The organism is Pseudomonas sp. GM41(2012) (assembly GCF_000282315.2).
Lineage (GTDB): Bacteria > Pseudomonadota > Gammaproteobacteria > Pseudomonadales > Pseudomonadaceae > Aquipseudomonas.
On sequence record NZ_AKJN02000008.1, the window covers coordinates 1 to 56,836 of the forward strand.

At 59.3% G+C, this 56,836-nt stretch carries 51 protein-coding genes and 1 pseudogene (1 of these 52 cut by a window edge); 33 read left to right on the forward strand and 19 right to left on the reverse strand.

Going from position 1 to position 56,836, the window contains the following annotated elements:
* Window positions 1–216 precede the first annotated feature (216 nt).
* The 7 genes from prfB to PMI27_RS08225 all read left to right on the forward strand — a co-directional run bounded on the left by prfB (window position 217) and on the right by PMI27_RS08225 (window position 7,112).
* A protein-coding gene (prfB, locus tag PMI27_RS08255; RefSeq protein WP_134101818.1) for a peptide chain release factor 2 occupies window positions 217–1,312 on the forward strand; the annotation gives its coding sequence in 2 pieces (ribosomal slippage) (window positions 217–288 and window positions 290–1,312; 1,095 coding nt in all).
* A 71-nt stretch (window positions 1,313–1,383) separates the two neighbouring features.
* Window positions 1,384–2,886, forward strand: a complete 1,503-nt coding sequence (gene lysS, locus PMI27_RS08250) for a lysine--tRNA ligase (RefSeq protein ID WP_008156753.1) — start codon at window positions 1,384–1,386, stop codon at window positions 2,884–2,886.
* A 114-nt stretch (window positions 2,887–3,000) separates the two neighbouring features.
* Complete coding sequence (locus tag PMI27_RS08245) at window positions 3,001–3,705, forward strand: TetR/AcrR family transcriptional regulator (protein WP_033053548.1); 705 nt, start codon at window positions 3,001–3,003, stop codon at window positions 3,703–3,705.
* Between the two features lie 146 nt (window positions 3,706–3,851).
* A complete protein-coding gene (locus tag PMI27_RS08240) occupies window positions 3,852–4,406 on the forward strand; it encodes a hypothetical protein (RefSeq protein ID WP_008156748.1) in 555 nt (184 codons plus the stop codon).
* 37 nt (window positions 4,407–4,443) lie between these two features.
* Window positions 4,444–5,721, forward strand: coding sequence for a flavohemoglobin expression-modulating QEGLA motif protein (locus tag PMI27_RS08235; protein WP_008156746.1), 1,278 nt, complete (start codon window positions 4,444–4,446; stop codon window positions 5,719–5,721).
* Window positions 5,722–5,871: 150 nt separating this feature from the next.
* Window positions 5,872–6,786 carry an alpha/beta hydrolase gene (locus PMI27_RS08230; RefSeq protein ID WP_008156743.1) on the forward strand — a complete coding sequence of 305 codons (915 nt, stop codon included), beginning with the start codon at window positions 5,872–5,874 and terminating at the stop codon, window positions 6,784–6,786.
* Complete coding sequence (locus PMI27_RS08225; protein ID WP_008156741.1) at window positions 6,783–7,112, forward strand: hypothetical protein; 330 nt, start codon at window positions 6,783–6,785, stop codon at window positions 7,110–7,112. The genes PMI27_RS08230 and PMI27_RS08225 overlap by 4 nt, the downstream gene beginning before the upstream one ends.
* A gap of 165 nt (window positions 7,113–7,277) precedes the next feature.
* Here PMI27_RS08225 and PMI27_RS08220 read toward each other — a convergent pair whose 3' ends face one another.
* The 3 genes from PMI27_RS08220 to PMI27_RS08210 form a co-directional block, all read right to left on the reverse strand.
* The gene (locus tag PMI27_RS08220; RefSeq protein ID WP_008156739.1) at window positions 7,278–8,066 is read right to left on the reverse strand and encodes an OmpA family protein; all 789 of its coding nucleotides are present in this window, start codon (window positions 8,064–8,066) and stop codon (window positions 7,278–7,280) included.
* Window positions 8,067–8,115: 49 nt separating this feature from the next.
* A complete protein-coding gene (locus tag PMI27_RS08215; RefSeq protein ID WP_008156737.1) occupies window positions 8,116–8,529 on the reverse strand; it encodes a DUF4398 domain-containing protein in 414 nt (137 codons plus the stop codon).
* A 374-nt stretch (window positions 8,530–8,903) separates the two neighbouring features.
* Window positions 8,904–9,248, reverse strand: a complete 345-nt coding sequence (locus PMI27_RS08210) for a hypothetical protein (RefSeq protein ID WP_008156734.1) — start codon at window positions 9,246–9,248, stop codon at window positions 8,904–8,906.
* Between the two features lie 977 nt (window positions 9,249–10,225).
* On the opposite strand from PMI27_RS08210, the gene ppc reads away from it, so the two are divergent.
* The 6 genes from ppc to PMI27_RS08180 all read left to right on the forward strand — a co-directional run bounded on the left by ppc (window position 10,226) and on the right by PMI27_RS08180 (window position 16,809).
* On the forward strand, window positions 10,226–12,856 hold the full coding sequence (gene ppc, locus PMI27_RS08205) for a phosphoenolpyruvate carboxylase (RefSeq protein ID WP_008156863.1): 2,631 nt from the start codon (window positions 10,226–10,228) through the stop codon (window positions 12,854–12,856).
* 289 nt (window positions 12,857–13,145) lie between these two features.
* The gene (gene adk / locus PMI27_RS08200) at window positions 13,146–13,793 is read left to right on the forward strand and encodes an adenylate kinase (protein WP_008156862.1); all 648 of its coding nucleotides are present in this window, start codon (window positions 13,146–13,148) and stop codon (window positions 13,791–13,793) included.
* An 87-nt stretch (window positions 13,794–13,880) separates the two neighbouring features.
* Window positions 13,881–14,555 (forward strand): tRNA (adenosine(37)-N6)-threonylcarbamoyltransferase complex dimerization subunit type 1 TsaB, encoded by a 675-nt coding sequence (tsaB, locus tag PMI27_RS08195; protein ID WP_008156860.1) that lies wholly within the window; start codon window positions 13,881–13,883, stop codon window positions 14,553–14,555.
* A 232-nt stretch (window positions 14,556–14,787) separates the two neighbouring features.
* Window positions 14,788–15,093, forward strand: coding sequence for a hypothetical protein (locus tag PMI27_RS08190; protein ID WP_008156859.1), 306 nt, complete (start codon window positions 14,788–14,790; stop codon window positions 15,091–15,093).
* Window positions 15,093–15,953: a DUF72 domain-containing protein gene (locus PMI27_RS08185; RefSeq protein WP_008156857.1), complete on the forward strand. Its 861-nt coding sequence runs from the start codon at window positions 15,093–15,095 to the stop codon at window positions 15,951–15,953. The genes PMI27_RS08190 and PMI27_RS08185 overlap by 1 nt, the downstream gene beginning before the upstream one ends.
* Before the next feature lie 34 nt (window positions 15,954–15,987).
* Complete coding sequence (locus PMI27_RS08180) at window positions 15,988–16,809, forward strand: isocitrate lyase/PEP mutase family protein (protein ID WP_024164587.1); 822 nt, start codon at window positions 15,988–15,990, stop codon at window positions 16,807–16,809.
* 13 nt (window positions 16,810–16,822) lie between these two features.
* Here PMI27_RS08180 and PMI27_RS08175 read toward each other — a convergent pair whose 3' ends face one another.
* Window positions 16,823–17,443, reverse strand: a complete 621-nt coding sequence (locus PMI27_RS08175; protein WP_008146719.1) for a hypothetical protein — start codon at window positions 17,441–17,443, stop codon at window positions 16,823–16,825.
* Between the two features lie 93 nt (window positions 17,444–17,536).
* On the opposite strand from PMI27_RS08175, the gene PMI27_RS08170 reads away from it, so the two are divergent.
* Window positions 17,537–18,319, forward strand: a complete 783-nt coding sequence (locus tag PMI27_RS08170) for a class I SAM-dependent methyltransferase (RefSeq protein WP_008146717.1) — start codon at window positions 17,537–17,539, stop codon at window positions 18,317–18,319.
* 131 nt (window positions 18,320–18,450) lie between these two features.
* On the opposite strand, the gene PMI27_RS08165 is transcribed toward PMI27_RS08170, so the two are convergent.
* Window positions 18,451–19,095 carry a TetR/AcrR family transcriptional regulator gene (locus tag PMI27_RS08165; RefSeq protein ID WP_008146715.1) on the reverse strand — a complete coding sequence of 215 codons (645 nt, stop codon included), beginning with the start codon at window positions 19,093–19,095 and terminating at the stop codon, window positions 18,451–18,453.
* Window positions 19,096–19,188: 93 nt separating this feature from the next.
* Between PMI27_RS08165 and PMI27_RS08160 the strand changes: the two genes are divergently transcribed.
* Complete coding sequence (locus PMI27_RS08160; RefSeq protein WP_008146713.1) at window positions 19,189–20,289, forward strand: efflux RND transporter periplasmic adaptor subunit; 1,101 nt, start codon at window positions 19,189–19,191, stop codon at window positions 20,287–20,289.
* 6 nt (window positions 20,290–20,295) lie between these two features.
* A complete protein-coding gene (locus PMI27_RS08155; RefSeq protein ID WP_008146711.1) occupies window positions 20,296–23,367 on the forward strand; it encodes an efflux RND transporter permease subunit in 3,072 nt (1,023 codons plus the stop codon).
* Between the two features lie 101 nt (window positions 23,368–23,468).
* Here PMI27_RS08155 and PMI27_RS08150 read toward each other — a convergent pair whose 3' ends face one another.
* The 3 genes and pseudogenes from PMI27_RS08150 to plsB all read right to left on the reverse strand — a co-directional run bounded on the left by PMI27_RS08150 (window position 23,469) and on the right by plsB (window position 26,763).
* Entirely contained in the window at window positions 23,469–24,158 is a 690-nt protein-coding gene (locus PMI27_RS08150; RefSeq protein WP_008146708.1) for a DUF4197 domain-containing protein, read from the reverse strand.
* A 23-nt stretch (window positions 24,159–24,181) separates the two neighbouring features.
* Window positions 24,182–24,253 (reverse strand): annotated as a pseudogene (locus PMI27_RS32540) (YbaY family lipoprotein); the annotation flags it as partial.
* Window positions 24,254–24,261: 8 nt separating this feature from the next.
* A complete protein-coding gene (gene plsB, locus PMI27_RS08145) occupies window positions 24,262–26,763 on the reverse strand; it encodes a glycerol-3-phosphate 1-O-acyltransferase PlsB (RefSeq protein WP_008146707.1) in 2,502 nt (833 codons plus the stop codon).
* A gap of 164 nt (window positions 26,764–26,927) precedes the next feature.
* Between plsB and PMI27_RS08140 the strand changes: the two genes are divergently transcribed.
* Entirely contained in the window at window positions 26,928–27,137 is a 210-nt protein-coding gene (locus PMI27_RS08140; RefSeq protein WP_008146705.1) for a cold-shock protein, read from the forward strand.
* A gap of 135 nt (window positions 27,138–27,272) precedes the next feature.
* Here the strand turns inward: PMI27_RS08140 and PMI27_RS08135 are convergent, their stop codons facing one another.
* The 4 genes from PMI27_RS08135 to PMI27_RS08120 all read right to left on the reverse strand — a co-directional run bounded on the left by PMI27_RS08135 (window position 27,273) and on the right by PMI27_RS08120 (window position 32,510).
* Window positions 27,273–27,650, reverse strand: a complete 378-nt coding sequence (locus PMI27_RS08135) for a hypothetical protein (protein ID WP_008146702.1) — start codon at window positions 27,648–27,650, stop codon at window positions 27,273–27,275.
* Window positions 27,651–27,733: 83 nt separating this feature from the next.
* On the reverse strand, window positions 27,734–28,543 hold the full coding sequence (locus tag PMI27_RS08130) for a putative RNA methyltransferase (protein ID WP_008146699.1): 810 nt from the start codon (window positions 28,541–28,543) through the stop codon (window positions 27,734–27,736).
* Window positions 28,543–29,694 carry a succinyl-diaminopimelate desuccinylase gene (gene dapE / locus PMI27_RS08125; protein ID WP_008146697.1) on the reverse strand — a complete coding sequence of 384 codons (1,152 nt, stop codon included), beginning with the start codon at window positions 29,692–29,694 and terminating at the stop codon, window positions 28,543–28,545. The genes PMI27_RS08130 and dapE overlap by 1 nt, the downstream gene beginning before the upstream one ends.
* Before the next feature lie 224 nt (window positions 29,695–29,918).
* Entirely contained in the window at window positions 29,919–32,510 is a 2,592-nt protein-coding gene (locus PMI27_RS08120) for a glycosyltransferase (protein ID WP_008146695.1), read from the reverse strand.
* Window positions 32,511–32,788: 278 nt separating this feature from the next.
* Here PMI27_RS08120 and tcdA point away from each other — a divergent pair, with 278 nt between their 5' ends.
* Window positions 32,789–33,601, forward strand: coding sequence for a tRNA cyclic N6-threonylcarbamoyladenosine(37) synthase TcdA (gene tcdA / locus PMI27_RS08115; RefSeq protein WP_371918014.1), 813 nt, complete (start codon window positions 32,789–32,791; stop codon window positions 33,599–33,601).
* Between the two features lie 87 nt (window positions 33,602–33,688).
* Here tcdA and PMI27_RS08110 read toward each other — a convergent pair whose 3' ends face one another.
* The 7 genes from PMI27_RS08110 to map all read right to left on the reverse strand — a co-directional run bounded on the left by PMI27_RS08110 (window position 33,689) and on the right by map (window position 41,987).
* Window positions 33,689–34,093: a SufE family protein gene (locus tag PMI27_RS08110; RefSeq protein WP_008146691.1), complete on the reverse strand. Its 405-nt coding sequence runs from the start codon at window positions 34,091–34,093 to the stop codon at window positions 33,689–33,691.
* A complete protein-coding gene (locus tag PMI27_RS08105; protein ID WP_008146689.1) occupies window positions 34,090–35,295 on the reverse strand; it encodes an aminotransferase class V-fold PLP-dependent enzyme in 1,206 nt (401 codons plus the stop codon). Before PMI27_RS08105 ends, PMI27_RS08110 begins: the two co-directional genes overlap by 4 nt.
* A gap of 143 nt (window positions 35,296–35,438) precedes the next feature.
* Window positions 35,439–36,473, reverse strand: a complete 1,035-nt coding sequence (dapD, locus tag PMI27_RS08100) for a 2,3,4,5-tetrahydropyridine-2,6-dicarboxylate N-succinyltransferase (RefSeq protein WP_008146687.1) — start codon at window positions 36,471–36,473, stop codon at window positions 35,439–35,441.
* Between the two features lie 33 nt (window positions 36,474–36,506).
* A complete protein-coding gene (locus tag PMI27_RS08095) occupies window positions 36,507–36,869 on the reverse strand; it encodes an ArsC family reductase (RefSeq protein ID WP_008146686.1) in 363 nt (120 codons plus the stop codon).
* Window positions 36,870–37,213: 344 nt separating this feature from the next.
* A complete protein-coding gene (gene dapC / locus PMI27_RS08090; RefSeq protein ID WP_008146680.1) occupies window positions 37,214–38,413 on the reverse strand; it encodes a succinyldiaminopimelate transaminase in 1,200 nt (399 codons plus the stop codon).
* 43 nt (window positions 38,414–38,456) lie between these two features.
* Window positions 38,457–41,159, reverse strand: a complete 2,703-nt coding sequence (locus PMI27_RS08085; protein ID WP_008146678.1) for a [protein-PII] uridylyltransferase — start codon at window positions 41,157–41,159, stop codon at window positions 38,457–38,459.
* A 45-nt stretch (window positions 41,160–41,204) separates the two neighbouring features.
* Window positions 41,205–41,987, reverse strand: a complete 783-nt coding sequence (gene map / locus PMI27_RS08080; protein WP_008146676.1) for a type I methionyl aminopeptidase — start codon at window positions 41,985–41,987, stop codon at window positions 41,205–41,207.
* A 373-nt stretch (window positions 41,988–42,360) separates the two neighbouring features.
* Here map and rpsB point away from each other — a divergent pair, with 373 nt between their 5' ends.
* From rpsB to rnhB, 15 genes are all read left to right on the forward strand, one after another.
* Window positions 42,361–43,098 carry a 30S ribosomal protein S2 gene (rpsB, locus tag PMI27_RS08075; protein WP_003219330.1) on the forward strand — a complete coding sequence of 246 codons (738 nt, stop codon included), beginning with the start codon at window positions 42,361–42,363 and terminating at the stop codon, window positions 43,096–43,098.
* 192 nt (window positions 43,099–43,290) lie between these two features.
* Window positions 43,291–44,154 (forward strand): translation elongation factor Ts, encoded by an 864-nt coding sequence (gene tsf, locus PMI27_RS08070; protein ID WP_008146669.1) that lies wholly within the window; start codon window positions 43,291–43,293, stop codon window positions 44,152–44,154.
* A gap of 210 nt (window positions 44,155–44,364) precedes the next feature.
* Window positions 44,365–45,108 carry a UMP kinase gene (pyrH, locus tag PMI27_RS08065; protein ID WP_003172271.1) on the forward strand — a complete coding sequence of 248 codons (744 nt, stop codon included), beginning with the start codon at window positions 44,365–44,367 and terminating at the stop codon, window positions 45,106–45,108.
* Complete coding sequence (gene frr, locus PMI27_RS08060; protein WP_008028968.1) at window positions 45,105–45,662, forward strand: ribosome recycling factor; 558 nt, start codon at window positions 45,105–45,107, stop codon at window positions 45,660–45,662. Before pyrH ends, frr begins: the two co-directional genes overlap by 4 nt.
* Window positions 45,663–45,675: 13 nt before the next feature.
* A complete protein-coding gene (gene uppS, locus PMI27_RS08055) occupies window positions 45,676–46,431 on the forward strand; it encodes a polyprenyl diphosphate synthase (RefSeq protein WP_008146663.1) in 756 nt (251 codons plus the stop codon).
* Window positions 46,431–47,237: a phosphatidate cytidylyltransferase gene (locus tag PMI27_RS08050; protein ID WP_008146660.1), complete on the forward strand. Its 807-nt coding sequence runs from the start codon at window positions 46,431–46,433 to the stop codon at window positions 47,235–47,237. The genes uppS and PMI27_RS08050 overlap by 1 nt, the downstream gene beginning before the upstream one ends.
* Window positions 47,234–48,424, forward strand: a complete 1,191-nt coding sequence (ispC, locus tag PMI27_RS08045) for a 1-deoxy-D-xylulose-5-phosphate reductoisomerase (protein ID WP_008146659.1) — start codon at window positions 47,234–47,236, stop codon at window positions 48,422–48,424. The genes PMI27_RS08050 and ispC overlap by 4 nt, the downstream gene beginning before the upstream one ends.
* A 53-nt stretch (window positions 48,425–48,477) precedes the next feature.
* The gene (gene rseP / locus PMI27_RS08040; protein ID WP_008146658.1) at window positions 48,478–49,830 is read left to right on the forward strand and encodes a sigma E protease regulator RseP; all 1,353 of its coding nucleotides are present in this window, start codon (window positions 48,478–48,480) and stop codon (window positions 49,828–49,830) included.
* A gap of 74 nt (window positions 49,831–49,904) precedes the next feature.
* Window positions 49,905–52,295, forward strand: a complete 2,391-nt coding sequence (bamA, locus tag PMI27_RS08035) for an outer membrane protein assembly factor BamA (protein ID WP_008146657.1) — start codon at window positions 49,905–49,907, stop codon at window positions 52,293–52,295.
* Between the two features lie 45 nt (window positions 52,296–52,340).
* Complete coding sequence (locus PMI27_RS08030) at window positions 52,341–52,844, forward strand: OmpH family outer membrane protein (RefSeq protein WP_008146656.1); 504 nt, start codon at window positions 52,341–52,343, stop codon at window positions 52,842–52,844.
* Window positions 52,845–52,846: 2 nt separating this feature from the next.
* The gene (gene lpxD / locus PMI27_RS08025) at window positions 52,847–53,902 is read left to right on the forward strand and encodes a UDP-3-O-(3-hydroxymyristoyl)glucosamine N-acyltransferase (RefSeq protein WP_024164588.1); all 1,056 of its coding nucleotides are present in this window, start codon (window positions 52,847–52,849) and stop codon (window positions 53,900–53,902) included.
* 107 nt (window positions 53,903–54,009) lie between these two features.
* Entirely contained in the window at window positions 54,010–54,450 is a 441-nt protein-coding gene (fabZ, locus tag PMI27_RS08020) for a 3-hydroxyacyl-ACP dehydratase FabZ (protein ID WP_008154051.1), read from the forward strand.
* Window positions 54,447–55,223, forward strand: a complete 777-nt coding sequence (gene lpxA, locus PMI27_RS08015) for an acyl-ACP--UDP-N-acetylglucosamine O-acyltransferase (RefSeq protein ID WP_008154049.1) — start codon at window positions 54,447–54,449, stop codon at window positions 55,221–55,223. Before fabZ ends, lpxA begins: the two co-directional genes overlap by 4 nt.
* A 2-nt stretch (window positions 55,224–55,225) precedes the next feature.
* On the forward strand, window positions 55,226–56,356 hold the full coding sequence (gene lpxB / locus PMI27_RS08010; RefSeq protein WP_008154047.1) for a lipid-A-disaccharide synthase: 1,131 nt from the start codon (window positions 55,226–55,228) through the stop codon (window positions 56,354–56,356).
* Between the two features lie 11 nt (window positions 56,357–56,367).
* Window positions 56,368–56,836 carry the 5' portion of a ribonuclease HII gene (gene rnhB, locus PMI27_RS08005; protein ID WP_008154045.1) on the forward strand. Its footprint extends 158 nt past the window's final position, so only the first 469 of its 627 coding nucleotides appear in the window; it begins with the start codon at window positions 56,368–56,370; the stop codon falls past the right edge of the window.

Here is a 56,836-nt window from a genome sequence, read left to right on the forward strand (position 1 = left end):
TTTCAGAACCTGAGTTCGACTCGGAATTTTCAGGTCGCAGTATTTCGCAAGACACTTAGGTCAGTCCCCTCGCCCCTTGGGGAGAGGGTTAGGGTGAGGGGGAGCGATCTCAAGCCCGATAAAGAACCCCCTAAAGCCGCCAGGCGGGCTGCCGTGACAGCCTGATTACGTTATACTCGCCGGCTTTAAAAAGTTCGCCAACGAGTGCTGCCCGCCATGGAAATCAACCCGATCCTTAACAGTATCAAGGACCTGTCCGAGCGCTCCGAAACTATTCGGGGGTATCTTTGACTACGATCAAAAGCATGAGCGTCTGACTGAAGTCAATCGCGAGCTTGAAGATCCGTCTGTCTGGAACAACCCGTCGTACGCTCAGGAACTGGGCCGCGAGCGGTCCCTGCTGGCGCAGATCGTCGAAACCCTCGACGAAATGCACACAGGCCTGGCCGACGCCAAAGACCTGCTGCTGATGTCCGCCGAAGAAGAAGACCAGGCCGCCGTCGATGACGTCGCTGCCGAAGTCGAGCGCCTGCGCGAATCCCTGGAAAAACTCGAATTCCGTCGCATGTTCAGCGGTGAAATGGATGCCAACAACGCCTACCTGGACATCCAGGCCGGCTCCGGTGGCACCGAGGCCCAGGACTGGGCCAACATCCTGCTGCGCATGTACCTGCGCTGGGCTGACAAACGCGGTTTCGATGCGACCATCATGGAACTGTCGGCCGGTGAAGTCGCCGGGATCAAGGGCGCGACCGTGCACATCAAGGGCGAATATGCCTTTGGCTGGTTGCGTACCGAAATCGGCGTGCACCGTCTGGTGCGCAAGAGCCCGTTCGACTCCGGCAACCGTCGCCACACCTCGTTCTCGGCCGTGTTCGTGTCACCGGAAATCGATGACAACATCGAAATCGACATCAACCCGTCGGACCTGCGCATCGATACCTACCGCTCCTCCGGTGCCGGTGGTCAGCACGTAAACACCACCGACTCGGCCGTCCGTATTACGCACGTACCGAGCAACACCGTGGTCAGTTGCCAGAACGAACGCTCCCAGCACGCCAACAAAGACACCGCGATGAAAATGTTGCGGGCGCGCTTGTACGAGCAGGAAGTGCAGAAACGTAACGCCGCTTCCCAGGCGCTGGAAGACACCAAGTCCGACATCGGCTGGGGTCACCAGATCCGCTCGTATGTACTCGATGCGTCGCGAATCAAGGATTTGCGCACTAACATCGAACGCAGCGACTGCGACAAGGTGCTCGACGGCGACATCGACGAATACCTGGTGGCCAGCCTGAAGCAAGGCCTGTAAACCGCCAGTCAAGACCTTAAGTCCCCTGCCACCCGCGGGGGCAACGAACCTGTGATGGAATTTTTAAAGACATGAGCGACCTAGAACTCGACCCGCAAGCCCTGCAACAGGAAGAAAACTCCCTGATCGCCCTGCGCAAGGAAAAGCTGGCTGCCGAGCGCGCCAAGGGCAATGCCTTCCCGAACGACTTCCGCCGCGACAACTACTGCGAAGACTTGCAGAAACAGTACGCGGACAAGACCAAGGAAGAGCTGGCAGAGGCTGCGATCCCGGTCAAGGTTGCCGGTCGCATCATGCTCAACCGTGGCTCGTTCATGGTGATCCAGGACATGACCGGTCGCATTCAGGTCTACGTCAACCGTAAAACCCTGTCCGAAGAAACCCTGGCCTCGGTGAAAACCTGGGACATGGGCGACATCATCGCAGCCGTTGGCACCCTGGCGCGTTCCGGCAAGGGCGACCTGTACGTCGAAATGACTGAAGTGCGCCTGCTGACCAAGTCCCTGCGTCCGCTGCCAGACAAACACCACGGCCTGACCGACACCGAACAGCGCTATCGCCAGCGTTACGTTGACCTGATCGTCAACGAAGAAGTGCGTCAGACCTTCCGCGTACGTTCGCAAGTGATTGCGCACATCCGCAGCTTCCTGATGCAGCGTGACTTCCTGGAAGTGGAAACGCCGATGCTGCAAACCATTCCGGGTGGCGCGGCAGCCAAGCCGTTCGAGACTCACCACAACGCGCTGGACATGGAAATGTTCCTGCGTATCGCGCCTGAGCTGTACCTCAAGCGTCTGGTGGTCGGTGGTTTTGAAAAGGTCTTCGAGATCAACCGCAACTTCCGTAACGAAGGCGTTTCGACTCGTCACAACCCTGAATTCACCATGTTGGAGTTCTACCAGGCTTACGCCGACTACGAAGACAACATGGACCTGACCGAAGAGCTGTTCCGCGAGCTGGCGCAGCTGGTTCTGGGCAGCACCGACGTGCCTTACGGCGACAAAGTGTTCCACTTCGGCGAACCGTTCGTGCGTCTGTCGGTGTTCGACTCGATCCTCAAGTACAACCCTGAGCTGACCGCTGACGACCTGACTGATATCGAGAAGGCCCGCGCCATCGCCAAGAAGGCCGGCGCCAAGGTGCTGGGCTTCGAAGGTCTGGGCAAACTGCAGGTGATGATTTTCGAAGAGTTGGTCGAGCATAAGCTGGAGCAGCCGCACTTCATCACTCAATACCCGTTCGAAGTGTCGCCGCTGGCCCGTCGTAACGACGACAACCCGAACGTCACTGACCGTTTCGAACTGTTCATCGGTGGCCGCGAAATCGCCAACGCCTACTCCGAGTTGAACGACGCGGAAGACCAGGCTGAGCGCTTCATGGCGCAGGTGGCTGACAAGGACGCCGGCGACGACGAGGCCATGCACTACGACGCCGACTTCGTTCGCGCGCTGGAGTACGGCATGCCGCCAACGGCCGGTGAAGGTATCGGCATCGACCGTCTGGTGATGCTGCTGACCAACTCCCCGTCGATCCGCGACGTGATCCTGTTCCCGCACATGCGGCCGCAAGCGTAAGTGTTTCGATAAAAAAGCCGCCTAAAACAGGCGGCTTTTTATTGCCTGTCTGGTACAAACGTATCAATTGGTTACTTTTGAAGTAAGAGAGGAATACCTGTCGTGAACCGTGCAATTGCTCAAGAAGGTGCAGCGGACGTCGCCACTGCGGTCGCTGAAAGTGTTCAGTACCAGGGTCGCAAGGCCAGCCGACAGGGCAGTGAACAGCGTCGACAGGACATTCTCGATGCGGCGATGCGCATTGTCGTGCGCGATGGCGTGCGGGCCGTGCGTCACCGCGCGGTGGCCGCCGAGGCCGGTGTACCGCTGTCGGCCACCACTTACTATTTCAAGGACATCGATGACCTGCTCACCGATACCTTTGCCCAATACGTGGAGCGCAGCGCGGCGTTCATGGCCAAGTTGTGGGCCAGCAACGAAGGTCTGCTGCGCGAGATGGTTGCTTATGGCGATGGCAGCCCCGAGTCCCGTTCACAGCTGGCCGACGATATCGCGCGGCTGACCGCCGATTATGTGCAGCGTCAATTGCACAACCGTCGCGAACACTTGATGGCCGAGCAGGCGTTCCGTCAGGAGGCCCTGTTGAACCCGCGCCTGGCGGTGTTGGTGCGCTCGCATCAGCAAATTCTTCTGCAAGGCACCTGCCATTTTTTCGAGGTGTTGGGTTCCCGCGAGCCACAACAGGATGCCAAAGTGTTGACGGCGATTATCGGACGGATGGAATATCAGGGCCTGCTCAACGACGCCGAGCCTGTCGCCGAAGCCGAAATGCTCGGCATCCTGACCCGCTACATGCACCTGGTATTGGCGTCGGTGTGATCCTCAGGGTTGTACGCTCAACCCTGTGGGAGCGGGCTTGCTCGCGAAGACGGTGTGTCAGTCGCCATTAATGTCGAATGTTGTCCCGCTTTCGCGAGCAAGCCCGCTCCCACATTAGATCGGCGTGTGTTCATAGGGAGTGTTGAATGAAAGCCTGGCGTGTCGTTGTGATCGCCTTGTCGTTCCTGCTGCTCAGCGGCTGTCTGGTGACCTTCAAGGAGCCGCTGCCCTCGAGCGAGCCCGCGCCTAAAGGGTTGCTCGGCAAATGGACCAGCACCAACGCCTGGGGCGAGCCGCTCAATCTGGAGCTGACGCGCCTGGGCGACAATCACTATCAGGCCGTCAGCTACTTCAAGGCTAAACCCAAGGAGCGTGAAGCCTATCCCTTCACGGTGACTCGCCATGGCAGTCGCTGGTACTTGTCGGCCAAGGTGCCGGCGCAATTCGGTGGGCATTTCACGCTCTTGGGTTTTGAACTCACCGATAAGCATGAGCTGGTGGTCTATAACCTCGACCTCGAGCAGATCAACCAGGCCCTGAGGCAAAAAGTCCTCAGCGGCGAAGGCTTCCAGACCGACGACGGCGACGGCGTGTTGATCAACAACAATCTGGACCAGGTCTTCACCTACCTTGACGACCCGGCCAATTCCGATGTGTTCGTCGAGGCCGTGCGCTATCAGCGCCTGGCCAAAGCCAAATAAACCCAGCACGTAAACGGTTTTTCTACAGGAGTTTCGGGTGGACGATTACCAGCAGTCGATACGCATTTTGTCCGATCGCATTGTGCTGGCGCAGACGCCGATTCGCGTCCTGGATGCGGTGAAGTGGGACGACAACATCCGCAAGGCTTTCCTCAAGGCCAAGGGCAAGGAAATGCCGGCGGTGGACCGCGATTACTACCTGAACCGGCCGCTGGCGTTCGACTCCAGCAAGGTGAAGCTGGAATTCCAGAACATCGAGCGCGACATCACCCGTCAGCTTGGTCAGTTCAACCCGGTCGGCCAGATCATGCGCCGCATGTGCAAGGAATACCGGATGGTGGTGCGCATGCTCGAAGCGCGCGGCACCGAGGATTTCGGGCTGATTTCACAGGAGCTTTACGGTGCCGCTTCCGACGCGTTCCACGCCGGCGATCCGACCCTTTCCGACCTGGGCCTGATGCTCTCGGATTACCTGAACAACATCGATGGCCGTGGCGACCTGAAGGACGAACCGAAACTCCTCACCGCCAAGGAAGCCGTCCACCTGCTGCAAACCCGCTTGAACAAGGTGTTCGGCGAGGCCGAGGAAACCATTCGCGTATTCGAGTCCGACGGGATCGTCGCCGATGCGGCGGCCGGCGCCGACTACATCAAGATCCGCGCCGACGCGATGTTCAACGACCGTGACGTGCGCGCTCTGGAAGTCCACGAAGGGCTGGTGCATGTGGGGACCACGCTCAATGGTCTGAACCAGCCGATCTGCACCTTCCTCTCCAAAGGCCCGCCGTCGTCGACAGTGACTCAGGAAGGCCTGGCGATCCTGATGGAAATCATCACCTTCGCCTCGTACCCGAGTCGCCTGCGCAAACTGACCAACCGCACCCGCGCCATTCACATGGTGGAGGAGGGCGCGGACTTCCTGCAGATCTTCGAGTTCTTCCGCGAGCAAGGCTTTGAAATGGCCGAAAGCTACGGCAACGCCAGTCGGGTTTTCCGTGGCTCGGTGCCGACAGGTCTGCCATTTACCAAAGACTTGTCCTACCTCAAGGGCTTTATCATGGTTTACAACTACATTCAGTTGGCCGTGCGTAAAGGCAAGCTTGAGCAGATTCCGCTGCTGTTTTGCGGCAAGACCACGCTGGAAGACATGCGGACCTTGCGCCAATTGGTGGACGAAGGGCTGGTGGTGCCGCCGAAGTATTTGCCGGATCAGTTCCGTGACCTGAACGCACTGTCGGCGTGGATGTGCTTCTCCAACTTCCTCAATCACCTGAGCCTGGACCGGATCGAAGCGGATTACTCCAACATTCTGTGAACAACGCCTTTCCTGTAGGAGCAAGGCTTGCCCGCGATGGCGGACTAACATTCGACATTGATGTTGTCTGACACACCGCCATCGCGGGCAAGCCTTGCTCCTACAGGTTGGCGGTGTGTTTCAACCCCTATTTTTGCGAGGTTTCATCGGATGAGAATCCTCGGCTTCTTCTGCCTTCTCCTGACGTTGAGCGGCTGCAGCTCGCTGCTGTTCTACCCTGAGCCCGGCCAGCTGTTTACCCCGGAAAAAGCCAAACTCGAATACCGCGACGTCACCTTGACCACCGCCGACGGCCTCAAGCTGCACGGCTGGTGGTTGCCGGCCAAACAAGGTGTCGAGGTCAAAGGCACGGTGCTGCATTTGCACGGTAACGGCGGCAACCTGCCCATGCACCTTGGGGGGAGCTGGTGGTTACCGAAAGAAGGGTATCAAGTGCTGCTGGTGGATTATCGCGGTTACGGGCTGTCTGAAGGCAAACCGAGTTTGCCGGCGATCTATCAGGACATCGACGCCGCGTTCAAATGGCTCGACCAGGCGCCGGAGGTCAAAGGCAAGCCGTTGATCCTTCTGGGTCAGAGCCTCGGCGGTTCGATGGCCGTTCACTATCTCGTTCAACACCCCGAACGGCAGAAGCAACTCAAGGCCTTCGTGCTTGACGGCGTGCCTGCCAGTTATCGCAGTGTCGGCCGCTTTGCGTTGAGCAACTCATGGGTTTTCTGGACATTCCAGGTGCCGCTGTCCTGGCTGGTGCCGGATGGCGACAGCGCGATCAACTCCATGGCGCAGCTCAATGGCGTGCCGAAACTGATCTACCACAGCATCGACGATCCGATCGTGCCCCTTTCCAACGGCATCCGTCTGTATCAAGCTGCGCCGCCGCCGCGGGTGCTGCAACTGACCCGTGGCGGTCATGTGCAGACGTTCGCCGACCCGGTCTGGCGCAAAGTCATGCTGCGTTTTCTCGACGACCCGCAGCATTTCAATGGTCTGCGCCGCCTGGGTGAAGTCCCGAATTACCCGGCGCCGAAAAATTCTGAAGATGAACCACCAGAGAGTCCGCAATGAGTGAAGAACGTAACGCCATCCCGCTGATCATCACCGGTATCTGCAGCATCCTCGGTACTGTCGGAGCCCTGTGGTTCTACGGCTACCTGCACTTCGCCAAACCCGAAGATGCGCTGCTGCTCAGCGACTTCACCATGCTCAAGACTGTGCCGGGCGAAGACTACAAAGTCTCCCTGGAGCCGGCCTCGCAAGTCGCGCAGTGCATCGATGGCGTGCTGGTGATGTTCGACACCGAACAGAAAGGCCTGAGCGGCGTGTTGGTTAACAACAAGAAAAAAGCGGTGCGCTGCATGGGCGAGGAAACCCCGCAGAAGCTGCAACCGTAGCGCGCCCGAAAAGATCGCAGCCTCGTTTCACTCGACAGCTCCTACATAGACCGCGCGCTTCTGTAGGAGCTGTCGAGTGAAACGAGGCTGCGATCTTTTGATCTTAAAAACAAAAGCCCCGCCTGATCGACTCAGGCGGGGCTTTTGTGTTTCAGCAGGCGAAGCTTAGTTCGAGCTAATAGCCGAACGCGGGATCACCGGCTGGTTGTCGTTGGAAATGGTCACTTCCACCCGACGGTTCATCGCACGGCCCGAGACGCTGCTGTTCTCGGCCACCGGGTATTCCTTGCCGTAACCCTGGGCCACGATACGCGCGGGATCAACGCCCATTTTCACCAGCGCCGTGCGTACGGAACCGGCACGACGCTCGGACAGCGACTGGTTGTGGTTTGCAGTGCCCGTGCTGTCGGTGTAGCCCTCGACGATCACTTTGCGATCAGGGTTTTCCGAAAGGAACTGCGCCAGTTTGTTGATGTTCACCAGACCGCTGGACTTCAGGTCAGCCCTGTCAGTGGCAAACAACACATCACCGAACGTCACCAAGGTACCGCGATCGGTCTGCTTGGCGTTCAGGCTGTCCTGCAATTGCTTGATCTGCGCATCGCGGGCATCCAGACGAGCCTGGGCACGCTGCGCGGAAGCATTCTTCAAATTGGCTTCGGCGTTGCGCAGGGCGATGGTCTGCTTCGCCACTTCAACACGTTGATTGGTCAGGTAAGCCAGTTGATCGACCTTGGCCTGGTCTTCTTTGTCCTGATAAGCCTTTTCGGCCTTGTCCAGGTAATCGCTGGCTTCCTTGGTTTCCAACGCCGCGACTTTGCTGGCTTGCGGGTTGGTTTGCAGGCCGGTGTAGTTGCTGCGGGCCTGTTCCAGGTTCGCGTTCGGCGGCGTGGAGCAGGCAGCCAGTGCAACGCTTGCGGCCAGCAGGGCAGGGATCATCAATTGTTTACGCATGGTGGTTTCGTCCTTTTAGTCGAGTAAGAAGTACGTCGTGCCGCGCCGCTTATTGCACAGTGCGCTGGCTTTCCTGACGCAGTTCTTGAACACCTTTCTGAGAGTCCTTCACAGCCTGTTCAGCTTTGATCGCCTGGGCTTTGCGCTCAGCCACGCGAGCGTCCCACTCGGCCTGTTCGGCCAGGACTTTGGCTTCGTCATACTTTTTGTCGTGCATGGCGATTTCGGCTTGTTTGAGCTTGTCCTGGGCGGATTTCATTTCCACTGCCGCGAATTCGGTACCGCCTGCACTGACGGCGCTGTTGACCGCCGATTCCGTCACGGCGAATTGCTCGCTTGGCGGATTACCGGCACAACCGGCCAGAACGAGGCTGCTGCCGATGGCCAGTGCAGCCAGTTTCAGGCTACGCAGAGGGGGGAACGAGGATTTGGCAGTTCGGGTCTTCATGGTCTTCAACTCCATTGGAAAAACTCCTGAAAAACTTAAAAATCCATCCTGGGTATGGAGCCGCAACCTTCAATTTCCGGGGGTGTTTTGAAACGGCCGTCCCAGGCGTGGTTAATGGGTGTGACCCGTGGTGTTTTTCGAAAGTTCAGAGAATATGGCCCATTGCTCGAAAAACTTTGACCGAACGGACAAGGCTCTAACTCTGGAACTTTGGCGATGTGCAGCACTATCCCCAACCTTTTTTCGGTGGGTAATACGCAATTTTTGAAGGGGACAGCAACTCATGTGGGAGCGAGCCTGCTCGCGAAAGCGGTCGTTCAGTCAACCTGATGTTGAATGCGCTGACGCCTTCGCGAGCAGGCTCGCTCCCACAGGTTCAATCGGTAGGATCAGTGTTTCTGTTTGTCGTCGACGGCCGACAAATCGTGCAAATGACGACGGGACAATGCGAGAAAACGCGGAGTCGGACCGATGTCTTCGTACAGCGGATCACCTTCTTCGTCGGTGGCCACAACGGTCGAGCCCTTCACATACGGGAAGCTTTTTTCGAGCTCTTCCAGGGCGGCGCCAATCAGCTCGCCGAGCAGTTCTTCGGGCTGCCGTTTGGGGTACATCTCGATAATGGCTGCCAGCCGTGCGGCGGCCTCCACATCCAGATGAATCGAGTATCCGGTGTCGGTCAGGCGACCTTTGGCGTTTTCTTCCCAGTGATGGGCAAGCTCGCGGATTTTCATAGTGACCTCAATGCGCAGCTGCTCGTGGCAGGCAGTGTCAGTGTCCGGCAATCGCCGGTGGCAGCCGTTGTAAGGCTTACTCTTCAGACTAGCTTTAACGCTCAAGGTTTAAAGTCCCTTCGTCGTCCTATTACGTTGGGGTTCATTGGGGGATTGGGTGTATATCCGTTTTTGCGGTGATGGCTGCTGGCGGTTTCGCTCTTACAGCGAGTCACTTGGAAAAGCCCCAAGTAACCAAGGGCTCTTGCCCCTGTCGTTCGGTGCCTCGCTGTGGCTCGGCATGCCCTCGCTCCGGTCCTGCTCCGTGGGCCCGCCGCCATCGGCCATCCATGGCCGGGGGCGGCTAACCCGGCATCCATGCCGGGTTGCCCACTGCGCAGAACCTCCACTCGGCCTCTCGAGGCGGCGGTGCATCAAGATCAAAAGCTGCAGGCGAGCTAACGCTCGGCCTGTTGAGTGGTGAGAAGCGTGCGTACACCCCCTCCCCCCTGTAGGAGCTGTCGAGCGAAGCGAGGCTGCGATCTTTTGATCTTGCCGTTGCTGTGGCTGTGGTTTTTGATTTTGATCTGTTGCCCCTTTCCCAGAGGCCGAACGCAGGCATTGCGCAGGGGGCACCGCGGCAAGGATGCCGCGGTAGCCGCCCCCGGCCATGGATGGCCGATGGCGGCGGGCCCCCGGAGCAATGCCGGAGTGAGGGCATGCCGAGCCACAGCGAGGCACCGAATGGAGGGGCAAAGCGTTTTGCTTCCTTTTCGGCGTTTGGAAAAGGGAGTCGCTGTAAGAGCGAAACCGCCAGCAGCCATCACCGCAGAAACGGATATGCCCCCAGCAACCTCAATCCCAACCCCAATCCCAAAACTTTCTCGGCCGAACAGCATTCCCATCGCCGTCCGCTTGTAAGAACCGCTTTACAGCGGCACTCTCTAACTCAAGAGCATGGACACCAAGTCACCCGGATTTTCGCTGGAGAACTGCTGATGACCGATATTGATGCACGCTTGCGCGAGGATGTTCACCTGTTGGGTGAGCTATTGGGCAACACCATTCGTGAACAGTACGGGGACGGTTTTCTCGACAAGATCGAGCAGATCCGCAAAGGCGCCAAAGCCGACCGTCGCGGTTCAATGGACGCTGAACTGAGCGCCAGCCTCAACCAATTGAGCGAAGAGGAGTTGCTGCCGGTGGCGCGGGCGTTCAACCAGTTTCTCAACCTGGCCAATATCGCCGAGCAATATCAGCTGATTCACCGTCGTGAAGAGTCACAACCTGCACCGTTCGAAGCGCGAGTACTGCCGGAACTGCTCGCCCGGCTGAGTGCTGAAGGCCATAGCGCCGAATCCCTGGCCCGGCAACTGGGTCGGCTGGAGATTGAGTTGGTGCTGACGGCGCACCCGACCGAAGTCGCGCGCCGCACGCTGATCCAGAAGTACGACGCGATTGCCGCGCAACTGGCCGCCCAGGACCATCGCGACCTGACCACTGCCGAACGCGAGCAGATCCACACGAAGTTGCAGCGCCTGATCGCCGAAGCCTGGCACACCGAAGAAATCCGCCGCACCCGCCCAACCCCCGTAGATGAAGCCAAGTGGGGCTTCGCGGTGATCGAGCATTCGCTGTGGCAGGCGATCCCCAACTATTTGCGCAAGGCTGATAAAGCCCTGCATGACGCCACTGGCCTGCACCTCCCACTGGAGGCAGCGCCGATTCGCTTTGCCTCGTGGATGGGCGGTGACCGGGACGGCAACCCCAACGTGACCGCCGCCGTGACCCGTGAAGTCTTGCTGCTGGCGCGGTGGATGGCCGCGGACTTGTACTTGCGCGATGTCGATCACCTGGCGGCCGAGTTGTCGATGCAGCAGGCCAGCGATGACTTGAAGGCCAAGGCCGGGGACAGCGCCGAACCTTACCGTGCGGTGCTTAAACAGCTGCGTGAACGCCTGCGCGCGACGCGTAACTGGGCTCACGCCTCCTTGACGCAGACCACGCCGGCACCCGCCGATGTGTTGCAAAACAACCGCGAGCTGCTTGATCCGCTGGAGCTGTGCTTCCACTCGCTGCATGAGTGCGGCATGGGCGTGATCGCTGATGGTCCGCTGCTCGATTGCCTACGCCGGGCGGTGACGTTCGGGCTGTTCCTGGTACGGCTCGATGTGCGTCAGGACTCGACGCGACATACCGCGGCGATGACCGAGATCACCGATTACCTGGGCCTGGGGCGCTACGAGGACTGGAGCGAGGAAGAGCGCATCGCTTTCCTGATGCGCGAACTGAACAACCGCCGGCCGTTGTTGCCGGCGTACTTCAAGCCATCGGCCGACACCGCTGAGGTGCTGGCAACCTGCCGGGAAATCGCTGCTGCACCGGGCGCATCGCTCGGTTCTTATGTGATCTCCATGGCCGGCGCCGCTTCCGACGTGTTGGCCGTGCAACTGCTGCTCAAAGAGTCCGGCGTGTTGCGGCCGATGCGTGTGGTGCCGCTGTTTGAAACCCTGGCCGACCTCGACAACGCCGGCCCGGTGATCGAAAAACTGTTGCTGCTGCCCGGTTATCGCTCGCGCCTGCAAGGGCCGCAGGAAGTGATGATTGGCTACTCGGATTCGGCCAAGGACGCCGGCACGACGGCAGCGGCCTGGGCGCAGTATCGGGCGCAGGAGCGCTTGGTCGACATCTGCCGCGAGCAGCAAGTGGAACTGCTGTTGTTCCACGGTCGCGGTGGCACCGTGGGGCGCGGCGGCGGCCCGGCACACGCGGCGATTCTGTCGCAGCCGCCGGGTTCGGTGGCGGGGCGTTTCCGCACCACCGAGCAGGGGGAAATGATTCGTTTCAAATTTGGCCTGCCGGACATCGCCGAGCAGAACCTCAACCTGTACCTGGCGGCGGTACTGGAAGCGACCTTGCTGCCTCCGCCGCCACCAGAGCCAGCCTGGCGCAATCTGATGGACGAATTGGCCGCTGACGGTGTCAGCGCTTATCGCGCCGTGGTGCGGGAAAATCCGCAGTTCGTTGAGTATTTCCGCCAGTCCACCCCGGAGCAGGAACTGGGACGCTTGCCGCTGGGCAGTCGCCCGGCCAAGCGCCGCGCCGGCGGGATTGAAAGCCTGCGGGCGATCCCGTGGATCTTCGGTTGGACCCAGACGCGTCTGATGTTGCCGGCGTGGCTCGGCTGGGAAGCTGCGCTGAGCAAGGCGCTGGAGCGCGGCGAAGGTGAGCTGCTGGGGCAGATGCGTGAGCAGTGGCCGTTCTTCCGCACGCGCATCGATATGCTGGAAATGGTGTTGGCCAAGGCCGATGCCGATATCGCCCGGTCCTACGATGAGCGTTTGGTCGAGCCGGATCTGCTTCCTTTGGGTGCGCATTTACGCGACCTATTGTCGCAGGCCTGCTCGGTGGTCCTGGGGCTGACCGGTCAGTCGCAGCTACTGGCACATAGCCCAGCCACGCTTGAATTCATCCGCTTGCGCAACACTTACCTCGACCCTCTTCATCTATTGCAGGCTGAGTTGTTGGCGCGTTCGCGACAACAGGAAGTGGCGCAGGGCAGCCCGGTAGAACAAGCGCTGCTGGTGTCTGTGGCGGGGATTGCCGCCGGTTTGCGTAATACCGGCTAAGGTTTTCGTCGTGGTTCAAGGCACTCGGCGCGAGCGTCGAGTTGCCTGTGGGCGAGGGGTTGAAAAGTGCTGCCAGGCGACAGTTAGTGATGGGGTTGCGACTAGGGTTACCCCGACGAAAGGTCACATCAGGCGCGGGTTTCTCCGACTTTCGGCGGCTTGTGTGGTCCGGGCCTGCTGTGTATCTTGATCAGCCTTTGACCGTTTGGGCGGTCACGACCCTTTTTTTGAGATTGGCCCCACGAGGCGAATCTGACGTTATCTATATAAAAAATTGAGGAGCACATCGATGCGCGTCATTCTGCTGGGAGCTCCCGGGGCCGGTAAAGGTACTCAGGCTAAGTTCATCACCGAAAAATTCGGCATTCCGCAAATCTCCACTGGCGACATGCTGCGTGCTGCGGTCAAGGCCGGCACCGAGCTGGGCCTGATCGCCAAGAGCGTCATGGACAGCGGTGGTCTGGTTTCCGATGACCTGATCATCAACCTGGTCAAGGAACGCATCAGCCAGGCTGATTGCGCCAACGGTTTCCTGTTCGACGGTTTCCCGCGCACCATTCCTCAGGCTGAAGCCCTGGTGAAGGCCGGCGTCGAGCTGGACCACGTGTTGGAAATCGACGTTAAAGACGAAGACATCGTTCAGCGTATCGCTGGCCGTCGTGTTCACGAGGCCAGCGGCCGCGTGTACCACATCGTCTACAACCCGCCAAAAATTGCCGGTAAAGACGACATCACCGGCGACGAGCTGGTGCAGCGCAAAGATGACACTGAAGAAACCGTGCGTCATCGCCTGTCGGTCTACCACGCCCAGACCGAGCCTCTGGTGAAGTTTTACCAGGAGCTGTCCGCCGCTCAAGGCAAACCGAAGTACAGCCACGTCGAAGGTGTTGGCTCGGTTGAAGTGATCACCGGTAAAGTGCTTGAAGCACTGAGCTAAAAAAACGCTTCATCTTCTACGGCCCGCTTGCGGGCCGTAGTTGTTTATACTGGCGCACTTTTTCTGACCTCTCTTACGGAAACATCGATGAGCACCTTGCTGGCCCTGGACACCGCGACTGAAGCTTGCTCCGTTGCCTTGCTGCATGACGGCAAAGTCACGAGCCATTACGAGGTGATCCCGCGCCTGCATGCGCAGAAGTTGCTGCCGATGATTCAGCAGTTGCTGGCGGATGCCGGGACCACCCTGCAAGCGGTCGATGCAATCGCGTTCGGCCGTGGTCCGGGGGCGTTCACCGGCGTGCGGATCGCCATCGGCGTGGTGCAGGGGCTGGCGTTTGCGCTGGATCGTCCGGTGTTGCCAGTATCGAACCTGGCCGTGCTGGCGCAGCGGGCCTATCGCGAACATGGCGTGAGCCAGGTTGCGTCCGCCATCGATGCGCGCATGGATGAAGTGTATTGGGGTTGCTACCGCGAAACGGCGGGGGAGATGCGCCTGGTCGGCAATGAAGCGGTGCTGCCGCCAGAAGTGGCCGCGTTGCCGGCTGACGCCAGCGGTGAGTGGTTTGGCGCCGGCACTGGCTGGGGTTATGCCGAGCGAATCGCCGTCAGCCTGATCGGGCAGGATGCGGGTATGTTGCCTCACGCTGAAGACCTGCTGACCCTGGCACGTTTTGCCTGGGCGCGGGGTGAGGCGATCGTGGCTGATGAGGCTCAGCCGGTGTACTTGCGCGATAAAGTCGCGACACCCAAAGCGCGTTAAATTCCGAGACTGAGTCGGTCCTATCGCGAGCAGGCTCGCTCCCACAGGGTTAGCGCAAAACCTGTGGGAGCGAGCCTGCTCGCGATAGCGATCTAACGAATGTAGCCAATCGTCGTTTTATGCTCCCAGCTTTTAAACCTTTTCCATTTTCTGTGTTCTAGTTATCACTCGGCGGTTTGCGAAGTGGGCTATGCGCCACTAAACTGCCATCACTGATACCGGACATGTACTCATGCGTATAGACGGCGTTCCCTCTCAGTCCTACCCCATCAAGCGCAAGCCTCGCAAAGGCCCTGTGGCGGATGACGACTATGTCGATATCGACGGCGAGCTGGAAATTCCATCCGAAGAGCAAATGGCCGCCCGCGCTGCCAAAGCCTCTGCGCAACGCTTGAGTAATCTCCCCGCCCGTCAACAAGACATGCTTTATCACCGTGCCATGAGCAGCAGTGTCGCGAAGGCCCTGGCCAGCTACCTGAGCACCGCCGGTTTTGTCGATTGGGATTCGGATGTGCTGGGCCTCGACCTGTACATCTGATGCAGTTGCCTTACTACCTGGGCTGTCCGTCCTGGAGTGAAAACGCCTGGCGCGACTACTTGTATCCGCAAGACGCAAAACCCGCCGAATTTCTGAATCTCTATTCCCAAGTATTTAACGCTGTGGAAGGCAATACGACCTTCTACGCGAGCCCGGCTGCGACCACCGTGCAGCGTTGGGCCGAGACCATGCCCGAACACTTTCGCTTCACAGCCAAGTTCCCCGGCGACATCAGCCACAGCGGTGACCTGCGCGAACAATTGACCGCTGCCGACACCTTCCTGCAATTGCTCAGCCCCCTCGGTGAACGGGTTTCACCGCTGTGGCTGCAACTGTCCAAAAGCTTTACGCCGCAACGACTGTCGGAGCTTGCCGGTTTTATTGATGCTGTGGACCGGCCTCTGGCGGTTGAAGTGCGGCATGACGACTTCTTCGCCAAGGGCGATGCCGAGAGAATGCTCAATCGCCTGTTACTGGATCGCGGTGTCGAGCGTATTTGCCTTGATCCCCGCGCGCTGTTCAGCTGCACATCGACCGATCCCTCTGTCCTTCACGCCCAATCGAAAAAACCCAGGGTGCCGCCCCGTCCGACCGCCTTCACGCCATGTCCGCAGGTGCGCTTCATCGGCCATCCGCAGCTGGAGGCCAACGACCCGTTCCTGGTGCCGTGGATCGAGAAAATCGCCGTGTGGATCGAAGAGGGCCGTACGCCCTATATCTTCCTGCACACCGCCGACAACCTGCTGGCCGCCAAACTGGCGCAACGTTTTCACGCAAAGCTGATGCTACGTTTGCCTGGCCTGCCGCCGCTGCCTGAGCTATACAGAGAGCCCGCTGCCGAGCAACTTGACCTGCTCTGAAGCGGATTCCCTGCCCTTTTCAGGAGCCTGCCAAATGGATGCGCAAACCCTTCGAGCCCAAGCGTTCAAAGCACTGCACGAACGCGCAGGGGCTTTTGTCATTCCCAACCCGTGGGATGCCGGCTCGGCGAAGATGCTCGCCAGCCTTGGTTTCGAAGCGCTGGCGACCACCAGCGCCGGATACGCCTTTTCCAACGCCCGCCCCGATGGCGCGCTGACGCTGGACGATACCCTGGCAAACGTTCGGGCGATTGTTGCGGCAACTGATCTGCCCGTCGCCGTCGATCTGGAAAACGGTTTCGCTGACGATCCAGCCGAATGCGCACAGAGTATTTTGCGTGCGGCAGAGGCCGGTGCGGTCGGCGGCTCTATCGAAGATGCCACCGGCCGTGAAGAAGCGCCGATCTACTGCTTCGAACATGCTGTGGCGCGGATCGAGGCTGCCGTGGCAGCCGCTCGCAGCTTGCCGTTTCCCTTTATGTTGACCGCTCGCGCGGAGAACTTTCTGCACGGCAATCCTGATCTCGCCGATACCATTCGCCGCTTGCAGGCGTTTGCCGAAGCGGGTGCCGACGTGCTTTATGCGCCAGGGCTGCGCAGCGCTGAAGACGTGTTGGCGGTGGTCCGTGCCGTGGCGCCGAAACCGGTCAATGTGTTGATGTCTGGCGGACTGAAATTGACGGTCGAGCAGTTGAGCGAAATGGGCGTCAAACGCATCAGCGTCGGTTCGGCGCTGGCCTTGGCAGCCTATGGCGAGTTTTTCCGCGCTGCCGAAGAGATCAAGACGTCGGGCACGTTCGGGTTCACGTCGCGTTCCATGCCGTACGCCCAGGCCAATCAAATGTTCAAAGGCTGACGATCGCTGAGGTTCAAGCGGCGATGCGAAGGTTCTGCAGTACGATCGGGCGAGCCCAGCCGTTATCGAAGTCGAGTTGTTTCTGTTGCTCCACCAGTTCTTCGGGCGAGAACGGCGGGAATGGCTTGTCCAGCAGATCGAGTTCGAATTCGGCGATTGGCAGGTGCAGCGGACGCGGTTGTGGCGCTGGACCTGCTTGCGGTACAGGCTGACCTGCGGTGAGCACAATCGGGCGGACCCAGCGGCTTTCGAAGTCCTGTTGCTTCTGCTGAGCAACGATTTCCTGTGCCGGGAACGGTGGGAAAGGTTTGTCGGCCAGCTCCATTTCGAACTCGGCAATCGGCAGGAACAGTGGCTCGGGCGGGCGCACCTCGGTTTCTTTCACATCGCATTCGCGCTGGGAAATGATGTGCGCCAGCAGTTCGCTGCCAACGGTGGGTTCGACCGGGCTGTCGAGATCGACCGGTCGAAAGTTGAGAGAAGCCGGTACGACATCGCCCGACTGATCGGCCAGGGCCTGGGCAAAGAAATCCTGCCACAGGTGACTGACGCCGCTCAGTGCTTGGGAGTTTCGTAGGCCAAAATCGCCGTGGGGCGAGATGTAGCCTATCGATGTGCGTTGAATGTCTGACATTTCTCTCGGTCGACGCTCAGCTCTGGCAAAATGCTCGATAGTTTTGTTATCGGCCGTTTTTGCCGATCATTAATTTTTTGAGCGTGTTTTCTCATGATTGAGCAACCTGCGGCCTGCCGCATCCACGTCGAGGCCCTGGCCGCGACTTTTCAGCCACAGGCCGAACAATGGGCCGAGCGCCTGGGTTTGCCGATGCAGGTGGATGACGGTGAGTTCGCCTTGCAGGTCGGCGACCAGGGTTTGCAGCTGCAGCAACTGGGCCCGGACGCGCCGGGGCCGGTGCGGGTGGACTTTGTCGAGGGCGGTGCGGCCCATCGCCGCTTGTACGGCGGCGGCAGCGGTCAGATGATCGCCAAGGCTGTCGGGGTTGCCCAAGGCGTGCGTCCGCGCGTGCTGGATGCCACGGCGGGGCTGGGCAAAGATGCGTTCGTGCTGGCGAGCCTGGGCTGCGAGATGAGCCTTATCGAGCGTCAGCCGCTGATTGGCGCGTTGCTTGAAGATGGCCTGGCACGCGGCGCGGAAGACTTTGAGGTGGCGCCGATCGTGGCGCGGATGCGCTTGCTCAAGGGCAATTCGATCGAGGTGATGCGCAATTGGGAAGGCGAGCCGCCGCAGGTGATCTACCTCGACCCGATGTTTCCCCATCGTGAGAAAACGGCTTTGGTGAAGAAGGAAATGCGTCTGTTCCGGCCGCTAGTAGGCGATGACCCGGATGCGCCTGCACTGCTCGAAGCGGCGTTGGCGTTGGCCAGCCACCGGGTGGTGGTCAAGCGCCCGCGCAAGGCGCCATGCATCGAAGGGCCGAAGCCGAGTCATGCGCTGGACGGTAAATCCAGCCGGTATGATATTTATCCGAAGAAAGCGCTGAAGCCTTAAGACCGCGTCGCCTGCTTCGCGAGCAAGCTTTGCTCCTACGGATTGATGTCGTTTACACATTTTGTGATCGCTTCAAACCTGTAGGAGCAAGGCTTGCCCGCGATGGCGTCGGTCCTGGCGCTACAAATCCATCAGGCTGTCTCTGGCCGATACGCCCGCATAAACAACTCCACCACTTCCTGCACATGGCTCTCGGCCGCATCCCCGGTCAGCGGCTCGCCGCAGCCATAAAGCAGCCTGAAATTCCCCGCCCCCTTGAGCAGGCAGAAGAAATGCTCGGCCGCATTGCGCGGTTTGTCGATGCTCAACGCGCCGCAGTGATCAACCTTGGTCAGCAACCGCTCCATGCCCTGCAGCATGCGCTCAGGCCCGGCCTCGAAGAAGATCAGCGAGAGTTTCGGGTCCTGGCTGCCCAGCGTCATCATCAGCCGGTGCAGGTTGACCGATTCGTCGCTGTTGATCAGCTGATGAAAGCCGCGCGCGATGTTCAACAGCACCGTTTCTACGGCAATGCCATCCGGCAATTCGAAAAACAGTGTCGGCAATTGCTCTTCGCACTTGGCCATCACGGCGGCGGAGAACAGCGTCTCCTTGTCGTTGAAATGGCTGTAGACCGTCAGCTTAGACACACCGGCCTCGGCCGCGACGGCGTCCATGCTGGTATTCGCATAACCCTTGCTCAGAAACAGAATTTTTGCCGCGTCGAGGATCGCCTGGCGCTTGGCCAGATCCTTGGGACGGCCAGGGCCGTTGGGTACTGAAAGATTGTTAGGCATATGCGCTTTTAATACTGGACTGGTGAGTTTGCTATTAATAACATACTGCTCAGTATAATTATTCCAAGCACCATTAGCGAAAGGTCCTTCACCATGTTCCGCTATGCCTTGCCCCTCGCGTTGTCAGTCAGTCTGGCGTTTTTATTGTCTGCGTGTGGTCACGAAGAGGCGCCCCAAGTCACCGTTCGCCCGGCCATGGTCGTGCAGCCAGAGCCTTCGGCCCAGGCGATGGAAAGTTTTCCCGGGGAAGTCCGCGCACGGTATGAGCCGGACCTGGCGTTTCGCATTGGCGGTAAAGTCAGTCGACGACTGGTCGAAGAGGGGCAGCGGGTCAAGGCCGACCAACCTCTGGCGGAACTCGATCCTCAGGACGTGCGCCTGCAACTGGAAGCCACCCGTGCCCAGGTCGCTGCTGCCGAGGCCAACCTGAGCCTGGTGCGCGCCGAACGTGATCGCTACAAGACCCTGATGGACCGTCAGATGGTCAGCCGTTCGCAGTACGACAATTCCGAAAACCTTTACCGATCCGGTGAAGCACGCCTCAAGCAAATCAAAGCCGAATTCAACGTCTCGACCAATCAGGCCAGTTACGCCGTGCTGCGTGCGCCGCAGGATGGCGTGGTGGCTAAACGCGCGGTTGAAGTCGGGCAAGTGGTGGCGGCGGGGCAAACCGTATTTACCCTCGCCACCGATGGCGAACGCGAAGTGTTGATCAGCTTGCCGGAGCAGAGCTTTGGCCGCTTCAAGGTTGGTCAGCCAGTGTCGGTGGAACTCTGGACCCAACCCGACCAACGTTTCGCCGGGCGCATCCGTGAACTGTCGCCCGCTGCCGATCCAAAATCGCGCACCTTTGCCGCCCGCATCGCCTTCACCGCCGGCAAGGTTCCTGCTGAACTCGGCCAGAGTGCCCGGGTGTTCGTTCAGACCTCCGATGTGGTGCCGCTGTCGGTGCCGCTTTCCGCGCTGACAGCGGAAAACGGCGCGACCTACGTCTGGGTCGTCAATGCCAACAACACCCTGAAGAAAACCCCGGTACGGGTCGGTGCCTTCGGCGAGAAAACCGTACCGGTACTCGAAGGACTGAACGCCAGCGATTGGGTGGTGGCCGCTGGCGTCCATGTGCTGCTTGAAGGGCAGCAGGTGCGTCCGGTGGATCGCTCCAACCGCGTGGTCAATCTGGCGGACAAGGAGTAATCCCCGATGGGTTTCAATCTTTCCGAATGGGCGCTGCGTAATCGCCAGATCGTACTGTTCCTGATGCTCTTGCTGGCCATTGTTGGCGCACTGTCCTACACCAAGCTCGGCCAAAGTGAAGACCCGCCGTTCACCTTCAAGGCCATGGTGATTCGGACCAACTGGCCGGGGGCCACGGCGCAGGAAGTGTCGCGCCAGGTCACCGAGCGTATTGAAAAGAAACTGATGGAAACCGGCGAGTACGAACGCATCGTTTCGTTCTCCCGTCCGGGCGAATCCCAAGTGACGTTCGTTGCCCGTGATTCCATGCACTCGGTGGAAATCCCGGACCTCTGGTACCAGGTGCGCAAGAAGATCAACGACATTCGTCAAACCCTGCCACCGGGCATCCAGGGGCCATTCTTCAATGATGAGTTCGGCACGACGTTTGGCAATATCTACGCCCTGACCGGCGAAGGTTTTGATTACGCGGTGCTCAAGGACTACGCCGACCGCGTGCAGATTCAGCTGCAACGGGTCAAGGATGTGGGCAAGGTCGATCTGCTCGGGCTACAGGACGAGAAGATCTGGATCGAACTCTCCAACGTCAAACTCGCCACCCTCGGCCTGCCTTTGTCGGCGGTGCAGCAGGCCCTTGAAGAGCAGAACGCGGTGTCTACCGCCGGGTTCTTCGAGACCTCCAGCGAGCGATTGCAGCTACGCGTCTCGGGGAATTTTCAGACGGTCGAAGAGATCAAGAACTTCCCGATCCGCGTCGGAGATCGTACGTTCCGTATCGCCGATGTGGCGGATGTGCGTCGCGGTTTCAACGATCCGCCAGCGCCGAGCATGCGCTTCATGGCGGAAAACGCCATCGGTCTGGCCGTTGCCATGAAGGACGGTGGTGACATTCTGGTGCTGGGCAAGGCACTGGAAATCGAGTTCGATCGGATCCAGAAAAACCTTCCTGCCGGTATGCAGTTGCGCAAGGTCTCCGATCAGCCCGCCGCCGTGAAAAGCAGTGTCGGTGAATTTGTTCAGGTGCTGGTGGAAGCGCTGGCAATCGTCCTGCTGGTGAGTTTCTTCTCCCTCGGCGTGCGCACCGGCATGGTGGTCGCGCTGGCGATTCCTTTGGTATTGGCGATGACATTCGCCTGCATGTATTACCTGGGAATCGGCCTGCACAAGATTTCCCTCGGGGCGTTGGTACTGGCGCTGGGTTTGTTGGTGGACGACGCGATCATCGCCGTGGAAATGATGGCGATCAAAATGGAGCAAGGCTTCGACCGCATCAAGGCAGCCAGTTACGCCTGGACCAGCACTGCATTCCCGATGCTCACCGGTACGCTGATCACCGCTGCCGGCTTCCTGCCGATTGCCACTGCGCAATCGGGTACGGGTGAATACACGCGCTCGATCTTCCAGGTGGTGACCATCGCGTTGTTGGCCTCGTGGGTGGCCGCGGTTGTGTTTGTGCCGTATCTGGGGGAAAAACTCCTGCCGGATCTGGCGAAGATTCATGCCGCCAAACATGGCACCGGCGACGGCCAGCCCGACCCTTACGGCACGCCGTTCTATCAGCGCGTCAGACGCCTGGTGGAGTGGTGCGTACGGCGGCGCAAGACGGTCATTGTCCTGACGGTCGTGTTGTTTATCGGTTCTGTCATCCTGTTTCGTTTCGTGCCGCAACAGTTCTTCCCGGCATCGGGTCGTCTGGAGTTGATGGTCGATCTGAAACTGGCGGAAGGCGCCTCGTTGAGCAACACCCGCGATGAGGTCAAACGCCTCGAAGCACTGCTCAAGGATCACGCCGGTATCGACAACTATGTCGCGTACGTTGGCACCGGTTCGCCACGTTTTTACCTGCCGCTGGATCAACAACTTCCTGCCGCGAGCTTCGCGCAGTTTGTCGTCCTGGCCAAAACCATCGAAGAGCGCGAAACCCTGCGCACCTGGCTGATCGAAGCCCTCAAGGAACAATTCCCGGCCCTGCGTGCGCGGGTGACACGTCTGGAGAACGGGCCACCGGTGGGTTATCCGATGCAGTTCCGGGTCACCGGTGAGCACATCGAGGAAGTCCGCGCGCTGGCCCGTAAAGTCGCGGCCAAGGTTCGCGAGAACCCGCACGTGGTCAACGTCCACCTGGATTGGGAAGAACCGAGCAAAGTCGTGTATCTGAACGTCGATCAGGACCGCGCCCGGGCGCTTGGCGTGAGCACTGCGAACCTGTCGAAGTTCCTGCAAAGCTCGCTGACCGGTTCCAGCGTCAGCCAGTACCGTGAAGACAACGAGTTGATCGAGATTCTGTTGCGCGGCACGTTGCACGAACGCACTGAACTGTCATTGCTGCCAAGCCTGGCGGTGCCAACTGACAATGGCCGCAGTGTTGCACTGTCGCAGATTGCGACCCTGGAATACGGCTTCGAAGAAGGCATCATCTGGCACCGCAACCGCTTGCCGAACGTGACGGTCCGCGCTGACATCTACGGCAAGGAACAACCGGCGACGCTGGTGCAGCAGATCATGCCGACCCTCGATCCGATTCGCGCCGAACTGCCGGACGGGTATTTGCTGGAGGTCGGTGGCACGGTGGAAGACTCGGCTCGCGGGCAGAATTCGGTGAAGGCCGGTGTGCCGCTTTTCATCGTGGTGGTGCTGACGTTACTGATGCTGCAACTGCGCAGTTTCTCACGCACGGTGATGGTGTTTCTGACGGCGCCTTTGGGTTTGATCGGTGTGACCTTGTTCCTGATGGTGTTCCGTCAGCCGTTCGGTTTCGTCGCCATGCTCGGCACCATCGCGCTGTCCGGGATGATCATGCGTAACTCGGTGATTCTGGTGGACCAGATCGAGCAGGACATCGCCTCCGGGCTCAAGCCTTGGCAGGCGATTATTGAAGCCACGGTGCGGCGCTTCCGGCCGATAGTGTTGACTGCACTCGCGGCGGTGCTGGCGATGATTCCGCTATCACGCAGTGTGTTTTTCGGGCCGATGGCGGTGGCGATCATGGGCGGGTTGATTGTGGCAACGGCGCTGACGTTGCTGTTTTTGCCGGCGCTGTATGCGGCGTGGTTCCGAATCAAAAAGGACCCAGCCTAACCTCTGTAGGAGCAAAGCTTGCTCGCGAAGGCCTCAACGCGGTCCATCATTCAGACCGTGTTATGGCCTTCGCGAGCAAGCTTTGCTCCTACGGAAGAATGTCAGAGGGTACCAAACACCTTCTTCGCCAAACTGGTGGCTGCCGCCGCAGGATTCTGGCGAATGGTTTCTTCCTGTTTACCAATCATTTCGAACAGACCGTTCAAGGCCTGTTCGGTCACATAGCTTTCGATGTTGGCGCTCTTCGCATCCACCACACCCATCGTCGCGGCTTGCCCGGCGAACGAGTTGTACTGCTTGGCCAGGCCTACCTGGTCGGTGGCTTGCTTGACGATTGGCAGGAACTTGACGCGGATCTGTTCGCGGCTGGTTTTGCTCAGGTACTGAGTGGCCGAGTCCTTGCCGCCGCTGAGAATGCCCTTGGCGTCCTCCACGCTCATCTTCTTCACCGCGTCCACCAGGATCGGCTGGGCTTGCGTCACGGCGGTTTCCGCCGCCTTGTTCATGCTGGTTTCCAGCTGGTCGACCTGATCGCCCATGCCGAACTGCTTCATCTTGCTGGCGACTTTGCCCAGTTTGCCCGGCAATTCGATTTTCAGGTCCGGGTTGTTGCTGAAGCCGCCCGGCGTGCCCAGTTGTTTCACGGCCAGTTGCGCCGCTTGAGTCAGGGCATCCTTGAGGCCGCCGGTGGCGTCTTGTTGTGACAGGTCGTTGAGCGACAGCGCCAGGGCGCTGGCGGAGATCATCAAGCCTGCGCACAGGCCGGCGAAGCGAAGAGTAGGGCGGAACATGGCGGCTTCCTTGTGCGAAATGATTTGACCTGGGTTGGATCGTAACTCAGATGAAAGGGTAGCGGCACCAGGCCTTTGACCGGGCCTTTCTGATGGGATTTCATCAGGCCTCGGGTTGTGCCGCGACCTGATCCGCTGCATCTTCACTGCGATGCAATGCGACCTGACGGATCGACAAGCGAATCTCCGCCGGCAACACTCGCTTGGCCGCACCTTCGGCCAGTTCGCCGAGCAGTTCGTGATAGCTCAGCTTGCCGGCCTCGTCGCGCTTGAGCACGTCGAGGTCGAGCAGAGTCTGGATGAAGTGGCGGAACAGGCTCTTGTCGAAAAACTCCGGGGCGTTGAGGCCATGGAGGATCGACAGGCGCTGGGCCATGACCGTGCACAAGTCTTCCAGCTCTTCGGCGCTGATGCTGTTCTGACCGCTGTTGAGCAGCAGCGAGACCGTCATGTAGAAGCGCTGCAAGGTCTGCGCGATGCTTTTCGACAGCAGGGTCAGCAGCACGAAATGCCGCGAGCTCGGCGCTGGGCGCAGGTAGACATCATTCTCAAAACGCAGCAGACCTTGCTCGACGAAGGCTTCGAGCCATTGATCGATCACCGCATCCAGTTCGTCCAACGACCAGCGAATGAACAGTTCCGATTGCAGATACGGATACAGCGCGCGGGTGTAGCGCAGGATCTGTTCGCGGCTCATGCGCGAGGCGCTCTGGAAGAAACTCGCCAGCAGCGCGGGCAGGGCGAAGATGTGCAGCACATTGTTGCGGTAGTAGGTCATCAGGACGGCGTTCTGCTCGTCCAGGTACAGAATCTTGCCCAGCGCGTCGCTCTGCTCGGACAGCAGGTCCATGTCCTTCACATGCTCGATCAACGCGCGACCGTCACCTTCCGGCAGGGTGGTGTGCGGCGAGTACGGGACCTTGCGCAACAGCGCCAGGTACAGATCAAGTACGCGTGCCATGGCGCGATCATCCAGCGCAAGACGGCTGGTGGACAGCAGCGCCAGCGCCACGAGGTTGACCGGATTGATCGCCGCCGCTTCGTTCAGGTGCTGCGCGACTTTCTTGCCGAGGCGGTTGGTGGTTTCGTTGAGCCAGGCCGGTTTGAACTGTGGACCGAGTTCCTGTTTACGCCAGTCCGGCTGCTCGCTGTCGAGGAATTCCGCCAGTTTGATCGGCTCGCCGAAGTTCACCGCCACCTGGCCGAAACGCTGCTTGAGCGCGCCGATGACTTTGAAGATGTCGAAGATCGATTCTTTCTTCTTGGTCGCCCCACGCAGTTCGCCAAGGTAGGTCCGGCCTTCCAGCACACGCTCATAGCCGATGTAGACCGGGATGAAAACGATCGGCATCCGGGACGAACGCAGGAAGCTGCGCAGGGTGATCGCCAGCATCCCGGTTTTCGGCTGCAGCATGCGCCCGGTGCGCGAACGGCCACCCTCGACGAAGTATTCGACCGGGAAGCCTTTGGTAAACAGGGTATGCAGGTATTCGTTGAACACCGACGTGTAGAGCGGGTTGCCCTTGAAGGTGCGGCGCATGAAGAACGCACCTCCGCGTCGCAGCAGGCCGCCGATTCCCGGCATGTTGAGGTTGATCCCGGCGGCGATGTGCGGCGGGGTCAGGCCATTGCGGAACAGCAGATAGGACAGCAGCAGGTAGTCGATGTGGCTGCGGTGGCAGGGTACGTAGATCACTTCGTAACCCGGGGCGACGTTTTGCACGCCTTCGATGTTGTTGACCTTGATGCCGTCGTAGATCTTGTTCCAGAACCAGCTCAGCACCACTTCCATGAAGCGGATCGCGGTGTAGGTGTAGTCCGAGGCGATCTCGTTGCCATAGCGCAGGGCCTGGGCCTTGGCTTTCTCCGGGGAGATGTTCTCGCGCTCGGCTTCGTCGAGGATCGCTTGCTTGACCAGCGGCTGATTGAGCAGGCCTTTGACCAGATTGCGGCGGTGGGAAATGTCCGGGCCGATCACCGCCGCTTTCAGGTTGCGGAAGTGCACCCGCAGAATTCGCTGGGCCATGCGCACGGTGCGCTCGTGGCCCTTGTTGTGGTCGATCAGTTCGCGCAAATGGATCGGCGCGGAGAACTGAACGCGGGTTTTGCGCCCCAGCACAACGATGCTCAGCAACCGACGCAGGCGTCCTGTGACCGCCCAGCTGTCAGCGAAGAGCAGTTTCCACGGACTCGACTCGCTGTCCGGCGACTGACCCCAGAACACACTGACCGGAATGATCTGCGCGTCTTCGGCGGCGTTCTGGCTCAAGGCGCTGACCAGGCGGGTCAGGGTCGGCGGTGCACCGCGTTTGTCCTGACGGCCGAGCCAATCGGGCTCTGGCGTCAGGTAAAAGAACGCGGCGGGTTCCTCCAGCGTCCCTACCGAGACCGGCAACACCGGGCGCGGCAAACCCGCCTTGCTGCACTCGGTATCGACCACGGCCAGGTCGGTCAGCGAAGGGTTTTGCAGGACGTAGAACACCGGGCGGCTGCGGTCGAGGTTGAGGGTGAACGACGACTGATTGATCGTCTCCGAGCGAACCCAGAGGTACAACAGTCGGCGCAGGGTGCCAAACACAAGACGGCGGAACGGGGAGCGGGTCATACGGCATCTGCATGAGTGAATAAAACCGAGCGTTTGCTCGGGCGGCTGATAGTGTGCCGTATTCGCCGAAAATCGGCAAAAAAGCAGCTAAGTAAAGTGAGTTGAGAGTTTTGGCGGCTGTCATATACTCGGCCGTTCAAAATAAAAACAAGGGGGGTACTGACATGGCTACGCGCGAAACCGGCAATGTGAAGTGGTTCAACGATGCCAAGGGCTACGGCTTCATTCAGCGCGAGGACGGGGTGGACGTGTTCGTGCACTACCGCGCGATTCGCGGCGAGGGGCACCGCTCGTTGGCGGAAGGTCAGCAGGTGGAATACGGCGTGGTGACTGGCGAGAAGGGTTTACAGGCTGAGGATGTGGTGGGCCTCTAAACCCGATCTTCGGATCACCAAAAACTACTGTGGGAGCGAGCCTGCTCGCGATAGCTGACTGACATTCAACATCAATGTTGACTGAAAGGGCCTCATCGCGAGCAGGCTCGCTCCCACAGGGTTTGTGTTCTGCTGTTAAACAGTTTTCCAGGTGATTTCTTCTTCACCGTCAGCGCTGATTCGCATCCAGCGATCCGCTGTCTCTTCACCTTCTTCCTCGACCCAGCTACCCGGTGCGCAACGCACTTCGACGTTCAGTGCGGCAAACGCTGCGCGGGCGCAGGCGATGTCGTCTTCCCAAGGGGTCTGGTCGCTGTCCAGGAACAGGCTGTTCCATTTGCCCACGGCTTTCGGCAGCCAGGTGACCGACACGTTGCCAGCCTTGCACTTGTAGGTCTGGCCTTTCTGGACCCAGTCGGTGCATGGGCCCAAAGCAGTGCCGAGCCAGGCCGCGACGGCCTTGTAGTCGACGTCGGCGTCTTTCAGGTAAATCTCGATATCGGGTTGGCGCATGGATGTCCTCACTGCGGGTCTGAAAAATCCATTCGCGGATTTAGCCGGCCTACGGCAAATGCCGAAGACCAAAAAATTAAAGATTATTGAAGTACGAAGTAATCGTAGCGCATCGATACAGTGACCTCGAACGGCTCGACCTGTTCGATGACCGCCGCCCGGCGTTCAGCACTGGCGCGCCAGCCGTGGGGCGTCATGGCCAACAGGTTCGCACGGTCCTGACCCTTTTCCAGCGTCAGTTTGAATTCCAGGGTTTCACTGTGCTGCAGCGCCATGCCTTCCGGCACCAAAGCCAGATGCTTGTCGTCGGTGTATTCACGCACTTCGTCGTACAGACGCTCGCGCAATTCCATTAGATGGCCGCTGGTCGGCCCGACTTTCATCAAGCCGCCGCCGGGGCTGAGCAGGCGCTTGGCTTCCTCCCAGTCCAGCGGGCTGAAGACGCTGGCGAGAAACTGGCAGCTGCCGGAAGCCAACGGCACCCGCGCCATGCTGGCGATCAACCAGGTCAGCTGCGGGTTGCGTTTGCAGGCGCGTTTAACGGCTTCCCGGGAGATGTCCAGCGCGTAACCGTCGGCGCTCGGCAAAGCCTCGGCGATTTGCGCGGTGTAGTAACCCTCGCCACAACCGATGTCCAGCCAGCGCTGCGGTGCGTACTGAGCGGCCAGTTCTGCCAGACGCTTGGCCACCGGTGCGTAATGGCCGGCGTTCAAAAAGTCGCGTCGGGCTTCGACCATCGCCAGGTTATCCCCAGGGTCGCGGCTGTTCTTGTGCTGCACCGGCAACAGGTTCAGGTAACCCTGACGCGCACGGTCGAAACGATGCCCGGCGGGGCAGGCCACGCCGTTGTCCACCGCGTTCAGCGGTTCACTGCAGATCGGGCAGGCCAGCATCAGGCGAGCAACTTGATCAGGGTCTGGTAGTAGATTTCGGTCAGCACATCGAGGTCGGCAGCCAGTACACGCTCGTTTACCTGGTGGATCGTCGCGTTGACCGGGCCCAGTTCAACCACCTGAGTCCCCATGGTCGCGATGAAGCGCCCGTCGGAGGTGCCGCCGCTGGTGGAGGCTTTGGTTTCGCGACCGGTAATGTCCTTGATGCTCGACGCAACGGCATCCAGCAATGCACCCGGTTCGGTGAGGAACGGCAGGCCGGAGAGCGCCCAGTCGATGTGCCAGTCCAGGCCATGCTTGTCGAGAATATCGGCGACGCGCTTTTGCAGGCCTTCAACGGTGGACTCGGTGGAGAAGCGGAAGTTGAATACCGCCACCAGATCGCCCGGAATCACGTTGGTCGCGCCAGTGCCGGAATTCACGTTGGAGATCTGGAAGCTGGTCGGCGGGAAGAAATCGTTGCCGTGGTCCCAGTGCTCGGCGGCCAGTTCGGCCAGTGCCGGGGCGGCGAGGTGGATCGGGTTCTTCGCCAGGTGCGGATACGCCACGTGGCCTTGCACGCCGCGTACGGTCAGCTTGGCACCGAGGGAGCCGCGACGGCCGTTCTTGACCACGTCGCCCACCAGGGTGGTGCTCGACGGTTCGCCGACGATGCACCAGTCCAGACGCTCCTTACGGGCGGCAAGGCGTTCGATCACCGCTTTGGTGCCGTGGTGCGCCGGGCCTTCTTCGTCGCTGGTGATCAGGAAAGCGACCTTGCCCTTGTGATCCGGGTAGTCGGTGACGAAACGCTCGGCCGCCACGGTCATGGAGGCGAGGCTGCCTTTCATGTCCGCCGCGCCACGGCCGCAGAGCATGCCGTGTTCGTCGATCACCGCGTTGAACGGATCGATCTGCCAGGCGGTCACCGGGCCGGTCGGCACCACGTCGGTGTGACCGGCGAAGCACAGTACCGGGCCGTCGTGTTTACCGTGGGTCGCCCAGAAGTTATCCACATCTTCGATGCGCATTGGCTCGAGCGCAAAACCGGCATCGCCCAGGCGCTGCATCATCTGCTTCTGGCAATCGGCGTCGACCGGCGTCACGGACGGACGGCGGATCAGGTCAATGGCGAGTTGAAGGGTCGGCGAAAGGTCGGCGTGGGCCGTCATGGGAAAACTCCGGAAAACTTGAATATGGGCGCGGACTAACTAAATGTGGGAGCCAGCCTGCTGGCGATGGCGGTGTGGCAGTCAACATAAACTGTGATTGTTACATTGCCATCGCGAGCAGGCTCGCTCCCACAGGGATGGATTCACGCCAAGCCCTGCAAAATGGCGGTTATCTTAAAGCAAAACGGCGGCCATTGGCCGCCGTTTAGTGCATCTGGAACGATTTAGACCGCCGGAGCCGTCTCGCCCTCGACCGCCGGTTTCGGCAGCGAAGACAAGAACGCCATGATCAGCGCCGCCAGGTACGGCAGCGACTGTACGAGCAACATGGTCACCCAGAAGCGCATGTCGTTGCTCGGCATGCCGTTCACCACGAAAATCCCCAGCGCCGCGCTCCACAACAGCAGCATGATGAACATTTCTTCGCGAGCTTCCGAAATCGCCACCCAGAAGCCGTGGTTATCGGCGTTTTTCGGGGTGCGGAAGAACGGAATACTGCTGGTGAAGAAACCGTACAGCACCGCTTTGGCGATGGTGTGCGACAACGCCAACCCTGCCAGTGCCGCGCAGAATGCATCCTTCAGGTTGACCCCGACCGCACGGCGGTACAGGAAGATGATCTTGCCGACCTTGAACACGAACAGCGCCAATGGCGGGATCGCGAAAATCAACAACGGTGGATCGACCCGCTGCGGCACGATGATCATCGCCGCCGACCACAACAGGGCGCCCACGGTGAAGAAGATGTTCATGCCATCCGCCACCCACGGCAACCAGCCCGCGAGGAAGTGGTAACGCTGGCCACGGGTCAGCTCGGTGTCCTTGCCGCGCAACAGGCTGGCGGTGTGACGCTTGATGATCTGAATCGCACCGTAAGCCCAGCGGAAACGCTGTTTCTTGAAGTCGATAAAGGTATCGGGCATCAGGCCTTTGCCGTAGCTGGTGTGGTAATACGCCGCTGACAAGCCTTTCTCGAACACGCGCAGACCCAACTCGGCGTCTTCACAGATGCACCAGTCAGCCCAGCCCAGTTCCTCGAGCACCGAGCGCCGGGTCATGGTCATGGTGCCGTGCTGAATGATCGCGTCACGGTCGTTACGGGTGACCATGCCGATGTGGAAGAAGCCTTTGTATTCCGCGTAGCAGAGCTTCTTGAAGGTGCTTTCGTTCTGATCGCGGTAATCCTGTGGCGACTGCACCACGGCGATTTTCGGGTCGGCGAAGTGCGGCACCATGTGCTTGAGCCAGTTCGGGTCGACGCAGTAGTCCGAGTCGATCACCGCAATGACTTCGGCATCCTTGGCGGTGTGCGGAATCAGGTAATTCAGCGCGCCACCCTTGAAGCCGGCCAATGGCGCGACGTGGAAGAACTTGAAGCGCGGGCCGAGGGTTTCGCAATAATCGCGCACCGGTTCCCAGACCGCCGGGTCCTTGGTGTTGTTGTCGATGATCAGGACTTCGAAGTCCGGATAGTCGAGGTTGGCCAGGGCGTTGAGGGTCTGTTTGACCATCTCCGGCGGCTCGTTGTAGCAAGGTACGTGAATCGAGACTTTCGGTCGGTAGTCCGAATCACCCACCACCGGCAGGAATTCACGCCGGCGTTTGTGGGTCCAGACCGCTTCGGCCAGTTCATGGGCCTCGGTCAGCAGCACGATAAACACCCCGAGTGCGCCGAGGGCAAGCAAGAAGCCCACCGTCAGGCTGAACCAGGTGCTGTATTGCTGGCTGTAGTCGTAACCGATCCACACCAGCACCGAACCACAGAGGAACGCGATGAAGGTCAGGAAGGTGCGGCCGCGTTGACGCAAGGCCGAGCCGTCGATCATCAGCAGGGTAAGGGACAGCAGAGCCAACACCACCGAACCGATGGCCAGCACGCGCCATTGCGGGATCGCGACGACCGGGCCTTCAAAGTTGAACTTCTGCTGGCGCGCGGCGTTGAAAACGCCCCAGTAAGCGCCCACGGAACCTTCGTCACTGGCCTTCCACGGTTGGTCAAAGGCTTCGATCACGAAGTAGTTGAAGCCCTGGCGATTGAGCTTGTTGACCAAGGTCCGCAGATAAATTGCCTGGTCTGCCGGCGATGCATCGGCACCACCGCGCATGCGACCGTTGCTCGGCCAGCCGACTTCCGACAGCAGCAGCGGTTTTTTCGGGAACATCTTTTTCAGGTCACGGGCGCGGTCGAGTACGAACTGCCCGGACTGCTCCATCGGAACATGTTCCCAGTACGGCAGGACGTGGGCGGCGATCAGGTCGACGTGCTTGGCCAGGCTCGGGTTTTCTTCCCAAACGTGCCATTGCTCGGAGGTCGTCACCGGTACTTTCACTGCCGCGCGGACGCGATCAAGGATCACGCTCAGTTCGGCGGCGGTAATTTCCTTACGGAAGATCGCCTCGTTACCGACCACGACGCGAACCACGCTGCGGGAAGTATTGGCCAGTTCGATGGCGCGCAGGATTTCACGCTCGTTGCGCTCAAGGTCCGGGCTGATCCAGATACCCAGCGTCACGCGCAAACCGAATTCTTCGGCGAGCCTGGGAATATCACCCAGGCTGCCATCGACCGAGTAAGTACGGATGTTGTCCGTCAGCTTGCTCATGATCTCCAGATCGCGACGCATTTCATCGTCGGTCGGGTACTGCTCTTTTTGTGGGTACTGCCCTTGCTGGAACGGCGAGTACGAAAAGCCGGAGATCTGTTCAGGCCAGTTGGGGGCGGTGACCGGGCGATTGATCAGCGCCCAGAAGCCGGTAAACAAGGCTGCGATGGCGAGCACCACGACCAGGTTGAGTCCAAATTTACGCGATGACATAGCTTATTCAGGTTCCAAAGGCTGTGGAACGAAGGAACGGGTCGGCGGTTGCCAAGGGGCGCGCATCCTACACCGGGCGTTCACTGACCGTACAGCGGACAGGGAAATGCCGGACGTTGGGCAATCCAACTCGGTTTAAGTTCTTTCGTTGGACCTTGTAGGTTAAATCTTGGTTCTGTGTAGGCTGATTAAAGAGGTAAAGACGCCCGTTCATAGCCCAAAGATGCTCTTGGCCGCTGACGGCCCTATAATGCGCGCCGGTTTTTGGGGTAATGGTCATGAGTACAGAAGATCCGCGGTTTGCAGGCATCGCCCGTTTGTATGGCATCGACGGCCTGGAGCGTTTGCGCGCGGCCCACGTGGCGATCGTCGGCGTCGGTGGCGTCGGTTCCTGGGCGGCGGAAGCCGTCGCCCGTTGCGGCGTGGGGGAGATTTCGCTGTTTGACCTGGACGACGTCTGCGTCAGCAACGCCAACCGTCAGTTGCACGCGCTGGACAGCACCGTCGGCAAACCCAAGGTTGACGTGATGGCCGAGCGCCTGCGCGGGATCAACCCGGACTGCACGGTGCACGCGGTGGCGGATTTTGTCACCCGCGAGACCATGGCCGAATACATCACGCCGAACATCGACTGCGTCATTGATTGCATCGACAGCGTGAATGCCAAGGCGGCGCTGATTGCCTGGTGCAAGCGCCGCAAGATTCAGATCATCACCACTGGCGGTGCGGGCGGGCAGATTGATCCGACGCTGATTCAGGTGTGCGATTTGAACCGGACCTTCAATGATCCGTTGGCTTCGAAAGTGCGCTCGACCTTGCGCCGGGACTACAACTTCTCACGCACCGTGACCCGCCATTACAGCGTGCCGTGTGTGTTTTCCACCGAACAACTGCGCTACCCGAAACCGGATGGCAGCATTTGCTTGCAGAAGAGTTTTGTCGGTGACGGTGTGAAGCTCGACTGCGCCGGAGGATTTGGTGCGGTGATGATGGTGACGGCGACGTTTGGCATGGTCGCGGCGACCAAGGCTGTGGATAAGATTGTGGCGGGTGTGCGTCGCCCCGCGGATCGGGTCAAGCCTGAGGTTTAGGGGGCGGCGGATGCCCTCTTCGCGAGCAGGCTCGCTCCCACAGGGGAACGCATTCCAATGTGGGAGCGAGCCTGCTCGCGAAGGCGATTAACCAGCCAACTCATTCATGCGCTGTAACACGGCATTGAGGCCATTGCTGCGTGAAGGGGAGAGCTGACGACTCAATCCAAGCTGATTAAACCAATCCGGCAAATCCACCTGCTGCAACTCAACCGCCGACAACCCGTTCACCCGCGCCAGCAACAAGGCCACCAACCCGCGAATCAACCGTGCATCGCTGCTCGCGGCAAATTGCCAGTGACCGTCATCCAGCGCACCCACCAACCACACCTGGCTTTCACAGCCATGCACGCGGTTGGCGTCGACTTTTTCCACATCGCTCAAAGCGGGCAGACGGTCGCCCCATTGCATCAACAGCCGCGCCCGCTGTTCCCAGCCGGCAGCATTCTGAAAAACCTCCAGCGCCGCAACCGCATCGGCAGGCAAGTTCATCGCAACAACTCCAGCGCCTGATCCAGCGCTTCAAAGAACCGTTCCAAATCTTCGGAATCGTTGTACAGCGCCAACGACACCCGAATCGCCCCGGCCAATTCAAAGCTTTTCAACAATGGCATGGCGCAGTGGTGACCCGCGCGCACCGCGATCCCCTGTTCGGTCAGCAAATGCGCCAGATCAGAGTTATGCACACCCTCGACGACAAAACTGGCCAGCGCCAGTTGCGGCTTGCCCAGCAACCGAATGCCGTTGCGCGCCTCAAGGCCTTTGAGCAAATAGTCATGCAGCGCTGCTTCATGGGCGCAAACCGCGTCCTGATCGAGCCCCGCAAGATAATCCAGCGTCGCCCCCAAACCAATCACACCGGCAATCGGCGGCGTACCCGCCTCAAATCCCAGTGGCGCCGGGCGGAACCGTGCGCTGTGGTAATCCGCATCCAGCACCATTTCGCCGCCGAATTGCCAGTGGCGCAGTTGCTCAAGCGCTTCATTGCGACCGAACAGCACGCCCAGTCCGTCGGGGCCGTAGAGCTTGTGGCTGGAAAACACATAGAAGTCGCAACCCAGCGCTTGCACGTCGTGCCGGCCATGAACCACGCCTTGGGCGCCATCGACCACGGTCAGCGCGTTATGCGCCTTGGCCATCGTCAAGAGGGCGGGCAACGGCTGCCAGGCGCCGAGCACGTTGGACAACTGACTGACCGCCAGCAAGCGGGTTCGCGGACCGATTAACTGTGCGGCGGCATCAAGGTCGATCAAACCGTCGGCGTCCAGTGGCAGGATCACCAGCTTCAGGTCGCGACGGTGGGCCAGTTGCTGCCATGGCAACAGGTTGGCGTGATGCTCCAGGGCGCTGATGACAACTTCATCGCCCGGATTGAAAAGATGTTCCAGGCCATAAGCCAGGAGATTCAGCGCAGATGTTGCGCCGTGGGTAAAGATGATCTGCCCGCAATCGCCGGCATTGAGCCAATGGGCGACTTTGCTGCGGCTGGCCTCGAACGCCTGGGTGGCGTGGGCGCCGGGCAGGTGTTGCGCCCGATGCACGTTGGCCGCGCCGTTGGCGTAGTAATGCGTCAGGGCATCCAGCAGGGCTTGAGGTTTTTGCGTGGTGGCGGCGTTGTCCAGATACGTCTGGTCTTGCCGTTGCAATGCGGCGATGGCCGGAAAATCGGCGCGCCAGGGAGAGGCAATCATCATGCTATCGAGCCCTGTTAAACATGGGCGGGTGTACGCCTGAACCCGTAGGAGCAAAGCTTGCTCGCGATGCTTTTGACGGCCTCAAGGGCCCCATCGCGAGCAAGCTTTGCTCCTACAGGTCAGGTGATCGTTTGACGCTCTGCTTAGTTGTGAGCGTGCAGCGCTTCGTTCAGTTCGATGGCCGATTTGTGGGTTTTGCATTCCACGGCACCGGTTTCCGAATTGCGACGGAACAGCAGGTCAGGTTGACCAGCCAGTTCACGCGCCTTCACGACTTTGACCAGTTTGTTGTTTTCGTCCAGCAGCGCCACTTTGGTACCAGCGGTCACGTACAGGCCCGACTCAACGGTGTTGCGATCGCCCAACGGAATGCCGATACCGGCGTTCGCGCCGATCAGGCAGCCTTCGCCGACCTTGATCACAATGTTGCCGCCGCCCGACAGGGTGCCCATGGTCGAGCAACCGCCGCCCAGGTCCGAACCCTTGCCGACGAATACGCCAGCGGAAACGCGGCCTTCGATCATGCCCGGGCCTTCGGTGCCAGCGTTGAAGTTGACGAAACCTTCGTGCATCACGGTGGTGCCTTCGCCCACGTAGGCGCCCAGACGAATACGTGCCGCGTCAGCGATGCGCACGCCGGCCGGAACCACGTAGTCGGTCATTTTCGGGAACTTGTCCACCGAGAACACTTCCAGCAGCTCGCCACGCAGACGGGCTTCCAGTTGATGCTCGGCCAGTTCGGCCAGGTCGATTGCGCCCTGGCTGGTCCATGCCACGTTCGGCAGCAACGGGAAAACACCGGCCAGGTTCAGGCCGTGCGGCTTGACCAGGCGATGGGACAGCAGGTGCAGCTTGAGGTAGGCCTCAGGGGTGGAGGTCAATTGAGCGTCTTCGGCCAGAATGGTCGCGACCAGCGGCTTGTGACTCTCGGCCAGACGGGTCAGCAAGGCAGCCTGGGCAGCGTCGACGCTTTTCAGGGCTTCAGCCAGTTGCGACGCCTGAGCGGTACTGAACGCGATGGCCTGATTACCTTCGGTGTAGCCCAGAACTGGCGCGATGGCAGCGACGAGTTCGGCCGAAGGGTTGAGCAGTGGCTGCGCGTAAAACACTTCCAGCCATGCGCCTTGACGGTTTTGAGTGCCGACACCAAAGGCCAGGCTGAACAGGGTAGTGGACATGTTGATACCTCTAACAAAATGGAACGGGCTGCCTTACTTGAGCGCTGCCGCGTAGATATCTGGCTTGAAGCCAATCAGGGTTCGGTCACCGAGATCAAGCACCGGGCGCTTGATCATCGAGGGTTGTGCGAGCATCAGTTCGATGGCTTTCGGCTGGTCGAGATCGGTTTTGCGTTCGTCGTCGAGCTTGCGAAAGGTCGTGCCTGCACGGTTCAACACCACTTGCCAGCCGTGCTCGTTGCACCATTGGGTCAGGTGTTCACGGTCGATTCCGGCCGCTTTGTAATCATGAAAGTCATAGCTGACAGCGTGTTCATCGAGCCAGGTGCGCGCCTTTTTCATGGTGTCGCAGGCTTTGATGCCGAAAAGGTGCAACGTTTTGCTTGAAACGGTCAAGGAATTGCCCCCTTTGCAGGTGCTGAAAATAAAAGGTGACGGATTATGCCATGACCGGACGGTTTCGCGTCGGTCGTGGTCGGGTTTGTCTGTGGGTGATGGCGATCAGCTATTGCGTGCGACATTGGAGCAACGGCCCGCCCGCAGTCTAAGCGGCTAATGTGGCATTCAATGCTGTCGATTGTCTGGGAACCGCACTTTATGCAAATCGCCTGCATGGCCTTGCCGCAGTTGCTGCGCGGCATCGTCGGGGCCGTCTATAGACGCGGTCTTGAGGTGCGTCCGTTTGCCCACAGCCAATATAAAAGTGCCCGCACTGCGTTGCACAGTGCGGGCTGGGATATTTACTTGTTGCGGGTAATAAACTCGCGAATTCTCTTGGCCGCTTCTACACATTCGGCCAGCGGCGCGACCAGTGCCAAGCGCACGCGTCCGGCACCCGGATTGAAGCCATCAACTTCACGAGACAGATAAGAACCCGGCACCACGGTCACGTGTTCTTCAACGAACAGGTCACGGCAGAACGCCTCATCATCGCCGTCAACATTCGGCCACAAATAGAAACCGCCGTCCGGACGCTGCACATCCATCACCGGGCTGAGGATTTCCAGCACAGCATCGTACTTCTCGCGATACAGCGCACGGTTGGCGCGCACGTGCACTTCGTCATTCCATGCGGCAACGCTGGCCAGTTGGGTCTGAACCGGCATCGCGCAGCCGTGGTAGGTGCGATAGAGCAGGAAGCCCTTGAGGACGTCGGCATCACCGGCAACAAAACCGGAGCGCAGACCTGGCAGGTTGGAACGCTTGGACAGGCTGTGGAACACCACGCAACGCTTGAAGTCCTTGCGGCCCAGTTCCACACAGGCGCTGAGCAGACCGGCCGGCGGGGTTTGTTCGTCGAAGTACAGTTCGCTGTAGCACTCGTCGGCGGCGATCACGAAGTCGTATTCGTCGGCCAGGGCGATCAGCTTCTTCAGGGTTTCAACCGGGATCAATGCGCCGGTCGGGTTGCCCGGCGAGCACAGGAACAGGATCTGGCAGCGTTTCCAGATGTCTGGGGAAACGGCGTCGAAATCCGGGTTGAAGCCGTTTTCGTCCAGGCACGGCAGGTAATGCGGCTTGGCTCCGGCGAGGAACGCGGCGCCTTCGTAGATTTGATAGAACGGGTTAGGGCTGACCACCAGGGCATCGTCGCCGCGATTGACCACGGTCTGGGTGAACGCGAACAGCGCTTCACGAGTGCCGTTGACCGGCAGCACATTGCGCGCCGGGTCGAGCCAGCCATTCGGAACGCTGAAACGACGTTCGCACCAGGCGGCGATGGCTTCACGCAGGGCTGGAATGCCGAGGGTGGTCGGGTACACGGCCATCTTATCCAGATTGCTTGCCAGGGCTTCGGCGACAAAGCTTGGCGAACGGTGTTTCGGCTCGCCAATGGACAGCGCAATGGCGCGCTTGTCCGGGTTTGGCGTGACGCTGCCGAGCAGGGCGCGGAGCTTCTCGAACGGGTAGGGCTGCAACTGGTTCAGAGCGTTGTTCATCGGTGCGGGGTCTCGTTCAAAGCGGCTGAATCCTGACGCGCAATCAGATGCTGATGCGCGACAGTTTGATTTCTGATTCCTGGTTGACGGTCAGCTGTTCGACGATTGCATCCTGCAAGCGGCTGCACAGCAATGGGTCGGACAACGGCTGGTTGTTCGCGTCGGTGATGAAGAACACGTCTTCCACGCGCTCGCCCAAGGTGGCGATCTTGGCGTTCTGCAGCGACAAGTCGAACTCCAGGAAGATCGTGCCGATGCGTGCGAGCAGGCCCGGGCGGTCGGGCGCGCTAAGCTCCAGCACGGTCACCGGACGCTGGGCGTCGTTGTGGATCGTCACCTGTGGCGCAAACGCGAAATGCTTGAGCTGGCGCGGCACCCGACGCTGAATGATGGTCGGGTAGTCGTCCGGGTTGCGCAGGGCTTCGGTCAGGCCTTCGCGAATCTGTTTGACCCGCGTCGGGTTATCGCCGATCGAGTCGCCGTCGGTGTCGAGCACGATGTAGGTGTCGAGGGTGAACTGGCTGCTGGAGGTGATGACCCGGGCGTCGTGAATGTTCAGGTTGAGCTGGTCCATCGCGGCCACGGTCACTGCGAAGAAGTCGTGTTGATCCGGCGCATAGATAAAGATCTGCGTGCCGCCTTCGAACTCGCGCTGGGTGGTTTCCTTGATCAGCACCAACGGCCCGCCATCGGCCGGCTGCTGGAGGATCGCGTCGCTGTGCCAGGCCACGTCGCCGGCGGTGTGGCGCAGGAAGTAGTCATCGCCCAATTGCGACCACAGCTGCTCGACGTCGTCCGGATCGGTGCCGCCGCGTACCAGAATGTCCAGCGCTGCGCTCTGGGTCTGGCGAATCTGCTCTTCGCGGTCCACCGGGTTTTCCAGGCCGCGACGCAAGGCCCGCTTGGTCTCGGTGTAGAGCTGGCGCAACAGGCTGGCGCGCCAGGAATTCCACAGCGTCGGGTTGGTGGCGTTGATGTCGGCGACGGTCAGCACGTACAGATAATCGAGGTGGGTTTCGTCGCCGACGATCTGCGCGAAATCGTGGATGACCTGCGGGTCGGACAAGTCCTTGCGCTGGGCAGTGGTCGACATCACCAAATGATTTTGCACCAGCCAGACGATCAGGCGGCTGTCCCACACCGGCAATTGGTGGCGCTGGCAAAAAGCTTCGGCATCCACGGCGCCAATTTCCGAGTGGTCACCATGCCGGCCCTTGCCGATGTCGTGGTACAGACCGGCCAGGTAGATCAGCTCGGGTTTGGGCAGTTTGCCCATGAGCTTGCTGGCCAGCGGGAATTTCTCCGACACCTGGGTGTACTGCAACTTACGCAAATGTTTGATCAGGTTCAGGGTGTGAGCATCGACCGTATAGATGTGAAACAGGTCGTGCTGCATCTGCCCGACGATGAAGCCGAACTCCGGCAAGTAGCGCCCGAGGATGCCGTAACGGTTCATCCGTCGCAGGTTGCGGTGGATGCCGATCTTGCACTTGAACAGTTCGATAAACAGGCTGGTGTTGCGAATATCGTTGCGGAAATCGTCGTCGATCAGGTGACGGTTTTCTCGCAGCAGACGAATGGTGTCGGCGCGCACGCCTTTGATTTCCGGCTGCTGGGCCATCAGTACGAAGATTTCCAGCATGGCGAACGGTGTGCGGCGGAACACGTTGTCGTTGCGCGCCTCGATGTAACCGTCGTGCAGCTGGAATCGCGAGTTGATCGGCTGCGGCGGTGCTTCGTCTTCCGGTGCGAGGATGACTTCTTCGAAGTGCTGGATGATCAGGTCGCTGAGCTGGGCAATGCTCATGACCACCCGGTAATACTGCTGCATGAAGTTTTCGATGGCTTGCTTGGCGTCATCGCCTTTGAAACCCAGCAGCCCGGCGATGGTGCGCTGGTGATCAAACAGCAAGCGGTCTTCGGAGCGGCCAGCGAGCATGTGCAGGGCGTAACGAACCTTCCAGAGGAATTCCTGGGAGGAGGCCAGCAGGGCGTTTTCGCTCTCGACCAGGAAACCTTCGCCGGCCAGGGCCCGCAGGTTCAGGGTGCCGTACTCGCGACGGGCCACCCACAGAATCGTCTGAATATCCCGTAGGCCGCCGGGCGAACCTTTGACGTTGGGTTCCAGGTTGTATTCGGTGTCGTTGTACTTGTGGTGACGGGCCTTCTGCTCGGCGCGTTTGGCCAGGAAGAAGTCCTTGCTCGGCCACATGTGCGCGGTGCTGGTGACGTCCAGCATGCGCTGGCGCAAGCGCTCGGGGCCGCAGATGGTACGGCTTTCCATCAGGTTGGTGACGACCGTCAGGTCGGCGCGGGCCTCCTGGACGCATTCGTCCACGGAGCGAACGCTCTGGCCCACTTCAAGGCCGATGTCCCACAACAGCGTCAGAAAACGCTCGATGGAGTCTCGGAAAACTTCGTGATCGGCGCTGTCCAGCAGGATCAGCAAATCGATGTCGGAATAAGGGTGCAACTCACCGCGACCGTAGCCGCCGACCGCCACCAGAGCTATGTCGGCGTCTTCGCTCCAGTTGAACTGCTCCCAGGCCTTTTGCAGGATGTTATCGACGAACCAGGCGCGATCCTCGATCAACCGGCGAATGTCGCGGCCGCTGCGAAAGCGCTCGTCGAGCACCTCGCGGGCCTGGCGAATCGCCTTCTTGAAGGCCGCGATCGGGCTTGCCTTCAGGGCCAGTTCAGCCTGGAACTGGCCACGGTCGAAGAGTTCGGGATCCACCTGCGGCATTGATTGGCTTTCCTGTCTATAAGGCTGAGGAACTGCGCGCCCGGATCAGGCCGAAACGCGCGGGATGGTGTCGTCGGCGCGCAGGGTGAAGATCTCGTAACCGGTTTCGGTTACCAGCAGGGTGTGTTCCCACTGTGCCGACAGCTTGCGGTCCTTGGTGATTGCGGTCCAGCCGTCACCCAATACCTTAGTGTCGGCCTTACCCTGGTTGATCATCGGCTCGATGGTGAACGTCATGCCGGCTTTCAGCTCCATGCCGGTGCCGGCGCGGCCGTAGTGCAGGATCTGCGGCTCTTCGTGGAATACCTTGCCGATGCCGTGACCGCAGAATTCGCGAACCACGGAAAAACCGTTCTTTTCAGCGTGCTTCTGGATCACTTCACCGATGTCGCCCAGGCGGCAGCCGGGTTTGACGATTTCGATGGCCTTGTACATGCATTCCTGGGTCACTTGCGACAGGCGCTCGGCCCAGACCGGCACGGTGCCGACGTGGAACATGCGACTGGTGTCGCCGTGGTAGCCGTCCTTGATCACGGTGACGTCGATGTTCAGCGTGTCGCCATCTTTCAGCGGCTTCTCGTTCGGGATGCCGTGGCAGACCACGTGGTTGATCGAGGTGCAGATCGACTTCGGGAAGCCCTTGTAATTGAGCGGGGCAGGGATGGCTTTCTGCTCATTGACGATATAGTCGTGGCAGATGCGGTCCAGTTCTTCAGTGGTAATACCCGGCTTGACATGTTCGGCAATCATTTCCAGCACATCGGCGGCCAGTTTGCCGGCGATGCGCATTTTTGCGATGTCCTCTGGGGTTTTGAGGGTGACGGTCATACAGGCTCTCTCTGCGCTCGATGGCGCCTTCTAAAACGAAATGGGCGTTGCGCGATCGATCTTCGCGGCCCTTAAAAACGCGATTCTAACAGACGAGCAGCGCAAATCTGAGCCTCTGTGCATCGCTTCTCCTTATAGAATGGCGCATTCTTGGAGGATTCCAAGGGCTGGAACCAAAGCATGCACCTGGATTTAACAATCCGGGTTCCGTTTTTTTCTGCCTTGTGATATAAAATGCGCCGCTTTCCGGGGATCCCCTGAAAAGCCTAAATCCACACACGTGTCGACACGATGACCTGGGTGCCTTCAGCTGATGCTGCTGGTTGGTCATTGGGATACGTGGAGGCCAAACCCGACTTATTAAGGAACTATCATGTCCCAAGTCAACATGCGCGATATGCTGAAGGCCGGTGTGCACTTCGGTCACCAGACCCGTTACTGGAACCCGAAAATGGGTAAGTACATTTTCGGCGCGCGTAACAAGATCCACATCATCAACCTTGAAAAAACCCTGCCAATGTTCAACGAAGCTCTGACTTTCGTAGAGCGTCTGGCCCAGGGCAAAAACAAGATTCTGTTCGTCGGCACCAAGCGTTCCGCTGGCAAGATCGTTGCTGAAGAAGCAGCACGTTGCGGTTCGCCGTACGTCGATCACCGCTGGTTGGGCGGCATGCTGACCAACTTCAAAACCATCCGTGCTTCCATCAAGCGTCTGCGTGACCTTGAAGTGCAAGCCGAAGACGGTACTTTCGCCAAGCTGACCAAGAAAGAAGCGCTGATGCGCACTCGCGATCTTGAGAAGCTCGATCGTTCCCTGGGTGGTATCAAGGACATGGGCGGTCTGCCAGACGCACTGTTCGTTATCGACGTTGATCACGAGCGCATCGCGATCACCGAAGCCAACAAGCTGGGCATCCCGGTTATCGGCGTAGTCGATACCAACAGCAGCCCGGAAGGCGTTGACTACATCATCCCAGGCAACGATGACGCAATCCGCGCTATCCAGTTGTACATGGGTTCGATGGCTGACGCTGTTATCCGCGGTCGCAACCACGTTGCTGGCGGCACCGAGCAGTTCGTTGAAGAAGCTCCGGTAGCAGCAGCTGAGTAATTGACGCCCAGGCGTTGACTCAGTAAGCAAAAAGGGGGCTTGGCCCCCTTTTTGCCACCTCGAAAACCGTTTGTCGGCAGCGCAGTTACAGCCTTTGTAACCTGCAGCAGCCAGCAAGGGTGGTTCGGGAAGAATTGATCGCCCGTTCGATCGGGTGGAATGGTTGAAAACCTATCCAAGAGGAATTTTGAAATGGCAGAGATTACTGCAGCGTTGGTCAAAGAACTGCGCGAGCGTACTGGCGAAGGCATGATGGACTGCAAAAAGGCCTTGACCAAGGCTGGCGGCGACATCGAAAAAGCCATTGATGACATGCGTGCTTCGGGCGCCATCAAGGCTGCCAAGAAAGCTGGCAACGTTGCCGCTGAAGGCGCGATCGCTCTGAAGGAAGACGGTAAAACCGCCGTTCTGCTGGAAGTGAACTCGCAGACCGACTTCCTGGCTCTGCAGGACGACTTCAAGGCATTTGTTGCTAACAGCGTTGAAAAAGCGTTCGCTGACAAACTGACTGACGTCGCTCCGCTGATCGAAGCTCAAGAAGCTGATCGCCTGGTTCTGGTCGGCAAGGTTGGCGAAAACGTCAACATCCGTCGCCTGGCTCGCGTTGAAGGTGATGTTGTTGGTGGTTACCTGCACGGCAACAAGATCGGTGTTGCGGTTGTTCTCAAAGGCGGCACCGTTGAGCTGGCCAAAGACATCGCTATGCACGTAGCGGCCACCAACCCTGAATTCCTGCTGCCATCGGAAGTTTCCGCTGAAGCGGTCGAGCGCGAGAAAGGCGTGTTCCTGACCCTCAACGCTGACAAGATCGCTGGCAAGCCAGAAAACATCGTTGAAAACATGGTCAAAGGTCGTATCAGCAAGTTCCTGGCTGAAGCGAGCCTGGTTGAGCAGGCGTTCGTCAAGAACCCTGAAATCAAGGTTGGCGAACTGGCCAAGAAAGCCGGTGCTGAAATCGTTTCTTTCACCTACTTCAAAGTAGGCGAAGGCATCGAGAAGCCGGTCGACAACTTCGCTGAAGAAGTTGCTGCCCAGCTGGCTGCCGCCAAGCAATAAGACGGTTTTTTAACTGTCGCCCTGAAGAGGCTGCCCGCTCACGCGCGCAGCCTCTTTTCAGATGGGGCACCAATTTTTAATTGGTTTCCTTTTGGAACTGGCTTACAAAGCCATGTTCCGATGGCGCTGAAGCAGTGCCAAGTTAGAGTGAACGCCAGCTGTAAACAGCTCGCAAAGAATTTTTAAAATACGCCGCAGGAGAGATTCGCAATGGCTCAGCAGGGCAGTGGTTATCAGGCTCGCTATAAACGCATTCTACTCAAGCTTAGCGGCGAGGCCCTGATGGGCTCGGAAGAGTTCGGGATCGATCCGAAAGTTCTGGATCGCATGGCGCTGGAAGTCGGCCAACTGGTCGGCATCGGTGTTCAGGTCGGTCTGGTGATCGGCGGTGGCAACCTGTTCCGCGGTGCAGCGTTGAGCGCGGCCGGCATGGATCGGGTTACCGGCGACCACATGGGCATGCTGGCCACTGTGATGAACGCCCTGGCCATGCGCGATGCGCTGGAACGTGCCAATATCTCGGCCATCGTGATGTCGGCCATTTCCATGGTTGGCGTAACCGATCACTATGATCGCCGCAAAGCCATGCGCCACTTGAATGCCAAGGAAGTCGTGATTTTCGCGGCCGGTACCGGTAATCCGTTCTTCACCACGGATTCGGCAGCGTGCTTGCGTGCAATCGAAATCGATGCCGATGTCGTGCTCAAGGCGACCAAGGTCGATGGCGTTTATACCGCTGACCCATTCAAAGACCCGCATGCTGAGAAGTTCGATCATCTGACTTACGATGAAGTGCTGGATCGCAAGCTGGGCGTGATGGATCTGACCGCTATTTGCCTGTGCCGCGACCACAAGATGCCGTTGCGCGTATTTAACATGAACAAGCCCGGCGCCCTGCTGAATATCGTGCACGGCGGCGCTGAAGGGACCCTGATCGAGGAAGGCCAACAATGATCAACGAAATCAAGAAAGACGCTAAAGAGCGTATGCAGAAATCCGTCGAGTCGCTGATGCATAACTTTGGCCGTATTCGTACTGGCCAGGCGCATCCAAGCATTCTGGAAGGCGTGATGGTGCCGTATTACGGTTCCGACACTCCGATCAAGCAAGTGGCGAACATCACCGTCAAAGACGCCCGTACCCTGCAAGTCGTTGCCTTTGAGCGCAACATGCTCGGTGCTGTCGACAAGGCCATCGGTAGCGCGGGTCTGAACCTCAACCCGACCAACCTGGGTGAGTTGCTGCTGATCTCCATGCCGGCCCTGACCGAAGAAACCCGTAAGGGCTTCACCAAGCAGGCTCGCGATGTCGCTGAAGATGCCCGTGTTGCAGTGCGCAACATCCGTCGTGATGCGAACAGCCAGCTGAAGGATCTGGTCAAGGAAAAAGAAATCAGTGAAGACGAAGAACGTCGCGCCACTGGCGAGATCGATGATCTGACCAAAAAGTACGTGGCTGAAATCGACGCGAATTTGGCGCAGAAAGAAAAAGACCTGATGGCCGTATAAGGGTCACGTTTTAATGGATAAGACCAAGCAGACTGCACCGTCCGCGGTGCCGCGCCATGTCGCGATCATCATGGATGGTAATAATCGCTGGGCGAAAAAACGCTTTATGCCGGGTGTCGCCGGGCATAAAGCGGGCGTGGATGCAGTGCGTGCGGTGATTGAGGTGTGTGCCGAGGCCAAGGTCGAAGTACTGACCCTGTTCGCGTTCTCCAGCGAGAACTGGCAGCGCCCGGCCGATGAAGTCAGTGCCTTGATGGATCTGTTCTTCAAGGCGTTGCGTCGCGAGGCCAAGCGCCTAAACGACAACAACATCAGTTTGCGCATCATTGGTGACCGTTCACGTTTTCATCCGGAGCTTCAGGCTGCCATGCGTGAAGCTGAGGCAATGACGGCGGGCACCAATCGCTTCATTCTGCAGATCGCTGCCAACTATGGCGGGCAGTGGGATATCGCGCAGGCCGCACAGCGTCTGGCTCGGGAAGTCCAGGCCGGGCACCTGCGTCCGGAAGACATTACCCCGGAACTGTTGCAAACCTGTCTGGCGACCGGCGATTTGCCGTTGCCGGACTTGTGCATCCGTACCGGTGGCGAGCACCGCATCAGTAACTTCCTGCTGTGGCAACTGGCTTACGCCGAGTTGTACTTCTCCGACCTGTTCTGGCCGGACTTCAAACACGATGCCATGCGTACCGCGCTGGCCGATTTTGCTTCTCGGCAGCGCCGTTTCGGTAAAACGAGCGAGCAGGTCGAGGCTGGAGCCCGGGTTTAATGCTTAAACAACGAATCATCACTGCGCTGATCCTGCTGCCGATTGCCTTGTGCGGATTTTTCCTGCTCGAGGGCACCGGTTTTGCGCTGTTCATCGGGCTGGTCGTGACCCTCGGTGCATGGGAGTGGGCTCGCCTGGCGGGCTTCACTGAGCAGCCGATCCGCCTTGCCTATGCGGCTGTGGTCGCGCTGATGCTGTTTGTCATGCATATCGTGCCTGGGCTCGCGCCTTGGGTGTTGGGCGCTTCGGTGCTTTGGTGGGGTGTTGCAACCTACCTGGTGCTGACATATCCGCGCTCCAGCGAACTTTGGTCCAGCGCTGCCTGCAAGCTGGTGATCGGTCTGCTGATCCTGCTGCCCGCCTGGCAAGGTCTGGTTCAGATCAAGCAGGAGCCTTTGGGTAACTGGCTGATCATGGTGGTGATGGTGCTGGTCTGGGGCGCTGATATCGGTGCTTATTTCTCTGGTCGGGCTTTTGGCAAGCGCAAGCTGGCGCCACAGGTCAGTCCCGGCAAAAGCTGGGAGGGCGTCTACGGCGGCCTTGTAGCGAGTCTGGTCATTACTGTCATTGTCGGTCTGGTTCGAGACTGGACGGTGGCGCAGCTGTTCAAAGGTCTGATGGGTGCAGCCATCATCGTGTTTATCTCGGTGGTAGGTGATCTCACCGAAAGCATGTTCAAGCGTCAGTCCGGGATCAAGGACAGCAGTAATCTGCTTCCGGGGCACGGCGGCGTGCTGGACCGTATCGACAGCCTGACGGCAGCGATTCCGGTGTTTGCCGTGCTGCTGTGGATGGCGGCACCGTGAGCCGCCCGCAGCAGATTACCGTCCTGGGGGCGACCGGTTCGATTGGTCTGAGCACGCTTGACGTCATCGCTCGCCATCCTGAGCGTTATCAGGCTTTCGCCTTGAGCGGTTTCACCCGTCTGAGCGAGCTGTTGGCCCTGTGCGTTCGTCATACGCCGCGGTTCGCCGTGGTACCTGAGGCGGGTGCTGCCCGAGGCTTGCAGGACGACTTGCGCGCCGCAGGTCTGTCGACTCGCGTGCTGGTGGGAGAGGAAGGCCTGTGTCAGGTTGCTTCCGATCCTGAGGTCGATGCGGTCATGGCGGCCATCGTTGGCGCTGCGGGCTTGCGACCGACTCTGGCAGCGGTCGAAGCCGGCAAGAAAATCCTCCTGGCCAACAAAGAAGCACTGGTGATGTCCGGTGCGCTGTTCATGCAGGCTGTGCGCAAGAGTGGTTCGGTGCTGCTGCCGATCGACAGCGAGCACAACGCGATTTTCCAGTGCATGCCGCAGGATTTCGCTCGTGGACTGGGTGCCGTCGGGGTGCGTCGGATTTTACTCACAGCCTCTGGTGGTCCGTTCCGACAGACACCTATGGCTGAACTGGTGCATGTTTCCCCTGAGCAAGCGTGTGCCCATCCGAACTGGTCCATGGGGCGCAAGATTTCGGTGGATTCGGCCAGCATGATGAACAAGGGGCTGGAGCTGATCGAAGCCTGCTGGCTGTTTGATGCCAAGCCGTCCCAGGTCGAAGTGGTGATTCATCCTCAAAGCGTGATTCATTCGCTGGTCGATTACATCGATGGTTCGGTATTGGCCCAGTTAGGTAACCCTGACATGCGCACGCCGATCGCCAACGCGCTGGCCTGGCCGGAGCGAATCGACTCGGGTGTTGCGCCGCTGGACCTGTTTGCAATTGCGCGGCTGGACTTCCAGGCGCCTGATGAAGAGCGATTCCCGTGTCTGCGCCTTGCGCGTCAGGCGGCCGAATCCGGCAATAGCGCGCCGGCCATGCTGAATGCGGCGAATGAAGTGGCGGTCGCGGCCTTTCTCGACGGGCGGGTTCGCTACCCGGAAATCGCGAGTATCATCGAAGAAGTGTTGAATCTCGAGCCCGTGGTTGCGGTTGACGATCTCGAGGCAGTGTTCACGGCCGACACGAAAGCGCGAGTACTGGCCGAACAATGGTTGAGTCGTCTCGGGCGGTAAGTGCTGCAATACGTTGACCCATGCGGCACTGGACAGGATTGCGGAGAAAGTAGATGAGCGCGCTCTATATGATTGTCGGCACCCTGGTGGCTTTGGGTGTGCTGGTTACCTTCCACGAATTCGGCCATTTCTGGGTCGCACGTCGCTGTGGGGTCAAAGTGCTGCGTTTCTCCGTGGGCTTCGGTATGCCGTTGCTGCGCTGGCACGACAAGAAAGGCACTGAGTTCGTCGTTGCCGCGATCCCGCTGGGCGGTTACGTGAAAATGCTCGACGAGCGCGAAGGCGAAGTGCCGGCCGATCAGCTCGATCAAACCTTCAATCGCAAATCCGTCCGCCAGCGTATCGCTATCGTATCGGCGGGTCCGATTGCCAACTTTTTACTGGCGATGATTTTTTTCTGGGTGCTCGCCATGCTCGGCAGCGAGCAGGTGCGCCCGGTCATTGGTGCGGTCGAATCCGGCAGTATCGCTGCCAGGGCTGGTTTGAGCGCGGGCCAGGAAATCATTGCCATCGATGGCGAGCCAACTTCCGGCTGGGCCGCGGTGAACCTGCAGTTGGTCCGTCGTCTTGGGGAGAGCGGTTCCCTGCAGTTGCTGGTCCGTGATCAGGGTTCCACAGTGGATTCGCCCCGTGAGCTGATGCTGGATAAATGGCTCAAGGGTGCCGATGAGCCTGATCCGATTCGTTCGTTGGGCTTGCGCCCTTGGCGTCCGGCGCTGCCACCGGTCCTGGCTGAACTAGACCCGAAAGGCCCGGCACAGGCTGCAGGCCTGAAGACCGGTGACCGACTGTTGGCTCTGGACGGCAAGTCGCTTGATGACTGGCAGCAGGTGGTGGACACGGTCCGTATGCACCCTGATACCAAAATCATGCTGCGCGTCGAGCGTGATGGTGCTCAAATCGACGTCCCTGTGACGCTGGCTGCTCGCGGCGAGAAGAAGGCACCCAGTGGTTATCTGGGGGCTGGGGTGAAGGCAATTGATTGGCCGCCAGAGATGATTCGCGAAGTTAGTTATGGTCCTGTGGCCGCGATTGGGGAGGGTGCTCGACGCACCTGGACCATGAGCGTACTAACCCTCGATTCGCTCAAGAAAATGTTGTTCGGTGAGCTCTCGGTAAAAAACTTGAGTGGACCGATAACCATTGCTAAAGTGGCGGGCGCTTCTGCCCAGTCGGGTGTCGCTGATTTCCTGAATTTCCTTGCTTATCTGAGTATTAGCTTGGGGGTTCTGAATTTGTTGCCCATTCCTGTACTGGATGGGGGGCATTTGTTGTTTTATCTGATCGAGTGGGCGCGTGGTCGCCCCTTGTCGGATCGGGTGCAGGGTTGGGGGATACAGATCGGTATCAGTTTGGTGATCGGGGTGATGTTGCTTGCTCTTGTCAATGATCTGGGTCGACTGTAACGCTTCGCTGAATTGCGAATCTGCCGCATTTTGCGGCAGTTTGTTTATTGCCAGTTGGAATAAGAAAGGACTTCATGAAACGTCTGCTGCTAACTGCGGTTCTCACCGTATTGATGATCGCCGAAGTTCACGCCGAGTCCTTCACTATCTCTGATATTCGCGTCAATGGCCTCCAGCGGGTCTCCGCGGGTAGCGTCTTTGGTGCTTTGCCGTTGAACGTCGGTGAACAGGCGGATGATCGTCGCCTGGTGGAATCCACTCGTGCGTTGTTCAAAACCGGTTTCTTTCAAGATATCCAGCTGGGCCGCGATGGCAACGTCCTGGTCATCACGGTAGTCGAACGCCCGTCGGTCGCCAGTATCGAGATCGAGGGTAACAAGGCGATCTCCACTGAAGACCTGATGAAAGGCCTCAAACAATCCGGTCTGGCCGAAGGCGAGATCTTCCAGCGCGCCACCCTCGAAGGTGTGCGTAACGAGCTGCAACGTCAATACGTCGCTCAGGGTCGCTACTCGGCCACCGTCGACACCGAAGTGGTGCCGCAGCCGCGTAACCGCGTTGCGTTGAAGGTCAATATCAACGAAGGCACCGTTGCTGCTATCCAGCACATCAACGTGGTGGGTAACACCGTCTTCCCTGAAGAAGACCTGATCGACCTGTTTGAACTCAAGACCACCAACTGGCTGTCGTTCTTCAAGAACGATGACAAGTACGCTCGTGAAAAACTGTCCGGTGACCTGGAGCGTCTGCGCTCCTACTACCTGGACCGTGGCTATATCAACATGGATATCGCTTCGACCCAGGTGTCCATCACCCCGGACAAGAAGCACGTCTATATCACCGTCAACGTCAATGAAGGCGAGAAGTACACCGTCCGTGACGTCAAGCTGAGCGGCGACCTGAAAGTCCCTGAAGACCAGGTCAAGTCCCTGCTGCTGGTCCAGAAAGGCCAGGTGTTCTCGCGCAAGCTGATGACCACCACGTCCGAACTGATCACCCGTCGTCTGGGTAACGAGGGTTATACCTTCGCCAACGTCAATGGCGTGCCTCAGCCTCACGATGAAGACCATACCGTCGACATCACATTCGCCGTCGATCCGGGCAAGCGTGCTTACGTGAACCGCATCAACTTCCGTGGCAACACCAAGTCCGAAGACGAAGTGCTGCGCCGTGAAATGCGTCAGATGGAAGGTGGCTGGGCTTCGACTTACCTGATCGATCAGTCCAAGACTCGTCTTGAGCGTCTGGGCTTCTTCAAGGAAGTCAACGTCGAAACACCGGCCGTGCCGGGCGTCGACGACCAGGTAGACGTGAACTACAGCGTTGAAGAACAGGCCTCCGGTTCGATTACCGCCAGCGTCGGTTTTGCCCAGAGCGCCGGTCTGATCCTCGGTGGTTCGATCACTCAGAACAACTTCCTGGGTACGGGTAACAAGGTCAGCATCGGCTTGACTCGCAGTGAATACCAGAGCCGTTATAACTTCGGTTATGTCGACCCGTACTGGACTGCTGACGGTGTGAGCCTGGGTTACAACGCGTTCTATCGCACCACTGACTACAAAGACCTCGACGTCGATGTAGCCAGCTATGCCGTAGACAGCCTGGGTGCAGGCGTGAGCGTCGGTTACCCGATCAGCGAGACTTCGCGTCTGACCTTCGGCCTGACTGCGCAACAAGACAAGATCAAGACCGGTCAATACACCGTTGACGAGATCTTCGACTTCGTTAACAAGGAAGGCGACAACTACCTGAACTTCAAGGCTTCGGCCGGCTGGTCCGAATCCACACTGAACAAAGGCGTATTGGCGACCCGTGGTCATTCCCAAAGCCTGACACTGGAAACCACCACGCCTGGTAGTGACCTGTCGTTCTTCAAGCTTGATTACCGTGGCCAGTTGTTCCAGCCATTGTCTGAAAACTACACCATGCGCCTGCACACCGAACTGGGCTATGGCGATGGTTATGGTTCTACCGATGGCTTGCCGTTCTATGAAAACTACTATGCTGGTGGTTTCAACTCGGTTCGTGGCTTCAAGGACAGCACTCTCGGTCCTCGCAGTACCCCAAGTCGCGGTGCGGCTGTGACGGGTAACACCGGCACGCTCGCCGACCCGGACCAGGATCCGCTGCCGTTCGGTGGTAACGTTTTGATCCAGGGTGGTGTCGAGGTTCTGTTCCCGCTGCCATTCGTCAAGGATCAGCGTTCCCTGCGTACTTCGGTATTCTGGGATGTGGGTAACGTATTCGACTCCAAGTGCGATAAAACGACGAACGCCAATGTCGGTTCAACCGCTCAAACAGCGTGTAACGATATCAGCCTGAGCAACATGGCCAGCTCCGTCGGTGTAGGCGTGACCTGGGTTACCGCACTGGGTCCTCTGAGCTTCGCGTTGGCCATGCCGGTCAAGAAACCGGATGACGCTGAGACTCAAGTGTTCCAATTCTCCCTCGGCCAGACGTTCTAAGCGTCTGACCCAAGATAACGACAATGGATTTTGTAGGAGTGCATCGTGCGTAAGTTGACTCAATTGGTTCTCCTGGCGACCGTACTGGTAGCAGGCCCGGCTTTTGCCGACATGAAAATCGCCGTTCTGAACTATCAGATGGCTCTGCTGGAATCCGATGCGGCCAAGAAGTACGCCGTTGATGCCGAGAAGAAGTTCGGCCCACAGCTGACCAAGCTCAAGACTCTGGAAAGCAGTGCCAAAGGTATCCAGGACCGTCTGATGGCCGGCGGCGACAAGATGCAGCAAGGTGAGCGTGAACGCCTGGAGCTCGAGTTCAAGCAAAAGGCCCGCGACTTCCAGTTCCAGTCCAAGGAACTGAACGAAGCCAAAGCCGTTGCCGACCGTGAAATGCTGAAACAGCTCAAGCCGAAACTGGACAGCGCTGTGGAAGAAGTCATCAAGAAAGGTGCTTATGACCTGGTCTTCGAGCGTGGCGCAGTGATCGATGTCAAGCCTCAGTACGACATCACTCGCCAGGTTATCGAGCGCATGAATCAGCTGAAGTAACCATGACAGCGACTATAAAGCTCGGCCAATTGGCCGAGTTCCTCGGCGCCACACTGCGTGGCGACCCGGAGAAAGAAATTACTGGGCTAGCCACTTTGCAAGAGGCTGGCCCAGCTCAGTTGAGCTTTCTCGCAAACCCCCAATACCGTAAATACCTGGCGGACAGCCGGGCCGCAGCGTTGTTGCTGAAGGCCGCTGATGCTGAAGGTTTTGCAGGTAATGCGCTGGTCGTGCCTGATCCGTATCTGGCCTACGCGCGGATTTCCCATCTGTTCGATCCCAAGCCAAAGGCCGCTGTCGGTATTCATCCGACCGCCGTTGTGGCGGCGGATGCGGTGGTCGATCCGGCGGCGAGCATTGGCGCCTTTGCGGTGATCGAAAGCTGCGCGCGTATTGCTGCGGGTGTGACCGTTGGCGCGCACTGCTTCATCGGTGCCCGCTGCGAGATTGGCGAGGGCGGTTGGTTGGCCCCGCGAGTCACGCTGTATCACGACGTGCGCATCGGTAAGCGGGTGGTGATTCAATCCGGCGCTGTCCTCGGTGGCGAAGGCTTCGGTTTTGCCAATGAGAAAGGTGTCTGGCAGAAAATCGCCCAGATCGGTGGTGTGCTGGTCGGTGACGACGTGGAGATTGGCGTGAATACCGCTATCGATCGCGGTGCACTGGCCGATACCGTTCTGGGTAACGGTGTGAAGCTCGACAACCAGATTCAGATCGCCCACAACGTGCAGGTCGGTGATCACACCGCCATGGCCGCGTGTGTGGGCATCTCCGGCAGCACTAAAATCGGCAAGCATTGCATGCTCGCCGGTGGCGTAGGGCTGGTGGGACATATCGAAATTTGCGACAACGTTTTCATCACCGGGATGACCATGGTGACCCATTCGATTACGGAAAAGGGTTCCTATTCTTCCGGTACAGCCATGCAACCGGCAGCCGAGTGGCGCAAAAGCGCGGCACGCATCCGTCAGCTCGATGACATCGCGCGGCGGTTACGACAGCTGGAAAAGCGAGTAGGGGAAGTGACCCCTGACGGTAATGCTTCATCAGATGGCTGATACCATTTCCATATCAAGTGTGCACAGCCGCTAGACTGCCTCCTTGATTTGCTAGAGGGGTGCGCGTCAGTCGCGCCTCCCAATCTTTACATAGGCTTCCCCCCGAAATGATGGACATCAACGAGATTCGCGAATACCTGCCTCACCGTTACCCGTTCCTGCTGGTGGACCGGGTCGTGGATCTGGATGTGGAAGGCAAGCGCATTCGCGCCTACAAGAATGTCAGCATCAACGAACCGTTCTTCAATGGTCACTTCCCTGCGCATCCAATCATGCCGGGTGTGTTGATCATCGAAGCGATGGCTCAGGCTGCCGGTATCCTTGGCTTCAAAATGCTTGACGTGAAGCCAGCCGACGGCACGCTCTACTACTTCGTCGGCTCCGACAAACTGCGTTTTCGCCAGCCCGTCACCCCAGGCGATCAGTTGATCCTCGAAGCCCGCTTCATCAGCTGCAAGCGTCAGATCTGGAAGTTCGAGTGCCAGGCTTCGGTCGATGGCAAGCCAGTCTGCTCTGCTGAAATCATCTGCGCGGAACGCAAACTATGAGTTTGATTGACCCTCGCGCAATCATCGATCCGACGGCTATCCTGGCCGACGGCGTCGAGGTCGGCCCTTGGTCGATCATCGGTGCAGGTGTGGAAATCGGCGAGGGGACAGTGATCGGGCCGCATGTGATTCTTAAAGGCCCGACCCGAATCGGAAAGCACAACCGCATCTACCAGTTTTCTTCGGTAGGTGAGGACACGCCCGATCTGAAATACAAAGGTGAAGAAACTCGCCTGGTCATCGGTGACCACAATGTCATCCGTGAAGGCGTGACGATTCACCGTGGGACCGTTCAGGACCGTTCTGAAACGACCCTGGGCGATCACAATCTGATCATGGCTTATGCCCACATCGGCCACGATAGCGTCATCGGCAACCACTGCATCCTGGTCAATAACACCGCATTGGCGGGCCATGTGCACGTTGAAGACTGGGCGATCCTGTCCGGTTTTACCCTGGTTCACCAGTATTGCCATATCGGCGCCCACAGCTTTTCCGGTATGGGCACGGCCATCGGCAAGGACGTCCCGGCGTACGTTACGGTATTCGGCAACCCGGCCGAAGCACGCAGCATGAACTTCGAAGGCATGCGTCGTCGCGGTTTCAGCGAAGATGCGATTCACGCGCTGCGTCGTGCCTACAAGGTGGTTTATCGCCAGGGCCTGACGGTCGAACAGGCACTCGCCGAGCTGGCCGAGACTTCGGATCAGTTCCCGGAAGTCGCGGTATTCCGTGATTCCATCCAGTCTTCGACCCGCGGCATCACTCGTTAATCATGGCTAATCTGCGTATTGCGCTGGTGGCGGGTGAGGCTTCCGGCGACATTCTTGGCGCGGGTCTCATGCGCGCACTCAAGGCACAGCATCCGGCAGTCGAGTTCATCGGTGTCGGTGGTCCGCTGATGCAGGCCGAAGGCCTGACTTCGTATTTTCCGATGGAACGTCTTTCGGTCATGGGCCTGGTGGAAGTGCTGGGTCGCTTGCGCGAGTTGCTGGCACGCCGCAAGAAGCTGGTTGCCGACCTGATCGCCGAGAAGCCGGACGTGTTCATCGGTATCGATGCCCCGGACTTCAACCTCAATATCGAACTCAAGCTGCGTCAGGCCGGGATCAAGACCGTGCATTACGTGAGCCCGTCGGTTTGGGCGTGGCGGCAGAAACGGGTGCTGAAGATTCGTGAAGGCTGCGATCTGATGCTGACGCTGTTCCCGTTCGAAGCGAAATTCTATGAAGAGAAGGGCGTGCCGGTGCGGTTTGTCGGGCATTCCCTGGCTGACGCCATCCCGCTGGAGGCCGACCGTGCCGCCGCGCGGGCTGAACTCGGTTTGCCCGACGGGCCGCTGGTTGCTCTGATGCCCGGCAGCCGCGGTGGCGAAGTTGGCCGACTCGGTGCGTTGTTTCTCGATACGGCCCAGCGTCTGCGAGCCCTGCGCCCTGGTGTGCGGTTCGTCATGCCTTGCGCTGGCCCCGAGCGCCGCAAGCAACTTGAAGAGCTGCTGGCGGGCCGAGATCTGCCGCTGACATTGCTCGATGGCAAATCCCACCTGGCCCTGGCGGCCTGCGACGCGGTACTGATTGCCTCCGGAACGGCGACGCTTGAAGCGTTGTTGTACAAACGGCCGATGGTGGTCGCCTACCGCTTGGCACCGCTGACGTTCTGGATTCTCAAGCGCATGGTGAAAAGTCCCTACATCTCCTTGCCGAACCTGCTGGCCCAGCGTCTGTTGGTGCCCGAGTTGTTGCAGGACGATGCGACGGTTGAAGCCTTGGCCCAAACGCTGTCGCCACTGATCGAAGGCGGTGAAGAACAGACCCGCGGCTTCGATGAAATCCACCGGACCCTTCGTCTGGATGCCTCCAACCAGGCTGCAGATGCAGTGTTGAACCTGATCGGCCAAGTACAATGAGTAAAACAAGCATGCAAATGGGGCTGGATTTCACCTTGGTCGCTGAAGTCGAAGAGTTGGTAGCCGGTGTTGACGAAGTCGGTCGCGGCCCGCTTTGTGGTGCCGTGGTAACGGCTGCCGTGATCCTTGATCCGAGCCGTCCGATCCTGGGCCTGAACGATTCGAAGAAGCTCACCGAAGCACGCCGCGAAAAGCTCTACGACGAAATCTGCGAAAAGGCCCTGAGCTGGTGCATTGCCCGGGCTGAAGTCGAAGAAATCGACGAGCTGAACATCTTGCACGCCACCATGCTGGCCATGCAGCGCGCCATCGAAGGTCTGCACATTCAGCCGAAACTGGCGATGATCGACGGCAACCGCTGCCCGAAACTGTCCATGCGCGCCGAAGCGGTGGTGCAGGGCGACGGCAAGGTACCGGCCATCGCTGCCGCGTCGATTCTGGCCAAGGTCAGCCGCGACCGCGAGATGGCAGCGTTCGAAT

What these genes read in the sequence shown, in the direction of transcription:
- lysS (WP_008156753.1), top strand. Translation starts at nt 1,384, where the DNA reads ATGAGCGACCTAGAACTCGACCCGCAAGCCCTGCAACAGGAAGAAAAC.
- PMI27_RS08240 (WP_008156748.1), top strand. Translation starts at nt 3,852, where the DNA reads ATGAAAGCCTGGCGTGTCGTTGTGATCGCCTTGTCGTTCCTGCTGCTC.
- PMI27_RS08230 (WP_008156743.1), top strand. Translation starts at nt 5,872, where the DNA reads ATGAGAATCCTCGGCTTCTTCTGCCTTCTCCTGACGTTGAGCGGCTGC.
- PMI27_RS08225 (WP_008156741.1), top strand. Translation starts at nt 6,783, where the DNA reads ATGAGTGAAGAACGTAACGCCATCCCGCTGATCATCACCGGTATCTGC.
- PMI27_RS08220 (WP_008156739.1), bottom strand. Translation starts at nt 8,066, where the DNA reads ATGCGTAAACAATTGATGATCCCTGCCCTGCTGGCCGCAAGCGTTGCA.
- PMI27_RS08215 (WP_008156737.1), bottom strand. Translation starts at nt 8,529, where the DNA reads ATGGAGTTGAAGACCATGAAGACCCGAACTGCCAAATCCTCGTTCCCC.
- PMI27_RS08210 (WP_008156734.1), bottom strand. Translation starts at nt 9,248, where the DNA reads ATGAAAATCCGCGAGCTTGCCCATCACTGGGAAGAAAACGCCAAAGGT.
- ppc (WP_008156863.1), top strand. Translation starts at nt 10,226, where the DNA reads ATGACCGATATTGATGCACGCTTGCGCGAGGATGTTCACCTGTTGGGT.
- adk (WP_008156862.1), top strand. Translation starts at nt 13,146, where the DNA reads ATGCGCGTCATTCTGCTGGGAGCTCCCGGGGCCGGTAAAGGTACTCAG.
- tsaB (WP_008156860.1), top strand. Translation starts at nt 13,881, where the DNA reads ATGAGCACCTTGCTGGCCCTGGACACCGCGACTGAAGCTTGCTCCGTT.
- PMI27_RS08190 (WP_008156859.1), top strand. Translation starts at nt 14,788, where the DNA reads ATGCGTATAGACGGCGTTCCCTCTCAGTCCTACCCCATCAAGCGCAAG.
- PMI27_RS08185 (WP_008156857.1), top strand. Translation starts at nt 15,093, where the DNA reads ATGCAGTTGCCTTACTACCTGGGCTGTCCGTCCTGGAGTGAAAACGCC.
- PMI27_RS08180 (WP_024164587.1), top strand. Translation starts at nt 15,988, where the DNA reads ATGGATGCGCAAACCCTTCGAGCCCAAGCGTTCAAAGCACTGCACGAA.
- PMI27_RS08175 (WP_008146719.1), bottom strand. Translation starts at nt 17,443, where the DNA reads ATGTCAGACATTCAACGCACATCGATAGGCTACATCTCGCCCCACGGC.
- PMI27_RS08170 (WP_008146717.1), top strand. Translation starts at nt 17,537, where the DNA reads ATGATTGAGCAACCTGCGGCCTGCCGCATCCACGTCGAGGCCCTGGCC.
- PMI27_RS08165 (WP_008146715.1), bottom strand. Translation starts at nt 19,095, where the DNA reads ATGCCTAACAATCTTTCAGTACCCAACGGCCCTGGCCGTCCCAAGGAT.
- PMI27_RS08160 (WP_008146713.1), top strand. Translation starts at nt 19,189, where the DNA reads ATGTTCCGCTATGCCTTGCCCCTCGCGTTGTCAGTCAGTCTGGCGTTT.
- PMI27_RS08155 (WP_008146711.1), top strand. Translation starts at nt 20,296, where the DNA reads ATGGGTTTCAATCTTTCCGAATGGGCGCTGCGTAATCGCCAGATCGTA.
- PMI27_RS08150 (WP_008146708.1), bottom strand. Translation starts at nt 24,158, where the DNA reads ATGTTCCGCCCTACTCTTCGCTTCGCCGGCCTGTGCGCAGGCTTGATG.
- plsB (WP_008146707.1), bottom strand. Translation starts at nt 26,763, where the DNA reads ATGACCCGCTCCCCGTTCCGCCGTCTTGTGTTTGGCACCCTGCGCCGA.
- PMI27_RS08140 (WP_008146705.1), top strand. Translation starts at nt 26,928, where the DNA reads ATGGCTACGCGCGAAACCGGCAATGTGAAGTGGTTCAACGATGCCAAG.
- PMI27_RS08135 (WP_008146702.1), bottom strand. Translation starts at nt 27,650, where the DNA reads ATGCGCCAACCCGATATCGAGATTTACCTGAAAGACGCCGACGTCGAC.
- PMI27_RS08130 (WP_008146699.1), bottom strand. Translation starts at nt 28,543, where the DNA reads ATGCTGGCCTGCCCGATCTGCAGTGAACCGCTGAACGCGGTGGACAAC.
- dapE (WP_008146697.1), bottom strand. Translation starts at nt 29,694, where the DNA reads ATGACGGCCCACGCCGACCTTTCGCCGACCCTTCAACTCGCCATTGAC.
- PMI27_RS08120 (WP_008146695.1), bottom strand. Translation starts at nt 32,510, where the DNA reads ATGTCATCGCGTAAATTTGGACTCAACCTGGTCGTGGTGCTCGCCATC.
- tcdA (WP_371918014.1), top strand. Translation starts at nt 32,789, where the DNA reads ATGAGTACAGAAGATCCGCGGTTTGCAGGCATCGCCCGTTTGTATGGC.
- PMI27_RS08110 (WP_008146691.1), bottom strand. Translation starts at nt 34,093, where the DNA reads ATGAACTTGCCTGCCGATGCGGTTGCGGCGCTGGAGGTTTTTCAGAAT.
- PMI27_RS08105 (WP_008146689.1), bottom strand. Translation starts at nt 35,295, where the DNA reads ATGATGATTGCCTCTCCCTGGCGCGCCGATTTTCCGGCCATCGCCGCA.
- dapD (WP_008146687.1), bottom strand. Translation starts at nt 36,473, where the DNA reads ATGTCCACTACCCTGTTCAGCCTGGCCTTTGGTGTCGGCACTCAAAAC.
- dapC (WP_008146680.1), bottom strand. Translation starts at nt 38,413, where the DNA reads ATGAACAACGCTCTGAACCAGTTGCAGCCCTACCCGTTCGAGAAGCTC.
- PMI27_RS08085 (WP_008146678.1), bottom strand. Translation starts at nt 41,159, where the DNA reads ATGCCGCAGGTGGATCCCGAACTCTTCGACCGTGGCCAGTTCCAGGCT.
- map (WP_008146676.1), bottom strand. Translation starts at nt 41,987, where the DNA reads ATGACCGTCACCCTCAAAACCCCAGAGGACATCGCAAAAATGCGCATC.
- rpsB (WP_003219330.1), top strand. Translation starts at nt 42,361, where the DNA reads ATGTCCCAAGTCAACATGCGCGATATGCTGAAGGCCGGTGTGCACTTC.
- tsf (WP_008146669.1), top strand. Translation starts at nt 43,291, where the DNA reads ATGGCAGAGATTACTGCAGCGTTGGTCAAAGAACTGCGCGAGCGTACT.
- pyrH (WP_003172271.1), top strand. Translation starts at nt 44,365, where the DNA reads ATGGCTCAGCAGGGCAGTGGTTATCAGGCTCGCTATAAACGCATTCTA.
- frr (WP_008028968.1), top strand. Translation starts at nt 45,105, where the DNA reads ATGATCAACGAAATCAAGAAAGACGCTAAAGAGCGTATGCAGAAATCC.
- uppS (WP_008146663.1), top strand. Translation starts at nt 45,676, where the DNA reads ATGGATAAGACCAAGCAGACTGCACCGTCCGCGGTGCCGCGCCATGTC.
- PMI27_RS08050 (WP_008146660.1), top strand. Translation starts at nt 46,431, where the DNA reads ATGCTTAAACAACGAATCATCACTGCGCTGATCCTGCTGCCGATTGCC.
- rseP (WP_008146658.1), top strand. Translation starts at nt 48,478, where the DNA reads ATGAGCGCGCTCTATATGATTGTCGGCACCCTGGTGGCTTTGGGTGTG.
- bamA (WP_008146657.1), top strand. Translation starts at nt 49,905, where the DNA reads ATGAAACGTCTGCTGCTAACTGCGGTTCTCACCGTATTGATGATCGCC.
- lpxD (WP_024164588.1), top strand. Translation starts at nt 52,847, where the DNA reads ATGACAGCGACTATAAAGCTCGGCCAATTGGCCGAGTTCCTCGGCGCC.
- fabZ (WP_008154051.1), top strand. Translation starts at nt 54,010, where the DNA reads ATGATGGACATCAACGAGATTCGCGAATACCTGCCTCACCGTTACCCG.
- lpxA (WP_008154049.1), top strand. Translation starts at nt 54,447, where the DNA reads ATGAGTTTGATTGACCCTCGCGCAATCATCGATCCGACGGCTATCCTG.
- lpxB (WP_008154047.1), top strand. Translation starts at nt 55,226, where the DNA reads ATGGCTAATCTGCGTATTGCGCTGGTGGCGGGTGAGGCTTCCGGCGAC.